This is a genomic window from Vibrio sp. CyArs1 (assembly GCF_022432925.1).
In the GTDB taxonomy this organism is placed as follows: Bacteria; Pseudomonadota; Gammaproteobacteria; order Enterobacterales; family Vibrionaceae; genus Vibrio; species Vibrio mediterranei.
Window position 1 is genome coordinate 403700 of record NZ_JAKRBO010000004.1, and the last position, 50778, is coordinate 454477.

The window sequence follows — 50778 nt, forward strand, 5'->3', positions numbered from 1 at the left end:
AGCGAGCCTTTGATTTGGACGGTGAGTAAACATGCTGGTCTCACATATTAAATTGGCGTAGGAGGAGCTGTGGAAGAGGAACAAAAATGCGATTGTCCACCACCGGGTCTTCCCCAATGGATGGGCACATTTGCGGATTTGATGTCGCTACTCATGTGCTTCTTTGTACTTCTGTTGTCATTTTCTGAGATGGATGTACTGAAGTTCAAGCAGATTGCGGGCTCTATGAAGTTTGCATTCGGGGTACAAAATCGCCTTGAGGTGAAAGATATTCCTAAGGGTACCAGCATCATCGCACAAGAATTCCGACCAGGTCGCCCTGAACCAACGCCAATTGACGTCATTATGCAGCAGACCATGGACATCACTCAGCAAACGCTGGAGTTTCATGAAGGTGAGTCAGATCGCGCTGGTGGTAATCAGCGAGACGATGGCAAAATGACGGGTGGTCAAACAGCGGATAGGACTCAAAAGAACCAGATTGGTACGGCATCGGCACAGAGCGAACAAGAAAATGAAGATCTCGATAAACTAGAAGAGATCATCAAGAAAGCGTTGCAACAAGAGATTAAACAGGGTGCTGTTGAAGTAGACAACTTGGGACAACAACTGGTGATTCGGATTCAAGAAAAAGGAGCTTTCCCAGAGGGGTCGGCCTTCTTGCAGCCTAAATTTAGACCTCTTGTTCGTCAGGTTGCTGATTTAGTTAAGGATATACCTGGCCAAGTCCGTGTGTCAGGGCATACGGATAACTTGCCTTTGGATTCTGAGCTGTACCGTTCTAATTGGGATTTATCGTCTCAGCGAGCTGTTTCTGTTGCCCAAGAGATGGAGAAAGTAAAAGGCTTCTCTCATCAAAGGTTGCGAGTGCTGGGAGTGGCTGATACCGAACCTTTGGGCCCGAATGATACTGAGCGACAGAGAGCGCGCAACCGCCGTGTTGAAATCAGTATTATGCAAGGGGAGCCAGTGTACACTGATGAGGTGTCTGCAGACGGTCAATAAAATGTGCACTATTACTATGAAACACCAGCGTTCAGCGCTGGTGTTTTTTATTGTGCTGAACGCTACAATTGCAACACTCGCATCTTAACTACGTAGAGTATATACTTGCGCCCCAAATAGACGAATGCCCGCTCTAGTCTCAAACTTGGCACGATGAGTTGGGTGAGTTTGTACTACAGTTGATATTTGTTACCTATACTGTCGTGCTCAGACAGCATTGCAACGAGATGTGAAAAGACTATGAGATTTATCGTAAAGCCCCATCCAGAGATTTTTGTAAAAAGCGATTCAGTGCGTAAGCGCTTTACAAGAATCTTAGAGTGCAACCTGCGAATTATTATCCAGCGACGTACGGAATCTGTAGCGGTATATAACCGTCGTGACCACATTGAAGTGAATGCTAGCTCTGATGAATACTACAACGAGGTGTTGGAGATCCTAACTCACACCCCGGGTATCCATCATGTTCTTGAGGTTCAGCAATCTGATTTTGAAGATATGCACGATATCTACGAGCAGGTGTTGGAACTAAACGGCAGCCGTATCGAAAACAAAACTTTTGTTGTTCGAGCTAAGCGACGCGGCAAACACGACTTCACCTCAATCGAGCTTGAGCGCTATGTTGGCGGTGGCTTGAACCAAGCTGTCGAAAGTGCTCGTGTGAAACTGTCTAAGCCTGACGTAACAGTAAACATCGAAGTTGCGAACGATAAACTGAATCAAATCATCGCTCGCCATAAAGGGCTTGGTGGTTTCCCTCTTGGCACACAAGAAGATGTGCTGAGCTTGATTTCAGGCGGCTTTGATTCTGGTGTGTCAAGCTATCTGCATATTAAACGCGGTTCTAAAACGCATTACTGCTTCTTCAACTTAGGCGGCCCTGCTCACGAGATTGGCGTCAAGCAAGTTGCGCATTACTTGTGGAACAAGTACGGCTCTTCAGCGAAAGTGAAATTTATCTCGGTGGACTTTGAACCGGTTGTTGCTGAAATTCTTGAAAAAGTAGAAGACGGCCAAATGGGCGTTATTCTTAAGCGTATGTTTATGCGTGCTGGTGGAATGCTTGCTGAAAAGTTTGGCATTGAAGCCTTGGTAACGGGTGAAGCTCTCGGCCAGGTATCAAGCCAAACGCTGACTAATTTACGTCATATCGATGGTGTCACTGACACACTAATTCTTCGCCCTCTGATCAACTGGGATAAAGAAGATATTATCGACCTTGCACGTGAAATCGGTACTGAAGATTTCGCTAAGACCATGCCTGAGTACTGCGGGGTGATTTCGCGTAAGCCAACTGTGAAGGCTGTGAAAACTAAGCTAGAAGCTGAAGAAGAGAAATTCGACTTTGGGATTCTTGAGCAAGTAGTGCGTGATGCGCGAATGATGGACATTCGTGATATCGAAAAAGAAAGTCAGGAGCAAGCGCCTGAAGTTGAGCAAGTTCAAGCAGTTGAAGAGCACGCTATCGTTTTAGATATTCGTAGCGCAGAAGAAGAGGAAGAGAGTCCGTTGGAACTCGATGGCGTTGAAGTTCAACACCTTCCATTCTTTAAGTTAGGAACCAAGTTTGGTGACTTAGACCAGTCGAAAACGTACCTGCTGTACTGTGATCGCGGCGTAATGAGTCGTCTTCAAGCTTTGTATTTGCAAGAACAAGGTTTTAACAATGTGAAGGTGTATCGCCCTTAGGGATCGTCTTTAAAGCGATAGACAAATCACAAGGTAAAAATGGGCGCTTTATTAGGGCCCATTTTTTATGCCCGTTAGTTATGGCTTTGTAGTTACATACTACTCTGCGGCCAGTCATCGGGAACAATAAACCAAAACGGACCAGTTTCAGACTGACAATGGATAAAGTGTTGTGGCAGTTCAGTCACTGGCACTTTGTTTTCGTTGTTGAATCCCGTTGCCCAAAGAGGTTTGGATAGTTGATACAAAGGCTCCGTAACCCTTTCAAACTGACTTTGATAACACCAAAAGCCAGTGACTCGCTGAGGGTTGATCTTCAAACCTAGACAGTATTCTGGAACTGTAGTCTTTTCAAATGGGTTGACATAAAGTCTGCCTTGCATCAGTAGGTGCTGAGAAATGTCATCAATGTTCGGATATAAAGCTTGAAACGCTTCTGTGCGAGTCATCATAAGTTGGTGTTCAAGCATGCGATGCAATTTCTTATCCAGGCGATCTTTGGCATTTGGCCCATACCAATAGCCGTCCTTGAGTAGATAGAACTTTATTGCCACTTCCCAATGCTCGATTTGCTCAGTGGCAAGGTTATCCAAAATAAAGTCGATAGCACCAATAGTTCGGTTATTTTGCTGCAACTGCAATTCTTCGACTATAACTTGATATTCATGACTGGCGTCAAACTGTCGACGACACAGTTCCTGATACAAAAAACCGAGTCTAGGGTTGCCGTCATAGTCTCTGTGAACCTTAACATCTGAATCCATATTGACGCTGGGGAAGTAGGGCGAGATTCTGTGGTCATTCATCATTAGACTAGGACTAGTCCTTATCCAAGATAAGAATTCCTTTATAGTATTCATGCTCATGTGTTTGCGTTTTCCTTTCGACAACCCTAGATTAAATTGCTATAACCACGGAAATCAAGAAATTGCTCAGGAAGTGCTATGAATAACTTACAACTCGAAGCGGTGCTCAATGAAAAGTTGTCTCCTCAACTGATTAAAGACTATTGTCCAAATGGGCTACAAGTTGAAGGCGCTAGTGAAATAAATAAGGTAGTGACAGGTGTAACAGCCTCGCAAGCACTGATCGATTATGCGGTATCTGTTAACGCGGATGCTCTATTGGTTCATCATGGTTATTTCTGGAAAGGCGAACCTGAAGCCATTCGTGGTATGAAAGGTAAACGTATTCGCACCCTTATCAAAAATGATGTTAATTTGTATGGTTACCACTTACCTCTGGATATACACCCTGAACTTGGCAACAATGCGAGATTAGCTGAATTACTCGACATTGAAGTGATTGATGGACTAGAAGGGCACCCTCAGTCTGTAGCTATGTTTGGTAAACTGGCTCAACCGATGACTGGTGAAGCCTTTGCTCAGAAAATTGCTCAGGTTCTCTCTAGAGAACCGCTTCACATTGCACCTGAACAAGCGGAGAAAATGATTGAAACGGTAGGTTGGTGCACCGGTGGTGGTCAGGACTATATTGAACTTGCTGCTTCTAAAGGGCTCGATGCATTTATCTCAGGTGAGATCTCTGAGCGCACAACCTACACAGCCCGTGAATTGAACATCCACTATTTTGCGGCGGGCCACCATGCAACTGAAAGATATGGTATTAAGGCTCTGGGTGAGTGGCTAGCATCAGCGCATGGCCTTGATGTCGAGTTTATCGACATTGATAATCCAGTTTAGATTTTCTTCTAATAAAAAAGAGCAGCGTAAGCTGCTCTTTTGTTTTCAGATGTTGTGTCTGATTGATGTGCTCTGTTATTCACGCTCGTGAAGCGGTTTGAAATCACGCATTTCTTCACCAGTATAAAGCTGGCGAGGACGACCGATACGGTTGCCTGGATCGCTGTGCATTTCGTTCCAATGAGCAATCCAACCCACAGTACGAGACATCGCGAAGATAACCGTAAACATAGAAACAGGGATACCAATCGCTTTAAGGATAATACCTGAGTAGAAGTCTACGTTTGGATACAGTTTCTTCTCAACGAAGTACTCATCTGAAAGTGCTATACGCTCAAGTTCCATTGCCACGTCGAGTAGTGGATCTTTGATGTTTAGCTCTTTCAGTACTTCGTGACACGCTTCGCGCATTACTGTTGCACGTGGATCGTAGTTTTTATAAACACGGTGTCCAAAGCCCATTAGGCGGAATGGGTCGTCTTTATCTTTCGCGCGCTCGATGAATTCAGGGATCTGATCAACAGAGCCGATTTCTTCAAGCATACGCAAACATGCTTCGTTGGCACCACCGTGAGCAGGGCCCCATAGTGATGCAATACCAGCTGCAATACACGCAAATGGGTTAGCACCCGATGAACCAGCAAGACGTACTGTAGAAGTCGAAGCGTTTTGCTCGTGGTCTGCGTGCAGAGTGAAGATTTTATCCATCGCACGTGCAACGATAGGGTTCACTTCATACTCTTCACATGGATTAGCAAACATCATGTGTAGGAAGTTTTCCGCATACGTTAGATCGTTACGAGGATAGATGAATGGTTGACCGATTGAGTACTTGTAACACATAGCTGCAAGTGTCGGCATCTTAGAAATCAAACGATAAGCCGCGATTTCACGGTGCGTATCATTATTAATATCTAAAGAATCGTGATAGAAGGCTGCAAGAGCACCTACAACACCGCACATAACCGCCATTGGGTGAGCATCGCGACGGAAACCGTGGAAGAAACTCGCGATTTGTTCGTGAACCATGGTGTGGCGTGTAACGATTTGTTTGAAACTCTCATATTCTTCTCGTGTAGGGGCTTCACCAACAAGAAGGATATAGCAAACTTCAAGGTAGTCTGCATTGTTAGCTAACTGATCGATTGGGAAGCCACGGTGCAGTAGTACACCTTTGCCGCCGTCGATATAAGTGATTTGAGATTCACAGGATGCAGTGGCAAGAAAACCGGGGTCAAAAGTAAAGTAACCATTGGCTCCAAGTTTACGAACGTCGACTACTTGTGGTCCGATAGAACCATCCATAATCGGCAGCTCGATTGGCGCTTGACCTTCAATATGAAGGGTCGCTTTCTTATCTGCCATAACAATCTCCTTTGTTTATTATTTAATCCGTCCAGGATGTTTGTGTGCCAATTTTTTACTTCGCTTCGCAGTTAAAGTCAATTTTTAAACGGTGATGTGTGCACTTGTTATGATTTTTTATAGAAAAATGGTTAAAAATCTGTTCTGTGTAGCATATTTTGTTACACCAATTGTATTAGAATGTTGCCAACCGTATAGTTGCGGTGAAATTGTTGGTCAAATCCTTATAAATTCTAGGGTACAAACCGAGGTGAGGTCGATTTGGATCTTAGTCTGTTAACATTATTGTTACAATTATCTCTCTTGTAACACGAATTTATTGTTAACTTTATGTTAACTTTTGAGGCTTACGGACCAAAATTTATTCATAACAATAAATGGCTCAATGGAGCTGAGTGAGCAAGCCCGTGAAAGAAAGAAAGTCCAGACCTGTTAATTTAGATTTGCAGACAATTCGCTTTCCGATCACAGCAATCGCTTCCATCCTGCACCGTGTGTCGGGTGTGATTACGTTTGTGTCGATCGGTATACTTCTTTGGTTACTATCCAAATCACTCTCTTCTCCGATTGGTTTCGCAGAAGCTGCTGACATCGTCGATGGTTTCTTCGTGAAATTTATCCTTTGGGGAATTTTGACGGCATTGGCGTACCACATTGTTGGTGGTGTGCGTCATTTGATTATGGACCTAGGCTATTTTGAGGAGCTCGAGTCGGGCACCAAAAGCGCTAAGGTTGCCTTCATCGTGACAGGTGTTCTGTCATTGCTGGCTGGAGTATTGGTATGGTAAACAACGTCTCAACATTTGGTCGTAATGGCGTGCACGATTTCTTATTGATTCGTGCTACCGCTATCATTATGACGCTTTATACGATTTATCTCGTGAGCTTCTGCGCGTTTGCAGGAGACATTTCCTACGTATCGTGGACCAATTTCTTTGGTGGTACTTTCACTAAAGTCTTCACTATGTTGGCGCTAGCTTCAGTGCTTATTCATGCGTGGATTGGTCTATGGCAAGTTCTTACAGACTACATCAAATGTGCCAAGCTTCGTGGTGCGCTGCAACTGACTTTTATCGCAGTGCTTCTTGGTTACTTCTTCTCTGGTTTCTTTATTCTGTGGGGTGCGTAAGTGTCTATTCCAGTTCGTGAGTTTGATGCCGTAGTAATCGGCGCTGGTGGTGCGGGCATGCGTGCTGCACTACAAATTTCAGAGCAAGGCCTATCATGTGCATTGCTATCCAAAGTATTTCCTACTCGTTCACATACAGTATCCGCTCAGGGTGGTATCACAGTAGCGCTAGGGAACTCTCATAAAGACAACTGGCAGTGGCATATGTATGACACTGTTAAAGGTTCTGACTACATTGGTGACCAAAACGCTATCGAGTATATGTGTAAGAATGGTCCTAAGTCTGTTATCGAACTAGAAAAAATGGGTCTACCGTTTTCTCGTTTTGAAGATGGCTCGATCTACCAACGTCCATTTGGTGGTCAGTCTAAAGAGTTTGGTGGCGAGCAGGCAGCACGTACAGCAGCTGCAGCTGACCGTACTGGTCATGCTTTGCTTCATACGCTTTATCAGCAAAACATTAAGCACAAGACCACAATTTTCTCAGAGTGGTATGCACTTGACCTAGTGAAAAACCAAGACGGTGCGATTCTTGGTTGTACTGCGTTATGCATGGAAACCGGTGAGATTTGTTACTTCAAGTCTAAAGCAACCATTCTAGCGACAGGCGGTGCAGGTCGAATCTACGCTTCTACTACCAATGCTCACATCAACACTGGTGATGGTGTCGGTATGGCGTTACGTGCAGGCGTTCCTATGCAAGACATGGAAATGTGGCAGTTCCACCCAACTGGTATCGCTGGGGCTGGCGTACTAGTAACAGAAGGTTGTCGTGGTGAAGGTGGTTATCTTCTTAATAAAGATGGCGAACGCTTCATGGAACGTTATGCACCAAATGCAAAAGACCTTGCAGGTCGTGATGTAGTTGCTCGTTCAATGATGATTGAAATTCGTGAAGGTCGCGGCTGCGATGGTCCATGGGGTCCACATATTAAACTGAAATTGGATCACCTAGGCAAAGACGTACTTGAGTCGCGTCTTCCTGGTATTTGTGAACTTTCTCGAACGTTTGCACACGTTGATCCAGTTAAAGAGCCAATCCCTGTTATTCCAACGTGTCACTACATGATGGGTGGTGTACCAACGCAAGTTTCTGGTCAAGCTATTAAACAAGATGCTTCTGGAAACGACCTTGAAGTACAAGGCCTATTTGCTTGTGGTGAAATTGCTTCTGTATCGGTTCATGGCGCTAACCGTCTAGGTGGTAACTCATTGCTTGACCTCGTGGTATTTGGTCGTGCTACTGGTCTTCATCTTGGTGAAACTCTGGCCGCGCAAACAGAAGCTCGTCCAGCGACGGAATCAGACATTGAAGAGTCACTGGCACGTACTATGCGCTGGGAAAACAGCACTTCAGGTGAAGATCCTGTTCAAATTCGTAAAGATCTACAAACTTGTATGCAAAACAGCTTCTCGGTATTCCGTGAAGGTGATGCAATGGCAACAGGTCTAGAAGAGCTAAAAGTGATTCGTGAGCGCCTACAAAACGCACACCTTGCTGATAAGTCTTCAGAATTTAATACCCAACGCGTTGAGTGTTTAGAGCTTGATAACTTGATGGAAACGGCATTCTCTACAGCGGTTGCGGCAAACTATCGTACAGAAAGCCGCGGAGCACACGCTCGTTTTGACTATCCAGACCGTGATGACGAGCAATGGCTATGTCACTCTATCTACAACCCGGAAACTGAACAGATGACGAAACGTGATGTCAACATGACACCAGTTCATCGTGAAGCTTTCCCACCGAAAGCACGTACGTACTAGAGGGAGGACCAGACTATGAAACTTAATTTCTCTCTATACCGTTACAATCCGGATGTAGACAATAAGCCTTACATGAAGGCATACACGCTTGAAGTCGATGAAGGCTCTGACATGATGGTGTTAGATGCTCTGATTCTTCTGAAAGAGGAAGACCCAACGTTATCATTCCGTCGTTCTTGTCGTGAAGGTGTTTGTGGCTCTGATGGCCTAAACATGAATGGCAAAAATGGCCTGGCTTGTATCACGCCACTGTCAGCTCTGGAAGGGAACGAGATCGTAATTCGACCACTTCCTGGATTACCTGTAGTGCGTGACTTGATTGTCGACATGACTCAGTTTTATGATAACTACGCGAAAGTTAAGCCGTTTCTTATTTCGGATGGTAATTTGCCACCTTCGCGTGAAAATCTGCAAATGCCAGAAGAGCGAGCGCATTTGGATGGATTGTATGAGTGCATTATGTGTGCATGTTGTACGACATCTTGCCCGTCATTCTGGTGGAATCCAGATAAATTCATCGGACCAGCAGGTCTACTTGCCGCGTACCGTTGGTTGATTGACAGCCGCGATACAGCAACAGATGAACGCTTATCAAATCTTGACGATGCATTTAGCGTTTTCCGTTGTCATGGCATCATGAACTGTGTCAGTGTATGTCCTAAAGGACTAAACCCGACAAAAGCAATTGGCCACATCAAGTCAATGCTTGTGAATCGTTCGGTGTAACAAATAATAAAATTGCCGGCTCGACCTTTTGGAAGAGCCGGCTTCTAATAGCTCGGCGTAGACCGAAGCATACGTGAAAACTACTACTGGTTAAGGGAAAATATGCACAATGGTGTGATGAAGGCATGGCTCGAGTCTTCACACTTGGCAGGCGCCAATGCAACGTACGTAGAAGACCTCTACGAACTGTATCTAAGTGATCCCGATCAGGTAAGTGAGGAGTGGAGACGTGTTTTTGAAGGGTTGCCTGTGCAACCTGACGATGTGGTTGAACAACCGCATTCACGTGTCCGTGATTACTTCCGACGACTCGCTCAAGAAACAAAGCATTCAAGTGTTCAAGTAAGTGACCCCGAGGTCGATGCTAAACAAGTAAAAGTACTGCAGCTAATCAACGCTTACCGCTTCCGCGGTCACCAAGCTGCTAACCTAGATCCGCTGGGTTTATGGAAACGTCCGATTGTTGAAGAGCTGGAACCTGCTTTCCACTCTCTTACTGAAGACGATTTAGATGAGACATTTAATGTTGGCTCTTTTGCTATTGGGCAAGAAAGCATGACATTACGTGATCTTCATAAGGCGCTGCAAAAAACCTATTGTGGCTCCGTTGGTGCAGAATACATGCACATGACCAACACCGCACAAAAACGTTGGATCCAGCAGCGTTTAGAATCAGTAGTCGGTCAACCCTCCTTTGATATTGAACATAAACACACTTTCCTTGAAGAACTGACTGCTGCGGAAGGGCTTGAGCGCTATTTAGGTGCCAAATTCCCAGGTGCAAAGCGTTTCTCTCTAGAAGGTGGCGACGCCCTTATTCCAATGACTAAAGAACTTATCCGCCATGCTGGTAGCAAGGGGATGCGTGAAGTTGTGATTGGTATGGCGCACCGTGGTCGTTTGAACATGCTGGTCAACGTCTTGGGTAAGAAACCACAAGATTTGTTTGATGAGTTTGCGGGTAAGCATGACGAAACATGGGGTACTGGTGATGTTAAGTACCACCAAGGTTTCTCTGCTGACTTTGCAACGCCTGGTGGAGATGTGCATTTAGCTCTAGCATTTAACCCATCTCACCTTGAGATCGTTAACCCAGTAGTTATTGGTTCTGTGCGTGCTCGTCAAGATCGCTTAGGCGACAAAGATGGTCGTTCGGTACTGCCGATTACCATCCACGGTGACTCTGCAATCGCAGGTCAAGGTGTAGTTGCTGAAACGTTCAACATGTCTCAAGCACGAGGCTTCCGAGTTGGTGGTACGGTTCGCATTGTTGTGAATAACCAAGTCGGCTTTACTACTTCAAACCCACATGACATGCGTTCTACGATGTACTGTACTGACATCTCTAAGATGGTACAGGCACCGATATTCCATGTTAATGCTGATGATCCTGAAGCCGTTGCATTTGTTACTCAAATCGCATTGGACTTCAGAAATGAATTTGCTAAAGATGTGGTCATTGACTTAGTTTGCTATCGTCGCCACGGCCATAACGAAGCAGATGAACCAAATGCTACTCAGCCATTGATGTACCAAAAAATCAAGAAACACCCAACTCCACGTAAGTTGTATGCCGATGTGCTAATCGAGCGTGAAGAGAGTGATATTGAAACTGCGACTCAAATGATCAATGAATATCGTGATGCATTGGATAGAGGCGAAGTGGTATGTAAAGAATGGCGTCCAATGGCTCTGCATTCAGTAGACTGGTCTCCATATATGGACCGAGAGTGGGACGAAAAATGGGCAAGTGAAGTGAAGACAGAGCGTCTTGTTGAGCTTGGCCAACGTCTTGGACAGTATCCAGATAGCCATAAACTGCAAAGCCGAGTCAATAAGCTCTACAACGATCGCGCTGCTATGATGAGCGGTGAGAAAATGATCGATTGGGGTATGGCTGAAACACTGGCGTACGCCACTCTTCTGGATGATGGAAAACGTATTCGTATTTCTGGTCAAGATTCAGGTCGAGGAACCTTCTTCCACAGACATTCGGTTCTGCATAATCAAGATGATGCAAGTACCTATATTCCTCTGGCTAACCTGCACGACAAACAGGGACCTTTCCAAGTCTTTGACTCCGTACTGTCTGAAGAAGCGGTACTGGCATTTGAATACGGTTATGCTACTGCGGAACCAAGCGGCCTAACTATTTGGGAGGCGCAGTTTGGTGATTTCGCTAACGGTGCACAAGTTGTCATCGATCAGTTCATATCTTCTGGTGAACAAAAGTGGGGGCGTTTGTGTGGCCTGACTATGCTATTGCCACACGGTTATGAAGGCCAAGGCCCAGAACACTCTTCGGCAAGACTGGAGCGCTACTTACAGCTTTGTGCTGAACAAAACATGCAAGTGGTAATCCCATCTACGCCAGCCCAGGTGTATCACATGATTCGTCGTCAAGTGGTTCGCCCGATGCGTAGACCGCTTATCGTTATGTCGCCAAAATCGCTACTAAGACATCCACTGTGTACTTCAACTATTGAAGAGCTTGCACAAGGTACGTTTGAACCTGCGATCGGGGAAATTGACGATATTGCTCCAGAGAACGTGAAACGTGTCGTTTTCTGTTCAGGTAAAGTTTACTTTGACTTACTTGAGCAGCGTCGTAACAACGACCAAGATGACGTTGCTATCGTTCGTATTGAGCAGTTGTATCCATTCCCAATGGATGACGTTAGAGCGAAGATTGCTGCTTATACCAATGCGAAAGATTTTGTGTGGTGTCAAGAAGAGCCTCAAAACCAAGGCGCTTGGTATTCGAGCCAACATAACTTCCGTGCGGCAATCCCTGTAGGAGCAGAACTGAGCTATGCTGGCCGACCAGCATCAGCGTCTCCGGCAGTAGGTTATATGTCAGTACACTTAAAACAACAGAAAGCGTTAATTTCAGACGCGTTGACTCTAGATTAAGAACTAGAAGTAAAAGGAAGACACAGATATGACAATTGAAATTCTGGTTCCAGATTTACCTGAATCAGTTGCAGACGCGACAGTCGCAACTTGGCATAAAAAACCAGGCGAAGCGGTAGCGCGTGATGAAGTTATCGTTGATATCGAAACCGATAAAGTAGTTCTAGAAGTACCGGCTCCAGATGCGGGTGTTCTAGAGGAAATTATTGAAGAAGAAGGTGCAACGGTACTTTCTAAACAACTAATCGCTAAGCTTAAGCCAGGTGCTGTCGCGGGTGAACCAACTAGCGACACGACTGACTCTACAGAAGCTTCTCCAGATAAGCGCCATAAAGCCTCACTAACAGAAGAGTCTAATGATGCATTGAGCCCAGCGGTTCGCCGCTTATTGGCCGAGAATGATTTGACGGCAAATGATGTGACAGGCACTGGTGTTGGTGGTCGTATCACACGTGAAGATATTGAAGCGCACCTAGCGGCGGCCAAAGCAGCACCTAAAGCGGAAGCTGAAGTAGCTGTGGCTCCTGTGCTTGCTCGTAGCCAGAAGCGTGTTCCGATGACGCGCCTACGTAAGCGTGTTGCTGAGCGTTTGCTGGAAGCGAAGAACAGTACGGCGATGTTGACAACATTTAACGAAGTGAACATGAAACCTATCATGGACCTTCGTAAGCAGTACAAAGACCAATTCGAAGAGCGTCATGGTACACGTTTAGGTTTCATGTCTTTCTATGTGAAAGCAGTAACGGAAGCATTGAAGCGTTACCCTGAAGTAAACGCGTCGATTGATGGCGATGATATTGTGTATCACAACTACTTCGACATCAGCATGGCCGTCTCCACTCCTCGTGGCTTGGTTACGCCGGTACTTAAAGATTGCGACACTTTAGGTTTTGCTGACATCGAGAAAGGTATCAAAGAGCTAGCGATTAAAGGTCGTGACGGTAAGCTAACTGTTGAAGAGTTGACAGGTGGTAACTTTACTATCACAAACGGCGGTGTCTTTGGTTCTCTTATGTCTACGCCAATCATCAACCCTCCTCAGGCTGCTATTTTGGGTATGCACAAAATCCAAGATCGCCCAATGGCGGTGGACGGCAAAGTAGAAATTTTGCCGATGATGTACCTAGCTCTGTCTTATGATCACCGTTTAATCGATGGTCGTGAATCCGTAGGCTTCTTAGTAACCATCAAGGAACTACTGGAAGATCCAGCACGCTTGCTACTTGATGTGTAATTAAGCGTTGTTTTTATTTTGGACGTATGGACGTCTAAAATGAAAGGAGCTAGACTTGCTCACGTCTAGCTCCTTAGTAAGCCCTTAAGGCGACTCTAACGAGTACTCCTACAGACGTATAACCGATACCGGTTTTATGGAAATAAAAAATCCCTCAGGGATATAACAAATGGAATCGCACAATGAATTTGCATGAATATCAAGCCAAACAGCTGTTTGCAGAATTCGGATTGCCTGTACCAGAAGGCTACGCATGTGACACCCCACAAGAAGCGTTCGAAGCCGCTGGTCGTATCAGTACTGAAAAGAAAGTAGTCAAATGTCAGGTTCACGCTGGTGGCCGCGGTAAAGCGGGCGGCGTTGAACTTCACGATACCAAAGACGGTGTTAAAGAGTTTGCTCAAAAGTGGCTAGGCAAAAACCTAGTGACTTACCAAACAGACGCCAATGGTCAGCCAGTTACAAAAATCCTAGTAGAAGAAGCATCAAATATTGCTAACGAGCTGTACCTTGGTGCAGTCGTTGATCGCGCTTCTCGTCGTATCGTTTTCATGGCATCAACAGAAGGTGGTGTGGAAATTGAGAAGGTAGCAGAAGAGACACCTGAGCTGATTCATAAAGCAGCGATTGATCCATTGGTTGGCCCTCAAGCTTACCAAGGCCGCGAGCTTGCATTTAAGCTGGGCCTTGAAGGCGACCAAATCAAACAATTTGTGAAGATCTTTATGGGTCTTGGCAACATGTTTGCACAGTACGATCTTGCTCTGCTGGAAATTAACCCTCTTGTTATTACTGGCGAAGGCAACCTACTGTGCCTAGACGGTAAGATCAATATCGATTCAAACGCGCTTTACCGCCAACCTAAGCTTCGTGAAATGCACGATCCTTCACAAGAAGACGAGCGCGAAGCACATGCCGCACAGTGGGAGCTAAACTACGTTGCTCTTGATGGAAGCATTGGTTGTATGGTTAACGGTGCAGGCCTAGCGATGGGTACTATGGACATCGTAAACCTTCATGGCGGTCAACCTGCAAACTTCCTAGATGTTGGTGGCGGCGCGACAAAAGAGCGTGTTACAGAAGCATTCAAAATCATCCTGTCTGACAGCAATGTAAAAGCTGTATTGGTAAATATCTTCGGCGGTATTGTTCGTTGTGATCTAATTGCAGACGGTATCATCGGTGCGGTTGAAGAAGTAGGTGTTGAAGTCCCTGTTGTTGTTCGACTTGAAGGTAACAATGCGCCTCTAGGTTCGAAGAAACTGGCAGAAAGTGGTCTTAATATCATTGCTGCAAACTCGCTAACAGAAGCAGCGGAAAAAGTAGTTGCTGCAGCGGAGGGCAAATAATGTCTGTACTAATTAATAAAGATACAAAAGTTATCTGCCAAGGTTTCACTGGTGGTCAAGGTACGTTCCACTCAGAGCAAGCGATTGAATACGGCACACAGATGGTTGGCGGCGTATCTCCTGGTAAAGGTGGTCAAACTCACTTAGGTCTACCTGTATTTAACACTGTGCGTGAAGCTGTTGAAGAAACGGGTGCAACAGCATCTGTGATCTACGTTCCTGCACCATTCTGTAAAGACGCGATCCTTGAAGCTATCGATGCGGGTATTAAGCTTATCGTGACTATTACAGAAGGCATTCCGACACTTGACCTTCTTGATGTAAAAGTACGTCTCGATGAAGCTGGCGTGGTAATGATTGGTCCAAACTGCCCAGGTGTTATCACTCCTGATGAGTGCAAAATTGGTATCATGCCTGGTCACATCCACAAGAAAGGCAAAGTAGGTATCGTTTCTCGTTCAGGAACACTGACGTATGAAGCGGTAAAACAGACGACTGATGAAGGCTTTGGCCAGTCTACTTGTGTCGGTATCGGCGGTGACCCAATCCCTGGTTCTAACTTTATCGACATTCTTAAGCTGTTTGAACAAGATCCAGAGACTGAAGCGATCGTAATGATCGGTGAAATTGGTGGTACGGCAGAAGAAGAAGCGGCGGCGTTTATTAAAGATAACGTCACGAAGCCAGTAGTGTCTTACATTGCAGGTGTTACAGCTCCTCCAGGTAAACGTATGGGCCATGCTGGTGCGATTATCTCTGGTGGTAAAGGTACCGCTGAAGACAAGTTTGCAGCATTAGAAGCTGCAGGCGTTAAAACGGTTAAGAGCCTAGCCGATATCGGTAAAGGTCTGCGTGAAATTACTGGTTGGTAATTCGACGTATAAAAAAAGCCCCTGCCTTGAAAAAGGCAGGGGCTTTTTTGTGCAAGAGCTTATATTGTAATCTACAGATTAGGCTCTCGATGGAACCAACTGCGCCAACAAGAAAAAACTCGCGGCACTGATGACCACCGATGGGCCTGCCGGCGTGTCATAAAACCAAGATAAACTCAGACCACAAAATACTGAGATGATGCCAATAAATGAGGCGGTGATTGCCATCTGCTCTGGTGTTACGGTAAATTTTCTCGCTGTCGCAGCGGGTATGATCAATAGTGACGTCATGATTAACGCGCCAACGAACTTCATACCTATTGCGATAACTAAACCCACCATCAACATAATGATAAGACGCATTAGGTCGACATTGACACCTTCTACTGCGGCCAGATCCTCGTTGACTGTGGTAGAGAGCAGTGGTCGCCAAAAGACAAACAGCAAGGCGCCTATGACCGCCACACCAGCATAGATATACATTAAATCAGTTGGTGATACTGCGAGCAAATCACCAAACAAATAACTCATTAAGTCTACTCGAATGTTATCCAAGAAGCTGACGGCAACCAAACCTAACGATAATGCACTGTGCGCGAGAATACCGAGCAGTGTGTCAGTGGCGACCAGTCGTTGTTTTTGCAAGGTTACTAAGATGATAGCTAATGCCATGCAACAGACCGTCAGAGCTAAATAGAGATTGATATCCAGTAGGAAACCCAATGCGAGCCCCATAAGTGAAGCATGGGCCAGTGTATCGCCAAAATAGGCCATGCGACGCCATACTACAAATGAACCAAGAGGCCCAGCAATTAAAGCAATACCTATACCTGCGACAATAGAAGGTAGTAAGAACTCAATCATGATGTATGTCCGTGGTTGTGGTGAGCACATTGTGAAGCGTTACCCTTTACAGGCTCACCGGATAAATCATGATGATGGTGGGTGTGCTGATGTTGATAAAAAGCCAGTGTCTCTTTAGTCGCACTACCAAACAGAGCGATATACGATGGGTGCTGCGTAATGGTTTGCGGGCTGCCTTGGCAGCAAATATGGTGATGCAAACAGATAACGTCGTCGGACTTTGCCATAACGAGATGCAAGTCATGAGAGACCATAAAAACCGCGCAGCCAAAACGGTGACGCAATGTATCTATGAGTTCATACAGATCAATCTGACCTTGAACATCGACGCCTTGCGCCGGCTCATCTAAAACGAGCAGGTCAGGTCTTTGTAATAGAGCGCGAGCTAGTAAGACACGTTGATTCTCACCGCCGGACAATTGATGCATATTGCTTTTCATTAAGTGCTCTGCACCAACAAGTTTGAGTGCATCTTGTCTTTCTTGCGCGCTGTATTTTCCGGCAAGTGCAAGAAAGCGTTCCACGTTAAGTGGAAGGGTGTCATTTAATTTAAGTTTCTGAGGGACGTAACCAATTCTAAGCTTTTTGGCACGGGTTATGTTTCCTTGAAAGCGAGTTTGCAAGCCAAGTAACACTTTGACTAGTGTGGACTTGCCGGCACCGTTTGGGCCAATAAGCGTTAAAATTTGGCCTTTATTTATCGTGAGGTTTATGTCGTCCAAAACCTTACGTTTACTGAACTCAACGGTTACACCGCTCAGCTTTATCAGTTCAGTCATGAATAGAACTCATTTGCAATTGCTTATTGTTATAATGTAACATTTCGAATCATCACACGCTAGTAGACAATTAGAGGGCACATGTACCGTTACATTCCGATCTTGGCACTTACTACACTGCTTCCATTTAAATCGCAAGCATTTGAAGTACTTAATAGTATAAAACCGTTCGAGATGATTTCCCATGAACTGATTCTGGATGACCAAACGGCTTCTTCGTTGTTAAGCGCAAGCGCCTCACCTCATGATTATGCCCTAAAGCCCTCTGATGTGAAAAAACTACAAAGTAGTGAACTGGTTATTTGGTTTGGTAGCGACCTAGAGAGTTTTCTTGAGAAGTCTCTTGAGGGGAAAAATAACGTGCTGGAAATTCAAACTGTTCCTGGCTTAGCGTTGAGAGAATATGGCGATGAAGATGATCATGATCACGGTCATGAAGGACACAACCACGGTAGCTACGACCCTCACGTATGGTTAGGGCCTGCACAGTCGCGACAGGTCGCAAAAGCCATTACTGCGAAATTGATAGAGCTCGATCCTAAAAACGAAGCGGGTTATTTGGCAAAGCTCAAAGCATTTGAGGCTAACTTAGATGCAACGGAACAGAAGATACAGCAGCAGCTCAAACCAATTCAGTCGGAAGGGTATTATGTTTTCCACGATGCTTATGGCTATTTCGAAAGTTACTTCGACTTGAACAATCTAGGTCACTTTACGGTGAGCCCAGAACGCAAGCCTGGAGCAAAAACACTGATCTCGATTAAAACCACGCTTCGCGAGCAAAATGTGAAGTGCGTTTTTGCTGAACCACAATATACACCTGCCGTGATTCAATCAGTTACTAGGGGCACCAGTACTTCCATCGGAACTCTAGACCCACTGGGGACCGATATTAAAGTAGCAGATGGGAGCTATTTCACTTTTCTTGAGTCAATCTCGACCAATATCGTTGATTGCATGACTCAATAATTGATCTGTGCCAGATTAATCCTACTTGATACTTGAGGTGTTGGTCGTTTTCTGAATTTTCCTGATGACGACCATCACCTTTAGCGTGATCCAACAATCATTTATATGAGTTAAGTCACACAATTACTTTCCCTGACTAAGTAAATCTATTAAATTATCGATAATTATCGACGCAAATTAACTAGGTTTATTTTGACCCATTGCTTTCATTACTCGTCTACGAATGTCTTACCGCTACCTTATAAAAGCGGTGGAAGCAGGGGTTTTTCATCTTACTTGTTTTGCTTTATAGCAAAACTATTGAGCTTAGCTGCGCTGGCGGTTTATTCCATCACTACGTTTGCCGTCGAATTACCGCCAATATTCTACCCACTCACTCTGCAAACGGAAGGAAAGTTTCTTGCTGCGAAACAGCTTTTCCCTGGAGAAGAGGGCGGGTTATGGTCTATTGATGTGCATGATAAAGTTCGATTTTTCGATGGTTCTCGTTTTGTTGAGCTCAGTGGTGCGTCTTTCAATAGTCGTACCGTTACATTTGCAGATGGCCGGTTTTGGTATGCCAGAGGTAATCAGCTATTGACTCGTTACCCGCTAGGTAAAGAGCAAGTTGCCTATCAAGTAGAAATCACTGGTAGCATAAAACGTATTGGTCATAGTGGACCACGAGTTTGGTTTGCCGATCAAAAACACCTTTACGTTCAGGATATAAATTCACAGAACTTTTCTCAAATCGACCTAGCTATCTTTGAACGGTTCTACAGCGGTTCAAATATTGATATACGTGCCGTTTTGAAAGTTGATGGGACTTGGTTTTTAGGGACAAATGTAGGTGTGTTTAAGTGGCAAGACCAAGCCTTGAGTCAACTCAAGACTAGCCATAGAGGCATGGTTACCGAATTATTCTATTCGTCCTCAACACGCCAGCTTTTGATAGGGTATAGTACAGGCGTGGAGCAGTTTTCCTTGGTAAACCAAGAGTCACACTACTATTTACTGAATCGCGCCCATGTACTGACACTCCAAGAATCTACTCAATACTTCTGGGTTGGAACGGAGCATGGTTTGTTCCTAATTGATAAAGCAACCTATCGCGCCGAACGTGTAGAACACAACATTAATGACAAGTTCAGCTTATCTGGTGAAAAGATATATTCGCTAGTATCAGACAAAATGGATGGGATGTGGATCGCCACCGATAATGGAATGCGCTATTTCTCGGAATATGGTGATCTATTTCGTCGTTTTACGGTGTCGCTAGAGGATGAGCTACAGCGCGTAGAGGCGAAATTGGAAGTCGTAGCAAACCCATTGGGAGGCTACTGGGTTATTACGCCATCTGCGCTCTATTCTATAGATCGTAAGGGAATTTCAACACTGGTATTTTGGGGACGTGTTTCATCTCTGACCCAACAAGACAAACAATTATGGTTAGCGACTGATAGAGGACTGTTGCAACTCGATCTCGCCAAATATCGTGTCACGGCTATTCGACAAGATATTGATAGCATCCCAACACACGTTGATCACTTGGCGATAGGATCAGGTAATAGCTTGTGGTTGAGTGATGGACTAAGGTTGATGAGCGTAAACACAGTGACTAAAAAAGTCACAGACTTTGGTGATGAGTGGGTGGTGAGCAAGCACTTACCTGCAAAGATCACTGAAATCGAAGTTGTTAATCCAGAACTCACCGTTGTTGGGACGGACCACGGACTGTATCTGATTGAAAATGGCAAAAGTCACTTTATTAAGCAGAGTGAACCCTTTGGCAGCGTTATCGAAATATCCTCCTCTGATGAGCAGATTTGGGTGGCGAGTGGCTATGGAGCCTTTTCGTTATCACTACCTAGTCGAGCCTTTAGGACCCTTCCTCTATTTCACGACAACATTCGTCCAGTATGTATTACGCAAGCGGATGAACGTGTTTGGCTCGTGACATCAGCGGGGATTTCTGCCTATTCGACCTCAGGAGATATCACGAAACATTTTAGTGCGCCTTATGGGCTAATCAATAATGAGTTTATCAATGGCAGTTGTAGTTACAGTCAAAAAAGTGATGAAGTGATAGTAGGTTCACGCTACGGCATTGTCGAGTTCAGTTCGAAAGCACTACTTGATGCACAGCTGCCTTTGCCGGAAGTACTAGTGTCGAAGGTATCGATCAATAACCAACCCATTCACCTTGGTGGTGTAGCAGGATTAACACCTAAAGTGGAGTTTGGTGATTCAATTGCTTTGCAGTTAGGTTTATGGCCTTTTGCGCAAGGGAGTAACTTGGTCTATCGAATCGGTGATTCTAATTGGCAACAATTGCAGGGACAGCAGTTAAATATTGATAAGCCAAAGCCAGGCAAGCAGCATATCGAAATTGCAATATCAGGCGAGCAAGATAGTCCGAGGACCAAATTGTTCGAGTTCTATGTACTTACACCTTGGTATATGACTGGGTGGTTTTATACCCTTCTTGGTATGAGTTTTGTTTGTGCAACGGCGATGTTTATCTACTGGCGTTCACGTCGAATACAAGCAATGAATACCGTGCTAAAAACACAAGTCGCGTTGAAGACGGAACAATTGCAACATCAAAGTCGAGTTCTGGTGGGGAATAATCAACAACTTAGAAAGGCATTTAATATACGTCACCAAGTGCTTCGAGAACTCACTGAGCAGGCGATCAGTCACTCTAAACAGTTTAAGCTAGAAAATTCCAGTTTCTCTCACAAAAGCAGTGAAGCGAGTGAAAGTCTAAAAAGTGTGCGTGCTGTGTTTGAGGATAGCAATCAAAAGCCAATGTTATGCTCGGTGACGCGGATCCTAAAGTTCACGCTGGCGGCGTGGCAGAAAGAGTTAGACAGCTATGGCATCAATGTTGAGCTGGTTAATCACGCCAGTCGCGATATTGTGTTAGTAGATAGTTGTGACTTAGACATCATATTTAATTCGATACTTGCTAACGCAATGAGACGTTTGGTTCGTGGGCAAGTCATACGTATTACTCTAGATGATGACCAAGCGAAGCTGAGCGTTTGCTTTGAAGATAGTGGTTTACCACTCCCTAACTTTAGCGAAAGTAATGCAACTCAATTGGATACGATGGCCGTTAATCAGTTGGATTTCAGTCCAAGTAGTCTTCCTTTCCATATACATCACTCTGGTGGCGAGTTGAAACCTGTAGAGCGAAACGGTCGAAATCGAATTACCATGCGCTGGACTCTGTCAGGTGAGCAGTCAACTACGGGACCGGCAGAGGAGAAGGCTCGCTCTTTACTGAATCCAGAGACGGAAACCTCATCGGTTGAAGTAAAAACCGACAAGTATGAAAGTTGGAAACGCCAAGTGACTCAGTTGGTGTCAGTACACTTCAATGACCCTGATTTTAGTACCGCTACGGCGTCTAAATCTTTGTTTATCTCCGAGCGCAGTTTTCAGCGTCGTTTTAAATCACTTTTTGGTGCGACATTTACCGACTATCTAACGGATGTGAGAATGGAAAAAGCGTGTGAGATGTTGTTACAAGGAGAAAAAGTGGCTGACGTGGCGTTTGCTTGTGGTTTCAACGATCCGTCATATTTCTCGCAACGCTTCAAACTCTATTTCGGTTTGCCGCCCTCGAAGTTTGCTGCCATGGATATAGAAGAAACGAGCGATTAGAGTTCAAAGTACTGATAAAAGGCTCGTTGCTTATGACGTTCGACTTCAAGGTTAGTCAGGTGGAACTCAATGTGGTCGCCAGGTCTTAACTGTGCAAGCCTCGCCAAGTCTCTGAAAGCGACGGTGCCAAGTTTTTTGTAGCCACCTAACGTTTGTCTATCTTGCAGTAGTATAATTGGCATCCCGTCTGGCGGGAGTTGAACAGCTCCGCAAACAATACCTTCTGAGATCATCGAACCAACAACAGGTAAAGCCGTACTGGTTGATCCGTTTTCGTTTTCGAGTCTGATACCCATGCGATTGCTATTGGCTGAAATTCGATATTGCGATGTCAGTATTTCATTGGTCACCTGCGATGATAATTGATGGTATTGAAAAGTGGGGATGAGCCTGAGTCGATAACTGGACGCATAACGTGGAATTGCCGAATTTGGCATCTTGATGGGGTTGGTATGAGCTTTATCCGTAATGGTCAATATATCTCCCATCGCGAGTGGTTTTCCTTCTCCTAGTCCTCCTATTTGGTTTCTTTCAACCGTTGCGACGCTATGCAGAAAAGAAGGAATTTGGAAATTTCCTTTGACCGAGAAATACGTTCTTAGTCCTTGTCTGGGCGTGGATAGGTGTAGTTCTTCGCCATCATGCAAGCGAAAGGCTTGCCACTGAGGCAAGGCAATACCGCGAGTAGCGTTAATTGCGCGACAATCAGCTCCGGTAAGAACAGCGTCGATATCGCCGACTGCACGCAGCTTTATCCGCCCAAGCAGTATTTCGATGCTGGCGTTGGTAGACGGGTTACCTAACAGTTTTTGGCCCCAGCAATGGGCGTGTAGATCACTGACTCCACCCGGACTTAACCCAAATTGCGCGCAATGGTGGCGTCCAAGATCTTGAATAGTTGCATGATGTCCTTGATTGAGCACTACCAATTTGGGCATATCTTGCCTCCAAGACTTATGAACTCTTGCTTGTCTATTGCTTCGAATCGAACGTTATTTCCCACCTTCAACTTGCTGTCTTGTGGCTGCTGAGGGTTATAAAGTTCAATAGGACAATTACCGATGATTTGCCATCCGCCAGGCGTATCTTGAGGATAAACCGCCGTTTGATTATTAGCGATACCGATACTTCCTTTTGGAACAAAGTGTCGCGGTGTGACCAGTCTGGGAACTTGGATGGCTTCTGACACCTGAGCTAGAAAAGCAAACCCTGGAGCGAAGCCGATAGCGCAAACGGTATAAAGTGTCTGGCTGTGTATTTCAATAATACGCTCAATTGCAAGAGATAAGTCACGTGACATGCTGTCTAATTCTGGGCCTACCTCTGGGGCGTAGTAGGCTGGTAAAACCGTAATTGATGACGGTGTGGACAGACTGGTTTCGATTACCTTAATGTCTGTGATGAACTGTCGAAGCTGCTGCTCATCCACTCTCAAAGGATGATATTCCACCAATAAGCTGGTGTAGGAAGGGGTGAGGTTGAGTATACCTTCCCCAAACTGTTGCTCTATCCGGTCACAGAACTGACCAATAGCATTTGGTAAAGAGAGTTCAATTTCATCGCCAAAGTACACCATAAGTGCTGACTCAGATACCGCAATGATGCGTAAGTTGGTATTCATGATAAGACCTGAGCGTCAATAAGTGAGCGGATTGCTTTGGCGACTCGAATTGACGCCCCATTATCTCCATGCACACAGAGTGTCTCTGCATCTAACTTCAACGTCTTATTGTCAATGGTTCGTACAGAATGTTGTGAGACTAAGGATGAGGCTTGCCCAAGAATATCGGTTTCAGAGTGAAGCACGGCGCCTTCTAGATTTCGCGGCGCCAATAAACCAGAGGTTTGGTAGCGTCTATCAACAAACGCTTCGAATATTAATGATGCTCCACATTGACTCGCCATTTCGGAGTGGGTCATGGCACGATTTGTTGCCAGTAGCATAAGAGGTAAATTCAAAGAGGCTGACACCGTCAACATACATTTCAAAATATCATCGGACTGCATCATATCGTTATATAACGCGCCGTGTGGCTTAAAATAACTTACATGACTGCCTTGATATTCTGTCAGTGCTTTAAGAGCGCCAATCTGATAAATCACGGAGTGAATGAGGGCATTTCGTGTCATTGGTATCGAGCGCCGCCCAAATCCCTCTTTATCGGCATACCCAGGATGGGCACCAATTGTAACCTGATGTGTGACACAGAGTTCGATAGTCTTAATCATGTTGTCAGGATCAGAGGCATGAAAGCCACAGGCAATGTTAGCCATATCTAGCAGTGGGATTAAGGAGGCATCTTGTCCCATTTGCCAAGGGCCGAAACTTTCACCAACATCTCCGTTAAGTTTAAACATAGTGTCCAATTCCATTTGACCATCTATTACTGAGTATGGGGAATAGGTTAATTGTTTACAAATCAGAAAAGTAGACGTGAGAAGGAAGTTTGAGAGACGAGTAAGAAAAAAAATTCGCGGCATAGCCGGGGGACCATACCGCGGGTGCCAATGACACCTTCGCTTGCTGCCGGAGTGATGCGGTTACCCACATCACCTCTGGAATTTCGATTAACAGGAGCAGGTTTGCTCTGTTGGGATTTACTATAAGCAGTTCCACTTATTTTCCTTATAAAAAAAACGGCAACTTATTATGAGTATTACGCCATTGTTTTGTATTTAGTGTAAGGTGTTGATATTTAGTGATTTTATTTTTATTTATCTTTTTTGCTAGTCATCTTCTCGTCATGAAAGTTGGGTTTATTTTCAGAAATTGACGTAATTGACGGAAACATTTTGACAAATATTGCAGTTGCGTTGGCGCTAAAATTGATTTAGCGCAATGCGAAACCTTAGTTTTTAAATATAAAATTATTGTTAATGTTAATATTTCTCATTACCAATCATAGTTTGGGTGGATTTAATGAAACTTGCTGATTTGAATATCGGAAGCAGTGGAAAAATCACTGCACTGACAGGACTATCGAATGATGTCCGTAAAAAACTGATGGTAATGGGATTATTACCTAATACCGAAGTTAAAGTTATTCGTCGAGCTCCAATGGGTGACCCTCTGCAAATTGAGGTTCGTGGCGTCTCTTTGGCTGTTCGCAATAACATAGCGCAAGCGATAGAAGTGGAGTCAGTGTAATGAACTACACCATTCTGACAGTCGGTAACCCAAACAGCGGTAAAACGACCTTATTCAATGGACTTACAGGTGCTAAGCAACAAGTTGGTAACTGGGCTGGTGTCACGGTAGAAAAGAAAACTGGTCAATATCATCACGCGGGTGATGACTTTCAACTTACAGACTTGCCGGGGATCTACGCGTTAGATAGTGGCAATGATGGTAACAGTATTGATGAATCGATAGCTTCTCGCGCTGTCCTGACTCATCCTGCTGATCTTATCATTAACGTTGTTGATGCTACCAGTTTAGAGCGCAGCTTGTATATGACGCTCCAGCTACGTGAGCTGGGTCGCCCTATGGTAGTTGTACTTAACAAGATGGATGCGTTGAAGCGTGAACGAGTAAAATTAGATATTGCCGGGCTTGAGAAAGCGCTTGGCTGTCCGGTGATGACATTATCTGCGACGGATAAAGACCAAGTCAGAAACCTAAAAGAACGTCTACACAAAACCGTTGTTCAAGGTCTTACTCTTGACGCGCTTGCCATTAATTATGGTGCAGAGATGGAGCAGGCTATTGCGAAAGTGGAACCTGTTTTTGCTGGAGAAACGGTTAATTCGCGAGCACTAGCGATTCGTGCATTAGAAAAAGATGTGATGGTGTTGAACTCATTGACATCAGAGCAGCGTGACGACATTGAACTGGCTGGCAAGCAAACTCAACTTGATATCGATCTACAGGTTGCTGATACCAAATACACATTCCTGCATGAACAATGTAAGAAACTTCGCCGTAGTGAAGGTAAGCTAAGCCGCAGCTTCACTGAAAAAGTAGACGCACTCATTCTGAACAAATGGGTGGGTGTGCCATTCTTCTTTGTGGTGATGTACCTAATGTTTATGTTCTCCATTAACATTGGTAGCGCATTTATCGACTTCTTTGACATTGGTGTCGGTGCGTTGCTGGTTGATGGTGGACACTATCTACTGGATGGACACTTACCTGTTTGGCTTGTAACGCTTATTGCTGACGGTGTCGGGGGTGGTATTCAAACGGTAGCTACCTTTATCCCAGTGATTGCAGCTCTGTACCTTTTCTTGGCCGTTCTTGAGAGCTCTGGTTACATGTCTCGTGCCGCGTTCGTGCTAGATAAAGTCATGCAAAAAATCGGTCTACCGGGCAAAGCATTCGTCCCACTGGTTTTAGGTTTTGGCTGTAACGTGCCTTCCATTATGGCAACACGTACCCTAGATCAAGAGCGTGAGCGCAAACTCGCCGCATCCATGGCACCATTTATGTCGTGTGGTGCCCGCCTTCCTGTGTATGCCTTGTTTGCAGCGGCTTTCTTCCCGGAAAGCGGTCAAAATGTGGTATTCGCTTTGTACATCCTTGGTATTGTCGCGGCAGTGTTTACAGGTTTAGTACTTAAGCACACCATCTACCCAGGCTCGAGTGATAGCTTAGTTATGGAAATGCCAGACTATGAGCTGCCAACCTTCCAAAACGTCATGATCAAAACATGGCAGAAACTGAAGCGCTTTGTATTGGGTGCAGGTAAAACTATCGTAGTAGTTGTGACTATCTTGAGCTTCCTAAATTCTGTTGGTACAGACGGCTCATTCGGTAATGAAGATAGCGAAAACTCAGTACTGTCGAAAGCAGCTCAAGTGGTTACTCCAGTCTTTGCACCTATGGGTGTACAGCAAGATAACTGGCCAGCAACGGTGGGTATTATCACCGGTATTTTTGCGAAGGAAGCGGTCGTTGGTACACTCAATAGCCTTTACACTTCGAGTGAAGGTGAAGAAAGTGAATATGATTTGATGGGCAGCCTACAAGAAGCGGTTGAATCTATTCCGGCGAATCTAGCTGGTCTTAGCTACTCAGATCCTCTGGGTGTCGATGTTGGTGACCTTACTGATTCCTCTGCCGTAGCTGAAGAGCAGGCCGTAGATACATCAATTTTTGGTAACCTAAAAGGCTACTTTGTCACTGGCAATGCAGCGTTTGCTTACTTGATCTTTATCTTGCTTTACACACCATGTGTTGCAGCAATGGGTGCTTACGTTAAAGAGTTCGGTCAAAAATACGCACGCTTTATTGCGGTGTGGACAATGGGTCTAGCCTACGGAAGTGCAACGCTGTACTACCAGGTTACTCATTTCACGGCTCATCCTATGACCAGTGCTGCTTGGATCGCTGCCATTCTGTTAGTGTGTGTACTGGTGTTCAAGCTACTGCAAAGCGAAGGCCGAAAACAGAGTGCACTAGAGGCGCAAACTGCATGATTCTTACAGAGTTAAAATCATTCATTGAAATGCATCCTGGCGCGAGTCGCCAGGAGATTGCTAAGAAGTTCTCGCTCAGTGAAGATGGTGTTGACGCGATGTTGTCCGTATGGATTCGTAAGGGCACAGTATCACGCATGCTTGATACCAATAAATCCGATCAAGTGACGCGTGTGCGTTATGCCATGAATCGTAACGATGGTTTATCGATTATCGTTACTATGTAAAACGTGATTGAGTCATTACATAAATAGCCGCCCAATTAGGGCGGCTTTTTTTATTTATGTTGATTGAGACCTAATAACTTGAGGCCGCCACTTAGCAAAACAATCGCACTTGGCAAGACCAGCATTTCCCACTGAAGTTGGTTGAAGTTGATCAACACCAGTTCAAGAAACTTGACGAAGAGGATGATGATAATGACCTCGGCCAGTTTGTTTTTTAAGTGACCGATGTTTGGTGTTTTAATCCAGCTCAGAGTTGAATCTGTCTCTTCGGAGGTTTTATTCTTGATAAATAAGGTGTACACCCCATGTGAAAAAATAAACAGCACTAAAGCGACTAAGAAGGTATCCAAAGATTTAATAAGGTAGCTGATGGCTATATCTGCGCGGTCTAGGTGCAGTCACTCGGAAGGTGGCTCGGCGTTCAATAAGAACACACCAAACGCATTGTAAGTCTTTGTGGCACCAATTAGGAACAATAAGACAGAGCCAGCCATAGAGCCAATGATGGCAATCCAGCTGACATAACGGAATTGAACTAATAATCTTTTGGTCATGACTTGCTCCTATATTTCAATGGGGCAAGTTTATAGAGAAATTGGATTCGTGATAATAATAGGATTTTTTTAAAGATTATTACGAATACGTAATAGTACCCAAGATCTTTATTCGAGCGGAGATCTTGGGTAGGTAGGCCAATGGTCACTCGCTGTTAAAAGGGCGACATTAACCGCGTGTAAACAAGCTGCTTAAGGAAAGGACATTACCGATGCGTGTCATGATGTCCGCTTGTTCTTCATCGCTGCGTTGCTCGCCTTTGGTATTGCCCCATACAGGACCTGGCCACGCGATGTCGTCTTTGAATCGAGCAATATGATGGATATGCAGTTGCGGCACCATGTTTCCTAATGCGCCAAGGTTGAGCTTGTCAGGTCGAAAAGTCGCTTCGAGTGCTTGAGCGACGGCTTGAGACTCTAGCAAAAATTGCTGCTGTTCCTTCATTGGTAAGTGATGAAGTTCTTTTAAGTTTTCACGCTTCGGAACCAAGATTACCCAAGGAACTGCACTGTCCTTGCTCAGGAGGGCAACGCAAAGTGGAAAGTGACCGATGACAGTAGTGTCTTTGGCGAGTTGAGGGTGCAGTTCAAAGCTCATGGTGTTAATTCCGTTGTCATAATGAGGGACTTAGTATACGTCAGATAAAACAAAAGGTTGACGCTTTCACGTCAACCTTTGTGTATTCATTACCATTTACGGAGTGGTAATTACATGCGTTCTAGCGTTTCGATACCAAGCAGTTCTAGACCTTGCTGGATAGTCTTCGCTGTTAATGCCGCGAGTTTTAGGCGGCTTTGCTTAACGCTTTCATCTTCAGCAATAAGAATTGGACATGCTTCGTAGAAGCTAGAGAATTGACCAGCAAGCTCAAATAAGTAGCTACACATAATGTGAGGCTGACCTTCACGAGCAACAGATTGTACAGCTTCCTCGAATTGCAGTAGTTTAGCAACTAACGCTTTCTCTTTCTCATCAGTGATCTTAATGTCACCAGAAAGCTCGTCCATTGATACGCCAGCTTTTGCAAAGATAGATGCTACACGAGTGTAAGCGTACTGCATGTAAGGAGCAGTGTTACCTTCAAACGCTAGCATGTTGTCCCAATCAAACACGTAGTCTGTAGTACGGTGCTTAGAAAGGTCAGCATACTTAACCGCTGCCATTGCTACCGTGTTAGCGATATTTGCTTTCTCTTCAGCATCTAGCTCTGGGCTTTTCGACTCGATTAACGCTGTAGCGCGCTCTACTGCTTCGTCTAGAAGATCAGCAAGGCGAACCGTACCGCCTGCGCGAGTCTTGAACGGACGACCATCTTTACCTAGCATCATACCAAACGCATGGTGCTCAAGGCTGGTTGATTCTGGTACATAACCTGCCTTGCGAACGATAGTCCAAGCTTGCTGTAGGTGTTGGTGCTGACGTGAATCGATGAAGTAAAGGACGCGGTCTGCACCAAGCTTCTCGTAGCGATATTTCGCACAAGCGATGTCAGTCGTGGTGTATAGGAAGCCGCCATCTCGTTTTTGGATGATAACACCCATTGGCTCGCCATCTTTATTCTTATATTCGTCAAGGAATACCACTTGTGCGCCGTCATCTTCAACTGCTAGACCTTTTTCTTTCAGGTCTTGCACAATGCCAGGTAGCATGTCGTTATACATACTCTCACCCATCACATCGTCACGCGTTAACGATACATTTAGGCGATCGTAGTTGCGTTGGTTCTGGATCATAGTAACGTCAACAAGCTTCTTCCACATTTCAGCGCAGAACTCATCGCCACCTTGCAGTTTCACTACGTAGCCACGTGCGCGCTCTGCAAATTCAGCATCTTCGTCATACAGCTTTTTAGATTCGCGGTAGAAAGCTTCAAGATCAGAGAGTTCCATTGAAACTTCACCAGACTCTTGTTGAACGCGCTCTAGGTTAGCGATAAGCATACCGAACTGAGTACCCCAGTCACCGATGTGGTTAGCACGGATAACATTATGACCCAAAAACTCTAGAGTACGAACAACCGCATCACCGATGATGGTTGAACGAAGGTGACCAACGTGCATTTCTTTTGCTACGTTTGGTGCAGAGTAGTCAGCAACGATGGTTTGTTGCTCTTGAGAAGCCACACCTAGGCGTGCATCCGTCAGTGCTTCGTCAGCTTGCTTTGCAAGAAATTCTTCGCTTAGGAAGATGTTAATAAAGCCAGGACCAGCAATTTCAGTTTTGCTTGCAATTCCATCTAGGTCCAAAACGTCCAGAACTTTCTGTGCGAATTCTCGTGGATTTGTACCCAATTTCTTAGCAACGCCCATTACGCCATTTGCTTGGTAGTCACCAAACTGTGGTTTCGCAGATTGGCGAACAGCAGCAGGACTGCCTGCAGGTGCGCCAGCGGCTTCTAGAGCCTGAGATACTTTGTCGTTGATCAGTGCTTGGATATTCACACGCGTTTCCTTCAATTCTTGGAATTGGATTTCATGTTGTTCATGAAACTGTGGCAATTTGGCGCACATAATAGCAACTTTAACGCCAGTGACCTAGAGGGGAAGTTTGTATTTTTTCTGATTCTGGCCGAATCCTGCTACTATCTGGCGTTTGAAGTACAAAATGAGCGCTAAAAAATGGAACAAACCCTGCTACAAAAAGGTCTAGTACCTTCTCAAATGTTGAGTGAAACTGATGCCTTTCTCGATAAAGTTCAGGCATTATGCAGCAAGTTATCTATAGATTTAGCAGATTACCAAGCCGATCATATTGCTTTGCGAATCAATGATTCGGACGTGGCGAAAGCGGCTCATACCGCGTGGCTAGAATATGGCAAGGTCATTTCTGAGGCGCACATAAACGGTCGTCCAATTATCGTTTTGCAATTTGACCAAGCAATAACAAGTCGTGGTTGGTCGATTGAATGTCTGGAATTGCCTTATCCAGCAATAGGGAAGACACACCCTATTGAACACTGGGAGCACGTTGAGTTCGTTGTGCCTTCAAAGGCAACAACAGCGGACGAATATTTAGCTGATTTATGTATCATTTTTCCAGCGTTGGCTCATCGTTTGGAGCAGTTGGATGCTCTTAACATTAAAATGAAGCTATCCAGTCCGAAAGGCGAAGGAGAGCGCTTAGCTAACCCGACGGTGGCATTTAAGCACGATAACATCTGCGTCAAACTTCATCCGCATAGCCTAAAAAACATTGTTGCTTCTGAGCAAGCCGATATCTAGAGCAAAATGGTGTGAGTGTTAGTTATTCGGGTAATGACATTAAGTGAAAGATCATTACCTGAATAAGGGCTAACTTCACAAAGCCTCGACAGGCTCTTACCGATCAATTTATCGTCAACGACTAAACTTGTAGCTGTAAACCTAGTCTGTAAGGAAACGGCAAGTGATAACAGCTACGATAAATAAATGGGGAGTAGTGCTGCTCCTATCAAGCACCTCTTTTCTAACCTCCGCCGCTGGTTTTGATATTGATAATCCCACCTGTGAAACCAGCACGAGTCGACAAGTCTCTAACGGTCGCCTCGATCTCAATCTACATTTTTGCAATCAACTAGTTCTTGATGATGGTAAAAAAGCACCATGGAGCAAATTTTACATAGCTCCTTATGAGCGCGCGGCTAAGCGATGGCTTGAAGTGCTTACCGCCGTCGATGGCGCTGACAAACATACACTAGACATTGACTTCTATGTGGTACCGCTCGAAGATGCCAATGGCATGGCGGGGCCTGAAGATGAAATTGATATCAGTTGGCGTCTGATTCCTACAAAAGGGTCGGTCTTTATCGGCAGCCATACCTATGAGCCTGGATTTGATCAAGTTGAATTCAACGCCAATATTCTGCACGAAATGGGTCATGTGTTCGGGGTGGGGGCGTATTCTACCGACTATACGCGTCATGACGGACAACTGGGTAAAGTGTTTTTAGTCAAAGATAGCCAAGCGGTGAAACGGTTTAATCGACAATATCAGGTAAACTATCGCGAACTGCCAATAAGTGACGATGGTGGCCATTTATATGACTCAAAGTGGAGTGAAGACAAAAAGCGCTACGATAAAAACGGCGTTCCAGTACCAGACATGAGTCAAGAGTTGATGGCAAATGGTACTTTGATTGGACCAGTGACACTAGGTCTATTAGATGACTTGGGCTATCAGGTGGACTATTCGAAAGGGGATCGTTACTCAAATTAACGCTAGTTCCTGAATAAACCGAGTCTGCGTCTATCTGATTAGAGTTAGCGAAAGTCACTCGCTACCATTGCTCAATGATGATTCAACAATGGTAGCGAGTTATAGAAGGCTACAGAATGACGGTCTTGTTGCCGTAAACAAACACATGGTCATTAATGACCTTGTTTAACGCTTTGGAAAGTACGTTTTTCTCAACATCTCGTCCAGCTTGAGCCATGTCTGCGGCACTAAAGTTGTGATCCACTGGGATAACGTCTTGTTTGATGATTGGGCCTTCATCCAGATCATTGGTGACGAAATGGGTTGTCGCGCCGATAATCTTCACGCCGCGATCATACGCTTGCTGGTATGGTTTAGCGCCGATAAATGCAGGCAAGAAACTGTGGTGAATGTTGATGATTTTATGATGATATTGTTCCACGAACGTTGGCGTTAGAACGCGCATATATTTTGCCAGCACCAAATAATCGGCCTCATATTGGTCGATCACTTCCAACATTTTCGTTTCATGCTCCTCTCGGCTTAGTCCGTCATGAGAAACGTAGTGGTATGGGATATCAAACTTCTCGGTTAGTCCTTGAAGTATATCGTAATTACCGATGACTGCGGCGATCTCTACATCTAGACTACCATCAAAGTTTTTCATCAGGATATCACCTAGGCAGTGCGCTTCTTTGGTGACCAGAATAACGATGCGCTTACGTGATGAATCGACTAACTTACGTTTTGTGCCTTGTGGGAGTGCTTGGTCTAAATCCGCTAAAAAGGTTTCATCGTTGAAGTAACCTTCCAACTCAGTGCGCATAAAGAAGTGACCACTGGTGTTATCTACAAATTCATTGTTGTGAATAATGTTCAGCTGGTGCTTGTAACAAATGTTGGTGATTTTTGAAATGAGACCAGGCGCATCGTTGCAATGCGTCAATAACGTTTTCTTTTCCATGATTTACTGCTTCCGTGAAATTTAAACTTTGACCTCTTCGTTATTCTGAAACTCGATATTCATGGTCCGGAAGGAGCACAACATATTGATGTGAATCTAAATTTACGAATTTGAGGATTTAAAATGGTGCGTTTGTTGAGGTAGTACGCAATCTAATCAACATTATTAATCTATTCTGGGCAAGGTTTCAACAAAAGAAGTCCGCCACGACGGCATTCCGGCTTGTCTCGATTTGTTGGAGCATCCTCAATTTGGCTTTAGGAGAGTGTTATGGATAAAGAACTACTCGCGCGCAAACTCTACGACCAAAGAGTCTCAGAATTGGTTGGAGATTCGGCCATTGACCAGCATGAGCTTGATGAGCTTTGGAACAGTAAAGTCTCGCCTTCACAAGCAGCAGAACAATTAAAGCAATCGGACAATGTCATCGCCCCAGGGTGGCTTACACGTTACCTGAATAAGCACTAGCCACTTTAAATTCTTCCCTGGTTTAAGCGCTCTTATTCTCTGTTCTACGAGCAAGAGCGCTCAATTCAATTTTCAACTGCCAAGCGATTAGGTATACACTAGGCCGATTAATATTAGGTAGCGGCAATCAGTGGTTTCAACAATAAATGGTTTCACGAACAATTAAAAAGGCGTTCGCCTCTGATGGCGCATTGGGAAGGGTTATCCCCGGTTTTCAGCCCAGACAACCACAACTTGATATGGCCGATGCCGTTGAACAAGCTATTGATAATGAAGATCAGCTTGTGGTGGAAGCGGGTACGGGTACTGGCAAAACCTTTGCTTATTTAGTCCCTGCGCTGTTAAGCGGTAAGAAAACCATTATCAGTACCGGATCGAAAAACTTACAAGAACAGCTTTTCCATCGTGATTTACCCTTGATGGTTGAAGCGTTAGGTTTTCATGGGCAAGTTTCGTTGTTAAAAGGGCGTTCCAACTATTTGTGTTTAGATAGATTGAGCCGCCAAATGGTGGAAAGTCACACCACAGAAACGCAAACGGATTTGTTGTCACAGTTGGTCAAAGTGCGATCTTGGTCCTTAGAAACCAAGTCTGGAGACTTGGGTGAATGTGATGCGATTGCTGAAGATAGCCCAATTATACCCACCATTACGTCTACCAATGACAACTGCTTAGGCAAAGAGTGTCCAAGCTACCAAGATTGCTTTGTATTGAAGGCTCGTAAGCGAGCGTTGGACTCTGATGTCGTGGTGGTAAACCACCACTTATTTATGGCGGATCTTGCTATCAAGGAGACTGGCTTTGGGGAGCTGATTCCAGAAGCGGAAGTGTTTATCTTTGATGAAGCACACCAAATACCAGATATTGCCAGTCAGTATTTCGGGCAATCTATTTCAAGCCGTCAGATCCAAGATCTCGCGAAAGATATTGAGATCGGTTATCGCACTGAAGCCAGAGACATGCGTCAATTGCAAAAAGCAGGTGATAGACTCTCCCAATCAGCGATGGATATGCGTATTGTGCTAGGCGATACAGGTTTTAGGGGAAACTGGCGCGATGCCGTTGCCTCACCAAGTATTAAACGTGAATTAGACCGACTGCTGGATGCCATCAACTTGGTGATTGATGTACTTAAACTCGCTTTAGGTCGAAGTCAGCTATTAGATACCGCATTTGAGCGGGCTAATCTTATTAAAGGTCGTATTGAACGAGTGTGCGATGTCACTATTACCGGTTACTCCTATTGGTACGATACGTCGCCTCGTCATTTTAGTCTGCATATCACCCCGTTAACCGTTGCCGATAAGTTCCATGAGCAAGTGGAGATGAAGGGCGGTGCATGGATTTTTACCTCTGCAACTTTAGCGGTTTCCGATGACTTTGGTCACTTTACCTCTCGATTAGGTCTGATTCCGAAGCAGCAGTTTTCTCTACCAAGTCCGTTTGATTATCCCACTCAGGCTAGATTGTGTGTACCACGTTATTTGCCTGAACCAAATAGCCAAGGATTAGCTCAAAAGCTAGTGAACATGTTGTCTCCGGTCATTGAAGAAAACCAAGGGCGCTGCTTTTTCCTATGCACCTCACACAGCATGATGCGCGAACTGGGTGAAAAGTTTCGTGAAAGCTTGTCACTGCCCGTATTACTTCAAGGTGAAACCAGCAAACAAAAAACGCTCGCAGAGTTTATGGAACTTGGTAACGCTTTGCTGGTGGCGACAGGGGCATTTTGGGAAGGAATAGATGTTAGAGGTGATACGCTGAGCTGTGTTATCATCGACAAATTACCGTTTACAGCCCCCGATGATCCACTGCTTAAAGCACGGATCGAAGATTGTAAATTACAAGGTGGTGACCCGTTCCAACAGGTACAACTGCCTGATGCCGTAATTACGTTAAAACAAGGTGTGGGCCGATTGATTCGAGATCAGAAAGATCGTGGCGCACTGATCATTTGCGACAATCGATTGGTGACCAGAGAGTATGGAGCGACGTTCTTAGCCAGCTTGCCGCCTATTCCTCGAACGCGCGACCTTGGAACGATAAGACAGTTTCTAGCACTCGACACAGAGTCGAATGCTAAAGAAGAAAAAATTGAGAAATAAATGACTTATAAAATTCTAGCTATCGATACTGCAACAGAGAACTGCTCAGTGGCTCTGTTGGTTGGTGATACGATTCATACTCGCAGTGAACTTGCTCCTCGCGATCATACGAAGAAAGTACTTCCTATGGTCGATGAGCTGTTAAAAGAGGCAGGATTGACACTTGCAGAACTGGATGCCTTAGCGTTTGCACGTGGTCCGGGCAGTTTTACGGGTGTACGTATTTGTATCGGGATTGCTCAAGGGCTAGGGTTTGGTGCCGACTTACCAATGATTGGAATTTCAACACTCAAAGCAATGGCGCAAGGCTCATATCGTATGAATGGTGCCACTCGTGTGGCTAGTGCTATCGATGCACGCATGAACGAAGTGTATTGGGGGCGTTTCGAACAGCAAGACAATGGCGATTGGCAAGACGTTGACCAAGAACAAGTGATCCCACCGAGCATCTTAGCGGAGAATCTGTCTGCTGATGGCATGCAGTGGACGCAAGCTGGAACGGGTTGGGAAGCTTACGTGGATACAATGAACACATTGGCTATCGATACCATCGCTTCTGAAGTCAAATATCCGCAGGCGCAAGATATCGCATTTCTTGCTAAATTCGAACTAGAGCGCGGTAATACTGTGCCAGCGGAAGAGGCAAGTCCAGTTTATCTTCGCGATACGGTAGCTTGGAAAAAGCTACCAGGCCGCGAATAACGGGAGAAAGCTAGCGCGCGAATAACGCGCTAGCTTAATTAACTCATGGTCTCGATTAACGGCCTTCCTTCTATCCCCAGCCAACGCAAGACACAGAAAGCCAAAACGAATAAGGCTGTGTCGAAAGCGTCGACGCCTTCAAGTACTAACGCAACTAATCAAACCACACAAGTCACTAAAGTGGCTCAAGCTGTTGCTCATTCGGTAAAACATTTATCAGACGCTGACGTGGCGCGTGCTCAAGTCCAATATGATTTACCTGAAGGACGCTCCAAAAAGGCATTAGAAGCCTATATGGATGTGATGAATCGAGCCAAACGAGAGGAACTTGAGCAGTTACTTGGTGTCGATATTTTTATATGATAATAAGAGTATTTTTCATTTAAGGATAAGAAGTATGAATTTGGTGACGAAAATCGTTAGCCTGATTGGTTTGAGTATAATGTTGTCGGCGTGTGGGAGCTTACCGGAGCAACTTGCCACAACGAATGAAAACGTTGTTTCCCAATATCAACAAGTGGTTGATGCTAAAGATGGAACTGAAGTTCGCCTTGGTGGTGTGATTGATACGGTTAAAAACTTGCCAAACCAAACTCGCATTGAGATCGTCAATCTTCCGATCGATAAGTATGGTAAGCCTGACTTAGACCAAGAACCCAATGGCCGTTTTATTGCTTATGTTGATGGATTTGTCGATCCTGTAACGTACTCACGTGGTCGCTTAATTACCGTTGGTGGTCATAAAGGTGGTGTTGAGCGTGGCAAAGTAGGTGAGTTCGAAGCGGACTTTCCTGTTATCAAAGTATATGGGCAGTATCTTTGGCGAGTAGAAGAGCGCTTGATCATAAATCGTAACCCAAGTTCTTTTCATTCCTGCTGGGGTTATTACTGTGACGACTTCTACTACGGACCAACACAGGGAAGAGTAATCAAAGAGGTGAAGTAGCATTGCTTGCAAAAATAGAAGAAAAATCAGTCAAGATAGATGACAGGTACGTGACCTATCTTGAATTGAACCCCAAACTAACGGCCGCTAAGACGGTCGTTTTTATTCATGGTTGGATGGATAATGCCGCCAGTTTCCAATCTTTAATCGAGCAGGCTGCTGCACATCAGGTACCTTGGCGAGTTATTGCGATTGATTTGCCAGGGCATGGTCATTCAACACATAAGTCTGCGCACCATTTTTACAACTTTCACGACTACATCGATGATCTTCACCGCATTTTGCTCAAACTTGAAGCAGTTGATGTATACCTAGTGGGACATTCACTTGGTGCATTAATCGCGAGTTGCTATAGTGCGGCCTTTCCTGAAAAAGTCGCAGGATTAGTTCAAATCGAAGCGCATGTCCCTCTATCTGAATCCCCAGAGCAGAGCGCAGAGCGACTAAGAAACGGCATTGAAAGTCGTGAGCATTGGCGAGAAAAATCACCACGTGCCATTCCATCCAAACAAGATGCGATCAAAATGAGGATGCGAGCAACAAAGTTGCGGGAAGAAACAGTCCTCCCGATTGTTGAACGTGACCTGCAATTGATCGATGGTCAGTGGTTTTGGCGTCATGACAGTAAGCTTAAATGTGAGTCGGTCTATCGTATGACGCAAGGGCACGCAGAGGCCATTATGTCTGCGATTACTGTTCCTCATTTGGTGATTTTAGGGCAGCGTGGTTATCACTATTTACAGAACCCTCAAATCTTATCTCTTCTTGTCGATGCTCAGATAGAAAAGGTCGAAGGCGATCACCATTGCCATTTAGAGTCGCCAAAAAAGGTATTTGAGCTAATACTTGGACTAGTTAACAAAAATTAAACAAGTGTTTGAGTCTTTCGTGCGCAAACTGGTCTGCTGTGTTGTAATAGCAGGAATAATAAAACATTCATAGAGATTCTAAGTGTTAACAAGTTTTTAAACTCTACACTGATTTAACTGCCAGTCTATGAATACGAAAGAGTGACCTTACACGCAAGGAGTATAATTGTGGATAAACCTTGGCTTTCGCGATACCCAAGTGATGTGCCGGAACAGATTAATCCGGACCAGTATCCTTCTTTAGTAGAAATGTTTGAACAGTCAGTACATAAATTCGCTGACCAACCAGCCTTCGTTAATATGGGGTCGGTGATGACATTTCGTAAGTTGGAAGAGCGCAGTCGCGCTTTTGCAGCTTACTTACAAAATGAGTTAAAGCTGAAAAAGGGTGATCGTGTCGCGATCATGATGCCTAACTTGCTGCAATATCCGGTTGCCTTGTTTGGTGTCTTACGTGCTGGCTTGATAGCCGTAAACGTTAACCCACTGTATACACCGCGTGAGCTAGAGCACCAGTTAAACGACGCTGATGCTAAAGCTATAGTTATCGTGTCCAACTTTGCTAGCACGCTTGAGCAAGTGGTCGAGAACACGCCAATCAAGCACGTGGTACTAACCAGCCTTGGCCAAATGTTGCCAAGAGCAAAAGGGACGGTAGTCGACTTTGTCGTGAAATACGTCAAAGGTATGGTACCTAAGTATGATTTGCCAGGTGCAATTTCATTCCGAAAAGCGCTGCATAAAGGCCGCCGCTTGCAATACGTGAAGCCGTTTATGACGGGCGATGACATTGCGTTCTTACAGTACACCGGTGGTACGACTGGCGTAGCAAAAGGCGCGATTTTGACTCATCGCAATATGATTGCCAATGTGATGCAAGCTAAGGGCATGTATGCGCCGGTCTTGAATGAAGGTCGCGAGCTGGTGGTGACAGCGCTGCCGCTGTATCACGTTTTTGCGTTGACGGTTAACTGTTTACTGTTCATTGAAATGGGCGGTCAAAACCTGTTGATCACCAACCCACGTGATATTCCAGGGTTTGTTAAAGAGCTCCAAAAGTATCCGTTTACCGCAATTACTGGTGTTAATACGCTATTTAATGCCCTGATCAATAACGAAGACTTCCATGAGTTGGATTTCCGTGGTTTAAGGTTGTCTGTTGGTGGTGGTATGGCCGTTCAGCGCGCCGTTGCAGAGCAATGGAAAAAGACCACTGGTTGTTTGCTACTTGAAGGCTATGGCCTAACTGAGTGTTCTCCTCTTGTTGCTGCTTATCCGCACGATTTAGAGCAATACAACGGCTCGATTGGTCTGCCAGTGCCATCAACGGAAGTGCGCATTGTTGATGAAGATGGTAACCCTGTGACGGATGACTCGAAAGGTGAGTTGCAAGTTCGTGGCCCACAAGTGATGCAAGGTTACTGGCAGCGTGCAGAAGCAACGAAAGAAGTTATCAACCAAGAGGGTTGGTTATCGACTGGAGATATCGTTCAGTTCGATGAAGACGGCTTCTTGCATATTGTTGACCGTAAGAAAGACATGATTTTGGTCTCTGGCTTTAACGTTTATCCAAACGAGATCGAAGATGTGATTGCATTGAATGATAAGGTGCTTGAAGTGGCGGCAATCGGTGAGGCCAACGAAGCATCCGGTGAGATTGTGAAAGTGTTTGTAGTTAAGAAAGACTCTTCATTAACTAAAGAAGAGATCATTGAACACTGTCGTAAGCACTTAACAGGCTATAAGATTCCTAAGCGCGTGGAGTTTAGAGAGGACTTGCCAAAGACTAATGTGGGTAAGATTTTGCGCCGTGTACTTCGTGAAGAGAACGACGCCAAGTTGACCAAAACCTCAGAAAAAACGGTTTAACGTTAACCTTTAATTACAATCAATGCTAGAATGCCAGCCCTCAAAGCTGGCATTGTTTTTTTAAGAGAGACTGAGTGGAATATCAAATAGTAACCGAGTTGGCCGAACTAGAGTCGGTATGTAACAAGGCTCGTGAATCCGATGTAGTCATGTTGGATACCGAGTTTGTACGTATCCGTACCTTCTACCCTAAACTGGGTCTCATCCAGCTATACGATGGTGAGCAGCTGTCACTTATCGATCCGTTGACTATTAGTGATTTCACACCTTTTATTGAACTGCTTCAAGATGCCTCGGTACTCAAAGTCCTCCATGCCTGCGGAGAAGATTTGGAAGTGTTCGTCAACAGTTTCGGATGCATGCCATTCCCAATGGTCGATACGCAAATCATGGCAGCCTTCTTGGGTCACGGACTATCGACGGGGTTTGCTGCATTGGTTGACGAATACCTTGGTGTAGAGCTCGATAAGAGTGAATCCCGAGCTGATTGGGTTGCGCGTCCACTGACAGATAAGCAACTGGATTATGCAGCGGCTGATGTTTATTACCTATGGCCTCTGTATTTCAAACTGTTTGCTCAAGTGGAAGCAAAGGATTGGTGGGATGCCGCACAGCAAGAATCTGACTTGTTAATGCAAAAACGTGGTAAAACACCAAATCCAGATAGTGCTTATCTCGACATTAAAGGTGCCTGGCAATTGAAGCGCAAGCAATTGGCCATTCTCAAACCTTTAGCCACGTGGCGAATGAATGAAGCACTCAAGCGTGACCTTGCACTAAACTTCGTCATCAAAGAGCAAGAGCTGTGGAGCATTGCGCGCTTTGCGCTTAAGAAGCCTAAGCAGATGGAAGAAGAGGGTGTGGATCTACGTGCTATTCGTCGTCATGGTGAGCGTATTGCTGCTATTGTCAAACGCGCCCAACAAACGCCAGAAGAAGAGTACCCAGATAAAATCGAGCGCCTAATGGATTTTCCGGGTTACAAACAGGTCTTTAAGAAACTCAAAGATGAAGTGAAAAAAGCGGCGCAGCATAGTGGCTTAGCGACTGAGTTTTTAGCATCTAAAAAGCAACTTAATCAGTACCTTTCATGGATATGGAAGTACGACCGAGATCCGGCAAGGTTGCCAGATGTGATGCAAGGGTGGCGACTGGAGTTGTTCGGTCAAAACTTAGATAAAGTTATGGATTAAAAAAATGGCTCGCAGTTGCGGGCCATTTTTCTATTTGTTATTCACTTACTTTTCATCTTCTGGTAGCTGAACGTTTAGTTCTAGCACCGAGATGTCATCGTCTTTGTGCTCAAACGACAAGTCCACCATGGATGGATCAACTTCAACGTATTTGGCGATAACTTTAAGAATGTCTTCTTTCAATTGCGGCAGATACGATGGCGAAGGTGAACCTTCACTGCGACGCTCTGCGACGATAATTTGCAGGCGCTCTTTCGCTAAGTTCGCGGAGCTCTTTTTTTGCGGGCGGAAAAACTCGAGTAATGACATGAATTAACCCCCGAATAGACGTTTGAAGATGCCTTTCTTCTGCTCCGTTAAGAAGCGGAAATCAACTTGTTCACCAAGTAGGCGATTTACTGTATCTGCGTAAGCAAGACCTGCATCTGATTCATCGTCAAAAATGACAGGGACGCCTTTGTTCGAAGCATTAAGAACCGCTTGGCTTTCTGGAATCACTCCAAGTAGAGAGATGTGCAGAATCTCTTCCACATCTTCGACAGACAGCATTTCACCTTGTGTCACACGAGCTGGGTTATAGCGTGTCAGCAGTAGATGTTGCTTAACTGGTTCTAAGCTCTCTTCTGCTCGACGTGATTTAGAGTCCAAGATACCAAGGATACGGTCAGAGTCACGTACTGAAGAAACTTCTGGGTTTGTGGTAACAATGGCTTCATCGGCAAAATACAGCGCCATTAATGCGCCTTGCTCGATACCTGCCGGTGAGTCACAGATAACAAAGTCAAAGCCCATTTCATCGAGGTCATCTAACACTCGACGAACGCCTTCTTTAGTCAGTGCGTCTTTATCGCGAGTTTGTGATGCAGGCAGGATGAACAGGTTGTCAGAACGCTTATCTTTGATGAGTGCTTGGTTTAGTGTCGCTTCACCGTTGATCACGTTAACAAAGTCGTAAACGACGCGACGTTCACAGCCCATGATCAAGTCTAGGTTACGCAAACCGATATCAAAGTCGATGACTGCGGTTTTCTTGCCTTTTAGGGCAAGGCCAGAAGCGATTGCTGCACTGGAAGTGGTTTTGCCAACGCCGCCTTTACCTGACGTTACAACAATAATGCGTGCCATTATCTGTTTTCCTTAAAATTATTATATCGTGAGGATTTCGAAATCGAGTTGGTCGTTGGTCATACCAAACATTACCTTTTTGCCCCAATATTCACGTTCAATTTGATCACTGAGCCAGTAATTTCCTGCGATAGAAACCAGCTCAGCTTGTAAGTCGTTACATAGGATCTTAGCTTCACTGGAGCCACTAGCTCCGGCAATCGCGCGTCCTCTAAGCGTGCCATGGATATGGATAGTACCGTCAGCTATTACTTCAGCACCTGCACTCACATGATTTAACACCACAAGGTCTCTGTTTTTTGCATAGATTTGTTGACCGGAACGCACTGGGGTTCGGACTATCATAGTCGGTTCCATCTTCGCGGGTGCTTGAGAAGGGGCTTTACTTGCGGTCATTACAGCAAAGCCAGCTTCAATAGCGAGATTCTGAGTGCGTTTATCTTGGCAACCGGTGATACCTACTGGGATCATACCAAGTTCTTCTACGCCAAGTTTTAGGTCTAGGAAGTTGATATCGCCGTCAACTTTACTGATGTTTAGAACCACAGGAGCCGATGCAAAAAATGTCGGTGCTTGTGAGACTTTTTCTTGCAAAAAATGAACTGCTTTAGAAACATCGTTGTCAGAAAGATGCAACACCGATAAGGTGAAGCTACTGCCTTTCAGATCTGGGGATTGAGACATTGCTGATCAAATCCTTGTGCCAATGACATTGCTTTTTAAATAGGATAATCATGTTATATTTCAACACTACATACAGCAAGCTATCTTGCGCTCAAATGGATAATTAACTCTCAATTTTCCATAAACTAACCAAATACTTTCTTCCGGATGAGAAGATTGGCGACAAAAAGAGATATATCAATGCTTTGTTCTATCTATAAAAGCACGAAAAAGGAAGGGGCGTACCTATACATCGCCAAGAAGGATGACTTTTCACCAGTTCCAGATGCGCTGATGCAGATGTTTGGAAAACCAACTATGGTCATGGTGGTTAACCTTGCAAAACGTACACTGGCTCAAGTGGATGTAGAGAAAGTAAAAGCTTCTATTGAGAATGAGGGCTTTTTCTTACAGCTACCTCCACCACCAGAAAATCTATTAGAGAAATATAAAGAGCAAAAAGCTCAGCAAAAATAGCCTAGATGCTCAGGGGAGGGCACGGTGAAGAGATTATTGTCAGTTATGCTAGGAGCAAGCCTAGCCACGAGCGCATTTGCGCAAGAGAAAGGAACGTTTGAAGAGTACGTTGCTGGGCTTAAAGAAGAAGCTCGCCAACAAGGTATCTCTGAACAAATTCTGACAGAGGCATTTAAAGGTGTCGAGTATAAGCCGAGAGCTGTCACTGCTGACCGTAACCAACCTGAAAAGAAGCTAACGCTGGACGAATATATTCCAAGAGCGGTGCCTGATTGGAAAGTGAAGCAGGCCAAAGAATTGCACAACAAGTATTATGCTGAGCTAAAACGTATCGGTGATGAATACGGTGTTCAACCAAGGTTTATTGTCGCGCTTTGGGGCGTAGAAAGTAATTTCGGACGCTTTACTGGTAATTATCGTGTAATCGATGCCTTATCGACGTTAGCTTATGAAGGACGCCGTGAAGCCTTCTTCCGTAAAGAAGCACTAGCGGCATTAACGATTCTTCAACAAGGGCATATTGCTCCCGATGATATGAAAGGTTCATGGGCGGGTGCAATGGGTCAAAGCCAGTTCATGCCGAGTTCGTTTTTGAACTTTGCCGCTGACGGTAATGGCGACGGGAAAAAAGACATTTGGGATAGTGAAGCCGATGTGTTTGCCTCGACAGCGAATTACCTAGCGAAATCTGGTTGGAACGATAAATATACTTGGGGTCGTCAGGTCAAAGTACCACATGGTATTTCACCCGATTTACAAGGGCGTGAAGCTGAAAAAGGTAAGTACCTTAAGGAGTGGAGTAAGCTCGGTGTCACTCGTTACGATGGTCGACCACTGCCTCAGTTGGACGAAGATATCAAAGCATGGCTTATTATGCCCGATGACGAAAATGGCCGTGTGTACTTGGTATATAACAACTACAATGTCCTGATGAAGTGGAATCGCTCATATTACTTCGCCCTCGCTGTGAGTCATCTTGCAGATCGTATTGCTATGGATTAAATAAAAAGGACTGGCGTCTCTGACGCCAGTCCTTTTTTAGAAATCGAACAACCGATTATTTTTTTGCAGTGTGGAACTGTTCGCAGGCAATCATCGTATTTTCAATCAAGCTAGCAACCGTCATAGGGCCGACACCACCTGGGACAGGGGTAATGAAGCTAGCGTTTTCTCTGGCCACATCATATTCTACGTCACCCACTAAAGTACCGTTCTCTAAGCGGTTGATACCTACATCGACTACAACAGCCCCTTTCTTGATCCAATTACCTGGGACAAAGTTTGGTTTACCCACGGCTACGACAACGATATCAGCTTGACGCACATGGCTTTCAAGATCTTTGGTGAAACGATGACACGTGGTGGTAGTGCATCCGGCAAGTAGCAATTCTAATGTCATTGGACGACCAACAATGTTAGACGCACCAACGATAACGGCGTGCTTGCCTCTCGTTGGTATATTGTAACGGTCTAGCAGCGTAATAATGCCTTTAGGCGTACATGAGCGTAGCTTGGGGATACGTTGCGCTAGACGGCCGACATTATATGGATGGAATCCATCAACATCTTTTTCTGGAGTAATACGCTCCAAAACGTGTGTAGTATCGATTCCAGCCGGTAGAGGCAACTGAACCAAAATGCCATCGACTTCTGGGTCTTCGTTTAATTCATCCACCAGAGCTAGCAATTGCGCTTCACTGGCATTTGCAGGTAGGTCGAAGGACTTGGAAACAAAACCAACTTCTTCACAAGCACGGCGCTTACTACCCACATAAACTTGTGACGCTGGATCTTCGCCTACTAAGACGACCGCGAGTCCCGGTGCCCTTAGCCCTGCATCTGTTCTAGCCTTAACACGAGCGGCTACTTCAGAGCGTACGGTTTGAGAAATAAGTTTACCGTCAATGTTTTGAGCAGACATAATTTTCCTTGAGAAAGTTAACTGGCTGTTATTTTTGTGTGCATTGTCCCAGAAAATTATTTCAAAAGCTACAACGCAAACGTTTGCATTGGTCTGTTTTTCAGCTTTTATGAGTATGTTGACTTTTTTTTGGGCATTTAAACCAGTAACGCTAAGAAAGCCATTGATTTACCTCTCTCATCTCGTATAATCCTTTCCCTGTAGCGCGCCCTTAGCTCAGCTGGATAGAGCACGTCCCTTCTAAGGATGTGGTCGTAGGTTCGAATCCTACAGGGCGTGCCATTATTTACGGGGCGTAGCAGGTTAGTACTTGCTACGCCCTTTTTCGTTTTTGCAGTTTTGGGTCTAGTAATGGGTTCAGTAAGGCCGCAACTAAACGTAATTAGATGAAATGCATTTGGGATGTAACCTCACATTCTCAATCATCTAGACGACCATGTGTAGCTATCGTTCAAGTGATTAGGTTGGTTAGGTAGGTCAGTCTGAAGGCCGTTATTAGATTTGAGTCGAGAGGGTTTTTGATAGCCCAGCTTGCGCTGGAAAGATGCGCGAATTCTTGTTACTCAGCTAGTCAGTAAACTTCGTGGTAGAGCCAATAAGTCCACTTAGGAGTTAAACCAAGATTTGCTTAATCAGGCGACTTGAGTTGCTCGCCCCTTCCCACAGGTATTATTCACGATTAGATCATAATCTGTGTTTTGAGAAAATTTAGACTCTCATGCTTAATAAGGTATTGACGCCGTACTTTGCTCAAGCCATGTTTCTATCGTTTCTTTTTTCCATCCTACAATTGTTGGACTCACGGCCGTTGGGGCTGGTAACTGCCCTGATTTTCGCCATCTCCAAATGGTTACTTTACTTATGTTTAAGTATTCCGCTAAATCATTGATTCGAATGAACTCTTTGTCTTTCATATTATCTCTCGGTATTTAATTATTATTGTAATGAGAGAGCCAGAATAAAGTTTGACTCCTATGGCTAGTTTCCGAAGTGTTTTCGTTGGAAGAACGATAACACTGGTACTTGGCCTGTGTTATAGCATCTATGATTTCAAACGATTACTCAATTCGCCACTGTTTATAATTGTGCAATTCTTAACCTGTTAAGTTGTTCTATTGAGTAAAAGTTATCTGCTCGCGCATTAAGCTAAGCCAAAACTTCGTTTTGAATAGACAACAATGCCCTTGTTTACCTTACCGTAAAGAGAAGGAGGAAGTAGCAAGTGGAATATAAGTTTAAAAACCACGCTGTATACGCAATGACCACTGGATAGCTGAAGGAGTGGGCTTTGAGTTGGATTTTCTATAAAACCTAATGTGTTGATTGTTATAAGTATCTACGCGTTTAGGTATGCTAATGTAAGCATTTAGAGAAATGACATCAGAGGTTTTTCGTGGGCGGTTGGTTGAATAGTCTGTTTATCAAGAAATTGTCAGAAGCGTTGAAAATAAAAACTCCTGATAGAATCCCGAGGTCAGGAGAGGAAGGGGCTAAGGTTAATTGTTACTCGGTTTATGTGACTGATGCAGAGGGTAGTTATCTTGCAAAGGAAATAAAAGGTGAGCATTTACATGTTTTAAAGTGGGATGAGGACAAAAGAACACACGACAAGAAAAAGTTGCTAAACCTCACGGACATTGATAGCTGGAACTTTGAAATCAGTCACTACCATGGCTTGGTTACTCATACTTACAAGTCTAGATCTGAGTTTTTGCTAATTGATGCGAGTGGCTTCTACAAGATGCAGTCTAAGTTGGCACTATGGAAGTACTCCATACCCAAGTTTATCCATAGCAAAAAGCGACTAAAAAGACCAAGCAGAGAAAAAGCATTAGAAGCGGCTATTGACTTAGTTAAAGATAATCACAATCTGGCATTTGATAGTTACCGCTTGTTAAATGAAATGTATGGAGCTTATACAATACTTCACCCTCTATTCCCGACGCTAAAGCAGGGGGCACATTTGGTGCTGATGTCACTGGCTGAGTCTGGAGAGTTACAGCAAGTTAACTCTTTTGACTTTAGGGTTAACGGCAAAGCGCTTTCAACGCTAGAGCACTTAAGAGAGGAGCGTTCTAAAGAAGAACGTTCTAGAAGGCAGGCTTCTATGATGCAGTGGTTAACGGTTGTACTTGCATTCGCTGCGTTGTTTCAGTCTGGGCTTGTCAGAACAACACATTTTTCTAGCATTGATTGGTTAATGGAGCTACTACAGGGTTATATTGATGTAGTGAAAGAGTTGATAAGGGGTGTGGCGCATTAGGGGGCAGCCTTAAAAACAGTGTAACTCGATTGAAATTTCCCTGTTCCCCAATGTTTGGTGGAGCTGGCGGGAGGTAAACCCAACGTCTTCTTTTTTATTGCCAAATCAGTTAGTTATGAATGCAGTGTTTGGTTAAAAAATCAGCTTTAGTACCTCAATTCTGTACTATATTAGTACTCATTTCAATACTCTTTTTAGGTAAGATCTAGCACACATTTCTGTGTCCGATGTGCATTCGGTTCAGTTCCGTGTTGGGGAGTTGAACTGCTGTCCCATTATCATGTGGGTCACCAAGGAACCACAAACGAACTTTGGTATTTGCATGAACCTCGAAAAGAGACAATTGCTCTGGTTTTTTATGTTCTACCTTATTGGCTTTATGGGGTTTCATATCTTAGATATGGTGTGGTAACTCTGAAGTTCTTAGCAGTTCTTAATGAAACTAAGAACTCTTAAAATTGGTTGTCAGAACCTCAAATTTGCTTTTTACACAAACAACGTTTAATCGTTAACATTCAGAACGTTGTAATTAATTGTACCTAGGCGGTTTTTGAAATGTACTCGCTTACCCAGTGGTAAATTGACTAGAGACATTTCCTATGTCTTTTTGGCGACCGACAAGCCACATGGCTGTTTTGTTTTTGAAAAATAACTAGTTATCGAAAGCTTGATTGTTTGTTTTTTTAACAGAATGGCTTCTCACACATTTCGAGTGAATTTTTCTATCCAATCAAAGTGTAGTTATTCTGAGGTTTTGTTGCCGAGAGCGAGTTAACTAAATCAGGATTTAACAATAAGTCCAGTAGTAATTGTCAACTTACAGAATCGTTGTGGTCTACCACGCTTACTTTTTCTTTCATGTGGCTATCATTTATTCGTCAATCCAAAAGGTCAGAGACCGACGATAAAACAAAGTTTGATTGTACGATTTCCAGTTGCATGGTTTGGAACGAAGTTTAGGCGTTAGGCTACTAAGATTTGTGGATGTTACCGATCAGGTCTTCTTAATTTAGTTCCAATCATTTAGACAGCAAAGCCTAAACAAAGCCAAGTTAATATATGACCTTGACGATATTGAGTTTATACCAACTTTATAATATAACATATTATAAAGTTGGTAAGTGAACTTCTGGACCATCCCAAGAAAATGAATTAATTACACCTATGAGAATGGACTGTAGAAATTCCAAGCTCTGATGGTTAATAATCAATTCCGAGCGAAATTCACCGTCTAATATATTTGTTGATTCATCACATTCTGAATGATAAGTCGTTAAAAATCGATTCTGATCAATAATTCCAATAGGTATAAAACCACCGATTGATAACAAAGAATCATTCGGGGTTCTATTTTCTACAACGCAAGAAAGTAAGGGGAAGTAATTTTCAAAATCGTCTAAAAATATCTTAATATCTAACTCATTTGGAGAGATGTAATTCAGTTTTTTTAAAAGCTTATAAAATCCTTCTAATGAATGTTGAAATGATCTTGCATAGATAATAGTCTGTGCTTTAATGAATTCTTGAGGAAATTGTCCCGAACTTAGTTTCTCTTGTTTGATTTTAATAGATATTTCTTTTGCTAGGATTTTTCTACACATTTTTCCTGAAGGTTGATTTTTATACAGTTCTTCAATAAGCGAACGTTTCCTTGCATCTTGTACGAGATTTTCAGAACATGGTAGTTCTCTTCCATCTAGCTTTGCCCTTAGAAACAAATTGTAAGCAAGATTTACCTCATAAAAGTGGCTTATCAGGTTTCTTATAAGCCATTCCATTTCCCATGATTTATCAGTCTCAGGAAGCAATAACTTTGTTCCTGGCTTAGTTATTTCAAAGACTTTCACAGTGATATGCCATGTAAAAGAGAGTTATAATCATACCCATGTTATTTAGATTTCATTAGACTACTAACTATTAGAAGCAATATTTAGATACAGATGGGCACACCTCATAGTTGCCTGTATTAACTTTTCCGATATCGAGTTCATTAACGTCTAATATGCCATCAATTAGCTTTGCATTAATTGATGGTCTACTATTAAAGTGAAACACGCATCCTGTAATTATCTCATTGAACATGCCAGATACATCGAATACGTCTCTTTTAATATCTAGCGCCTTTAGTTTATGAAGTTTTACGCCATCGTTAAAATATATATTACTAAGTTGTGAATCTTTCATAGATTGATGCATATAAAATATGTCACTTAGAGAGTCAATCGTGAATGTAATCATAATAATTAGTCCTTTGAGATTTTTTATTATGATAAATAACTCACAAATAATGGCTGTAAAGTTTTGTAACAGTTTTGTATTGAAGGGTAATTAAAATAGAGTTTTAACTCTATATGGTTTGTGTTTACCATTATTACAAGCTTTCATTTATTCGAGTAAATGAAAGTAAAGAAAGAGAGAAATAATAGATATAACGCCAATGTAATCCTTTGCATTTGGTATTAAATCATATAAGCGTGATTGAAGTCACGCTTATAAACTTATCTAAACGTTGTAATAGAGATAATGAAATCGCAAATGAAAATATATTAGTTATTTCTAATTTTATGCCTCTCAATTAGGATAACAATCTATTGATGGAAATACTTGTCTCTTCAAACTAGCTCGCCTCTCCCCGAGATTGAAGATTTCCCCATACGGTCTATCACTCCGTATCTATCTCGAATGTTAATTCGATCATGCCACCAATTAAAGATTTCATCTTTTCTAAGGCTCTGTTGCTTAAATCGAGTTCAACGCTTTGATCATCGCGTAAGTTTCCCCAACTTGAGCATTGTAGTTTCGCAGGCTTAATGAGGCGCCAAAGA

The 50778-nt window shown here is 44.2% G+C and carries 47 protein-coding genes, 1 tRNA gene and 2 pseudogenes (1 of these 50 running past the window's edge); 32 read left to right on the forward strand and 18 right to left on the reverse strand.

The window, feature by feature from the left end; genetic code table 11:
- The 3 genes from pomA to thiI all read left to right on the forward strand — a co-directional run.
- On the forward strand, positions 1–29 hold the final stretch of the coding sequence (gene pomA, locus MMA19_RS15110) for a flagellar motor protein PomA (RefSeq protein ID WP_031493735.1). 736 nt of this gene lie to the left of the window's left edge; only the last 29 of its 765 coding nucleotides appear in the window; its start codon lies off the left edge, out of view; it ends in the stop codon at positions 27–29.
- A gap of 40 nt (positions 30–69) precedes the next feature.
- Positions 70–1005, forward strand: coding sequence for a flagellar motor protein MotB (locus MMA19_RS15115; RefSeq protein WP_031493734.1), 936 nt, complete (start codon positions 70–72; stop codon positions 1003–1005).
- Positions 1006–1245: 240 nt separating this feature from the next.
- The gene (gene thiI / locus MMA19_RS15120) at positions 1246–2694 is read left to right on the forward strand and encodes a tRNA uracil 4-sulfurtransferase ThiI (protein ID WP_065311685.1); all 1449 of its coding nucleotides are present in this window, start codon (positions 1246–1248) and stop codon (positions 2692–2694) included.
- A 92-nt stretch (positions 2695–2786) separates the two neighbouring features.
- Here the strand turns inward: thiI and MMA19_RS15125 are convergent, their stop codons facing one another.
- Positions 2787–3554, reverse strand: a complete 768-nt coding sequence (locus MMA19_RS15125; protein ID WP_240206583.1) for a DUF1853 family protein — start codon at positions 3552–3554, stop codon at positions 2787–2789.
- Between the two features lie 84 nt (positions 3555–3638).
- On the opposite strand from MMA19_RS15125, the gene MMA19_RS15130 reads away from it, so the two are divergent.
- Positions 3639–4397, forward strand: a complete 759-nt coding sequence (locus MMA19_RS15130) for a Nif3-like dinuclear metal center hexameric protein (protein ID WP_239941432.1) — start codon at positions 3639–3641, stop codon at positions 4395–4397.
- A gap of 75 nt (positions 4398–4472) precedes the next feature.
- On the opposite strand, the gene MMA19_RS15135 is transcribed toward MMA19_RS15130, so the two are convergent.
- A complete protein-coding gene (locus MMA19_RS15135) occupies positions 4473–5762 on the reverse strand; it encodes a citrate synthase (RefSeq protein ID WP_006074261.1) in 1290 nt (429 codons plus the stop codon).
- Between the two features lie 395 nt (positions 5763–6157).
- Here MMA19_RS15135 and sdhC point away from each other — a divergent pair, with 395 nt between their 5' ends.
- From sdhC to sucD, 8 genes are all read left to right on the forward strand, one after another.
- Entirely contained in the window at positions 6158–6550 is a 393-nt protein-coding gene (gene sdhC, locus MMA19_RS15140; protein WP_038222929.1) for a succinate dehydrogenase cytochrome b556 subunit, read from the forward strand.
- Complete coding sequence (gene sdhD, locus MMA19_RS15145) at positions 6544–6891, forward strand: succinate dehydrogenase, hydrophobic membrane anchor protein (protein ID WP_006074263.1); 348 nt, start codon at positions 6544–6546, stop codon at positions 6889–6891. Before sdhC ends, sdhD begins: the two co-directional genes overlap by 7 nt.
- A complete protein-coding gene (gene sdhA / locus MMA19_RS15150; protein WP_038225391.1) occupies positions 6892–8658 on the forward strand; it encodes a succinate dehydrogenase flavoprotein subunit in 1767 nt (588 codons plus the stop codon).
- Positions 8659–8673: 15 nt separating this feature from the next.
- Positions 8674–9384, forward strand: a complete 711-nt coding sequence (locus MMA19_RS15155) for a succinate dehydrogenase iron-sulfur subunit (protein WP_240206560.1) — start codon at positions 8674–8676, stop codon at positions 9382–9384.
- 102 nt (positions 9385–9486) lie between these two features.
- Positions 9487–12297 (forward strand): 2-oxoglutarate dehydrogenase E1 component, encoded by a 2811-nt coding sequence (gene sucA / locus MMA19_RS15160; protein WP_038225390.1) that lies wholly within the window; start codon positions 9487–9489, stop codon positions 12295–12297.
- 28 nt (positions 12298–12325) lie between these two features.
- Entirely contained in the window at positions 12326–13531 is a 1206-nt protein-coding gene (odhB, locus tag MMA19_RS15165; RefSeq protein ID WP_006074267.1) for a 2-oxoglutarate dehydrogenase complex dihydrolipoyllysine-residue succinyltransferase, read from the forward strand.
- Positions 13532–13713: 182 nt separating this feature from the next.
- A complete protein-coding gene (sucC, locus tag MMA19_RS15170) occupies positions 13714–14880 on the forward strand; it encodes an ADP-forming succinate--CoA ligase subunit beta (RefSeq protein ID WP_038225388.1) in 1167 nt (388 codons plus the stop codon).
- On the forward strand, positions 14880–15752 hold the full coding sequence (gene sucD / locus MMA19_RS15175; RefSeq protein ID WP_006074269.1) for a succinate--CoA ligase subunit alpha: 873 nt from the start codon (positions 14880–14882) through the stop codon (positions 15750–15752). The genes sucC and sucD overlap by 1 nt, the downstream gene beginning before the upstream one ends.
- A gap of 78 nt (positions 15753–15830) precedes the next feature.
- Here sucD and znuB read toward each other — a convergent pair whose 3' ends face one another.
- Entirely contained in the window at positions 15831–16616 is a 786-nt protein-coding gene (znuB, locus tag MMA19_RS15180; RefSeq protein WP_107306272.1) for a zinc ABC transporter permease subunit ZnuB, read from the reverse strand.
- Positions 16613–17395, reverse strand: a complete 783-nt coding sequence (gene znuC / locus MMA19_RS15185; protein WP_006074271.1) for a zinc ABC transporter ATP-binding protein ZnuC — start codon at positions 17393–17395, stop codon at positions 16613–16615. The genes znuB and znuC overlap by 4 nt, the downstream gene beginning before the upstream one ends.
- Positions 17396–17476: 81 nt before the next feature.
- Between znuC and znuA the strand changes: the two genes are divergently transcribed.
- Positions 17477–18364 carry a zinc ABC transporter substrate-binding protein ZnuA gene (gene znuA, locus MMA19_RS15190; RefSeq protein ID WP_240206561.1) on the forward strand — a complete coding sequence of 296 codons (888 nt, stop codon included), beginning with the start codon at positions 17477–17479 and terminating at the stop codon, positions 18362–18364.
- A gap of 300 nt (positions 18365–18664) precedes the next feature.
- Positions 18665–22015: an AraC family transcriptional regulator gene (locus MMA19_RS15195; protein WP_240206562.1), complete on the forward strand. Its 3351-nt coding sequence runs from the start codon at positions 18665–18667 to the stop codon at positions 22013–22015.
- On the opposite strand, the gene MMA19_RS15200 is transcribed toward MMA19_RS15195, so the two are convergent.
- The 3 genes from MMA19_RS15200 to MMA19_RS15210 are packed head-to-tail and all read right to left on the reverse strand — an operon-like array spanning position 22012 to position 24373.
- Positions 22012–22953: a biotin-dependent carboxyltransferase family protein gene (locus tag MMA19_RS15200; protein ID WP_240206563.1), complete on the reverse strand. Its 942-nt coding sequence runs from the start codon at positions 22951–22953 to the stop codon at positions 22012–22014. The two genes, MMA19_RS15195 and MMA19_RS15200, sit on opposite strands and share 4 nt — an antisense overlap.
- On the reverse strand, positions 22938–23636 hold the full coding sequence (gene pxpB / locus MMA19_RS15205; RefSeq protein WP_124940712.1) for a 5-oxoprolinase subunit PxpB: 699 nt from the start codon (positions 23634–23636) through the stop codon (positions 22938–22940). Before pxpB ends, MMA19_RS15200 begins: the two co-directional genes overlap by 16 nt.
- Entirely contained in the window at positions 23633–24373 is a 741-nt protein-coding gene (locus MMA19_RS15210; protein WP_240206564.1) for a 5-oxoprolinase subunit PxpA, read from the reverse strand. The genes pxpB and MMA19_RS15210 overlap by 4 nt, the downstream gene beginning before the upstream one ends.
- A 562-nt stretch (positions 24374–24935) precedes the next feature.
- Between MMA19_RS15210 and MMA19_RS15215 the strand changes: the two genes are divergently transcribed.
- Genes MMA19_RS15215 through MMA19_RS15225 form a run of 3 tightly spaced genes read left to right on the forward strand, consistent with a single transcriptional unit; the run spans position 24936 to position 27660 of the window.
- A complete protein-coding gene (locus tag MMA19_RS15215) occupies positions 24936–25163 on the forward strand; it encodes a FeoA family protein (RefSeq protein WP_006074277.1) in 228 nt (75 codons plus the stop codon).
- Positions 25163–27433, forward strand: coding sequence for a Fe(2+) transporter permease subunit FeoB (gene feoB, locus MMA19_RS15220; protein WP_006074278.1), 2271 nt, complete (start codon positions 25163–25165; stop codon positions 27431–27433). The genes MMA19_RS15215 and feoB overlap by 1 nt, the downstream gene beginning before the upstream one ends.
- On the forward strand, positions 27430–27660 hold the full coding sequence (locus MMA19_RS15225; RefSeq protein WP_240206565.1) for a FeoC-like transcriptional regulator: 231 nt from the start codon (positions 27430–27432) through the stop codon (positions 27658–27660). Before feoB ends, MMA19_RS15225 begins: the two co-directional genes overlap by 4 nt.
- A 50-nt stretch (positions 27661–27710) precedes the next feature.
- Here the strand turns inward: MMA19_RS15225 and MMA19_RS15230 are convergent.
- From MMA19_RS15230 to argS, 3 genes and pseudogenes are all read right to left on the reverse strand, one after another.
- Positions 27711–28214: pseudogene (locus MMA19_RS15230) on the reverse strand (YqhA family protein).
- A gap of 169 nt (positions 28215–28383) precedes the next feature.
- Positions 28384–28812, reverse strand: coding sequence for an HIT domain-containing protein (locus MMA19_RS15235; protein ID WP_038225377.1), 429 nt, complete (start codon positions 28810–28812; stop codon positions 28384–28386).
- A 110-nt stretch (positions 28813–28922) separates the two neighbouring features.
- Positions 28923–30656 (reverse strand): arginine--tRNA ligase, encoded by a 1734-nt coding sequence (gene argS / locus MMA19_RS15240; protein WP_240206566.1) that lies wholly within the window; start codon positions 30654–30656, stop codon positions 28923–28925.
- 42 nt (positions 30657–30698) lie between these two features.
- On the opposite strand from argS, the gene MMA19_RS26565 reads away from it, so the two are divergent.
- The 3 genes from MMA19_RS26565 (at position 30699) to MMA19_RS15250 (ending at position 32409) form a co-directional block, all read left to right on the forward strand.
- Complete coding sequence (locus tag MMA19_RS26565) at positions 30699–30830, forward strand: hypothetical protein (RefSeq protein ID WP_256200724.1); 132 nt, start codon at positions 30699–30701, stop codon at positions 30828–30830.
- A 3-nt stretch (positions 30831–30833) separates the two neighbouring features.
- Positions 30834–31436, forward strand: a complete 603-nt coding sequence (locus MMA19_RS15245; protein WP_038225376.1) for a VOC family protein — start codon at positions 30834–30836, stop codon at positions 31434–31436.
- Between the two features lie 163 nt (positions 31437–31599).
- A complete protein-coding gene (locus MMA19_RS15250) occupies positions 31600–32409 on the forward strand; it encodes a leishmanolysin (protein ID WP_240206567.1) in 810 nt (269 codons plus the stop codon).
- 109 nt (positions 32410–32518) lie between these two features.
- Here MMA19_RS15250 and purU read toward each other — a convergent pair whose 3' ends face one another.
- Positions 32519–33352, reverse strand: coding sequence for a formyltetrahydrofolate deformylase (purU, locus tag MMA19_RS15255; protein WP_240206568.1), 834 nt, complete (start codon positions 33350–33352; stop codon positions 32519–32521).
- Between the two features lie 270 nt (positions 33353–33622).
- On the opposite strand from purU, the gene MMA19_RS15260 reads away from it, so the two are divergent.
- The 8 genes from MMA19_RS15260 to rnd all read left to right on the forward strand — a co-directional run bounded on the left by MMA19_RS15260 (position 33623) and on the right by rnd (position 41504).
- Positions 33623–33820, forward strand: coding sequence for a hypothetical protein (locus tag MMA19_RS15260; protein ID WP_031494254.1), 198 nt, complete (start codon positions 33623–33625; stop codon positions 33818–33820).
- Positions 33821–33966: 146 nt separating this feature from the next.
- On the forward strand, positions 33967–35925 hold the full coding sequence (locus tag MMA19_RS15265; protein WP_240206569.1) for an ATP-dependent DNA helicase: 1959 nt from the start codon (positions 33967–33969) through the stop codon (positions 35923–35925).
- Positions 35926–36627 carry a tRNA (adenosine(37)-N6)-threonylcarbamoyltransferase complex dimerization subunit type 1 TsaB gene (tsaB, locus tag MMA19_RS15270; RefSeq protein ID WP_006074288.1) on the forward strand — a complete coding sequence of 234 codons (702 nt, stop codon included), beginning with the start codon at positions 35926–35928 and terminating at the stop codon, positions 36625–36627.
- A 45-nt stretch (positions 36628–36672) separates the two neighbouring features.
- A complete protein-coding gene (locus MMA19_RS15275) occupies positions 36673–36990 on the forward strand; it encodes a hypothetical protein (RefSeq protein WP_038225372.1) in 318 nt (105 codons plus the stop codon).
- Between the two features lie 34 nt (positions 36991–37024).
- Positions 37025–37573 carry a Slp family lipoprotein gene (locus MMA19_RS15280; RefSeq protein ID WP_031495335.1) on the forward strand — a complete coding sequence of 183 codons (549 nt, stop codon included), beginning with the start codon at positions 37025–37027 and terminating at the stop codon, positions 37571–37573.
- Positions 37574–37575: 2 nt separating this feature from the next.
- Positions 37576–38442, forward strand: coding sequence for an alpha/beta hydrolase (locus MMA19_RS15285; protein ID WP_240206570.1), 867 nt, complete (start codon positions 37576–37578; stop codon positions 38440–38442).
- A 168-nt stretch (positions 38443–38610) separates the two neighbouring features.
- Positions 38611–40311 carry a long-chain-fatty-acid--CoA ligase FadD gene (fadD, locus tag MMA19_RS15290; protein WP_006074292.1) on the forward strand — a complete coding sequence of 567 codons (1701 nt, stop codon included), beginning with the start codon at positions 38611–38613 and terminating at the stop codon, positions 40309–40311.
- Positions 40312–40385: 74 nt separating this feature from the next.
- Complete coding sequence (gene rnd / locus MMA19_RS15295) at positions 40386–41504, forward strand: ribonuclease D (protein WP_240206571.1); 1119 nt, start codon at positions 40386–40388, stop codon at positions 41502–41504.
- 45 nt (positions 41505–41549) lie between these two features.
- Here rnd and minE read toward each other — a convergent pair whose 3' ends face one another.
- The 3 genes from minE to minC are packed head-to-tail and all read right to left on the reverse strand — an operon-like array spanning position 41550 to position 43313.
- Positions 41550–41813: a cell division topological specificity factor MinE gene (gene minE / locus MMA19_RS15300; protein ID WP_031494240.1), complete on the reverse strand. Its 264-nt coding sequence runs from the start codon at positions 41811–41813 to the stop codon at positions 41550–41552.
- Between the two features lie 3 nt (positions 41814–41816).
- Positions 41817–42629, reverse strand: coding sequence for a septum site-determining protein MinD (minD, locus tag MMA19_RS15305; RefSeq protein ID WP_062463132.1), 813 nt, complete (start codon positions 42627–42629; stop codon positions 41817–41819).
- A 21-nt stretch (positions 42630–42650) separates the two neighbouring features.
- Positions 42651–43313: a septum site-determining protein MinC gene (gene minC, locus MMA19_RS15310; RefSeq protein WP_031494241.1), complete on the reverse strand. Its 663-nt coding sequence runs from the start codon at positions 43311–43313 to the stop codon at positions 42651–42653.
- Positions 43314–43493: 180 nt separating this feature from the next.
- On the opposite strand from minC, the gene MMA19_RS15315 reads away from it, so the two are divergent.
- On the forward strand, positions 43494–43769 hold the full coding sequence (locus tag MMA19_RS15315) for a YcgL domain-containing protein (RefSeq protein WP_006075752.1): 276 nt from the start codon (positions 43494–43496) through the stop codon (positions 43767–43769).
- Positions 43770–43793: 24 nt separating this feature from the next.
- Entirely contained in the window at positions 43794–44771 is a 978-nt protein-coding gene (locus MMA19_RS15320; RefSeq protein ID WP_240206572.1) for a lytic murein transglycosylase, read from the forward strand.
- Between the two features lie 55 nt (positions 44772–44826).
- Here the strand turns inward: MMA19_RS15320 and folD are convergent, their stop codons facing one another.
- The gene (folD, locus tag MMA19_RS15325) at positions 44827–45690 is read right to left on the reverse strand and encodes a bifunctional methylenetetrahydrofolate dehydrogenase/methenyltetrahydrofolate cyclohydrolase FolD (protein ID WP_038225364.1); all 864 of its coding nucleotides are present in this window, start codon (positions 45688–45690) and stop codon (positions 44827–44829) included.
- 205 nt (positions 45691–45895) lie between these two features.
- On the opposite strand from folD, the gene MMA19_RS15330 reads away from it, so the two are divergent.
- Positions 45896–45972, forward strand: a tRNA-Arg gene (locus tag MMA19_RS15330).
- Positions 45973–46412: 440 nt separating this feature from the next.
- Here MMA19_RS15330 and MMA19_RS15335 read toward each other — a convergent pair.
- Positions 46413–46604: a helix-turn-helix domain-containing protein gene (locus tag MMA19_RS15335; RefSeq protein ID WP_240206573.1), complete on the reverse strand. Its 192-nt coding sequence runs from the start codon at positions 46602–46604 to the stop codon at positions 46413–46415.
- 491 nt (positions 46605–47095) lie between these two features.
- Between MMA19_RS15335 and MMA19_RS15340 the strand changes: the two genes are divergently transcribed.
- Positions 47096–47953, forward strand: a complete 858-nt coding sequence (locus MMA19_RS15340; RefSeq protein WP_240206574.1) for a hypothetical protein — start codon at positions 47096–47098, stop codon at positions 47951–47953.
- 786 nt (positions 47954–48739) lie between these two features.
- Here MMA19_RS15340 and MMA19_RS15345 read toward each other — a convergent pair.
- Positions 48740–48866, reverse strand: a pseudogene (locus MMA19_RS15345) (transposase); the annotation flags it as partial.
- 193 nt (positions 48867–49059) lie between these two features.
- Positions 49060–49800 carry a hypothetical protein gene (locus tag MMA19_RS15350; RefSeq protein ID WP_240206575.1) on the reverse strand — a complete coding sequence of 247 codons (741 nt, stop codon included), beginning with the start codon at positions 49798–49800 and terminating at the stop codon, positions 49060–49062.
- Positions 49801–50778 lie beyond the last annotated feature (978 nt).

Bases quoted from the DNA above. Each gene is read 5' to 3' on its own strand.
- thiI (WP_065311685.1), top strand. From the start codon at position 1,246: ATGAGATTTATCGTAAAGCCCCATCCAGAGATTTTTGTAAAAAGCGAT.
- MMA19_RS15125 (WP_240206583.1), bottom strand. From the start codon at position 3,554: ATGAATACTATAAAGGAATTCTTATCTTGGATAAGGACTAGTCCTAGT.
- MMA19_RS15130 (WP_239941432.1), top strand. From the start codon at position 3,639: ATGAATAACTTACAACTCGAAGCGGTGCTCAATGAAAAGTTGTCTCCT.
- MMA19_RS15135 (WP_006074261.1), bottom strand. From the start codon at position 5,762: ATGGCAGATAAGAAAGCGACCCTTCATATTGAAGGTCAAGCGCCAATC.
- sdhD (WP_006074263.1), top strand. From the start codon at position 6,544: ATGGTAAACAACGTCTCAACATTTGGTCGTAATGGCGTGCACGATTTC.
- MMA19_RS15155 (WP_240206560.1), top strand. From the start codon at position 8,674: ATGAAACTTAATTTCTCTCTATACCGTTACAATCCGGATGTAGACAAT.
- sucA (WP_038225390.1), top strand. From the start codon at position 9,487: ATGCACAATGGTGTGATGAAGGCATGGCTCGAGTCTTCACACTTGGCA.
- odhB (WP_006074267.1), top strand. From the start codon at position 12,326: ATGACAATTGAAATTCTGGTTCCAGATTTACCTGAATCAGTTGCAGAC.
- sucC (WP_038225388.1), top strand. From the start codon at position 13,714: ATGAATTTGCATGAATATCAAGCCAAACAGCTGTTTGCAGAATTCGGA.
- sucD (WP_006074269.1), top strand. From the start codon at position 14,880: ATGTCTGTACTAATTAATAAAGATACAAAAGTTATCTGCCAAGGTTTC.
- znuB (WP_107306272.1), bottom strand. From the start codon at position 16,616: ATGATTGAGTTCTTACTACCTTCTATTGTCGCAGGTATAGGTATTGCT.
- znuC (WP_006074271.1), bottom strand. From the start codon at position 17,395: ATGACTGAACTGATAAAGCTGAGCGGTGTAACCGTTGAGTTCAGTAAA.
- znuA (WP_240206561.1), top strand. From the start codon at position 17,477: ATGTACCGTTACATTCCGATCTTGGCACTTACTACACTGCTTCCATTT.
- MMA19_RS15200 (WP_240206563.1), bottom strand. From the start codon at position 22,953: ATGCCCAAATTGGTAGTGCTCAATCAAGGACATCATGCAACTATTCAA.
- pxpB (WP_124940712.1), bottom strand. From the start codon at position 23,636: ATGAATACCAACTTACGCATCATTGCGGTATCTGAGTCAGCACTTATG.
- MMA19_RS15210 (WP_240206564.1), bottom strand. From the start codon at position 24,373: ATGTTTAAACTTAACGGAGATGTTGGTGAAAGTTTCGGCCCTTGGCAA.
- MMA19_RS15215 (WP_006074277.1), top strand. From the start codon at position 24,936: ATGAAACTTGCTGATTTGAATATCGGAAGCAGTGGAAAAATCACTGCA.
- feoB (WP_006074278.1), top strand. From the start codon at position 25,163: ATGAACTACACCATTCTGACAGTCGGTAACCCAAACAGCGGTAAAACG.
- MMA19_RS15225 (WP_240206565.1), top strand. From the start codon at position 27,430: ATGATTCTTACAGAGTTAAAATCATTCATTGAAATGCATCCTGGCGCG.
- MMA19_RS15235 (WP_038225377.1), bottom strand. From the start codon at position 28,812: ATGAGCTTTGAACTGCACCCTCAACTCGCCAAAGACACTACTGTCATC.
- MMA19_RS26565 (WP_256200724.1), top strand. From the start codon at position 30,699: ATGAAACTGTGGCAATTTGGCGCACATAATAGCAACTTTAACGCCAGT.
- MMA19_RS15245 (WP_038225376.1), top strand. From the start codon at position 30,834: ATGGAACAAACCCTGCTACAAAAAGGTCTAGTACCTTCTCAAATGTTG.
- purU (WP_240206568.1), bottom strand. From the start codon at position 33,352: ATGGAAAAGAAAACGTTATTGACGCATTGCAACGATGCGCCTGGTCTC.
- MMA19_RS15260 (WP_031494254.1), top strand. From the start codon at position 33,623: ATGGATAAAGAACTACTCGCGCGCAAACTCTACGACCAAAGAGTCTCA.
- MMA19_RS15265 (WP_240206569.1), top strand. From the start codon at position 33,967: ATGGTTTCACGAACAATTAAAAAGGCGTTCGCCTCTGATGGCGCATTG.
- tsaB (WP_006074288.1), top strand. From the start codon at position 35,926: ATGACTTATAAAATTCTAGCTATCGATACTGCAACAGAGAACTGCTCA.
- MMA19_RS15275 (WP_038225372.1), top strand. From the start codon at position 36,673: ATGGTCTCGATTAACGGCCTTCCTTCTATCCCCAGCCAACGCAAGACA.
- MMA19_RS15280 (WP_031495335.1), top strand. From the start codon at position 37,025: ATGAATTTGGTGACGAAAATCGTTAGCCTGATTGGTTTGAGTATAATG.
- minE (WP_031494240.1), bottom strand. From the start codon at position 41,813: ATGTCATTACTCGAGTTTTTCCGCCCGCAAAAAAAGAGCTCCGCGAAC.
- minD (WP_062463132.1), bottom strand. From the start codon at position 42,629: ATGGCACGCATTATTGTTGTAACGTCAGGTAAAGGCGGCGTTGGCAAA.
- minC (WP_031494241.1), bottom strand. From the start codon at position 43,313: ATGTCTCAATCCCCAGATCTGAAAGGCAGTAGCTTCACCTTATCGGTG.
- MMA19_RS15315 (WP_006075752.1), top strand. From the start codon at position 43,494: ATGCTTTGTTCTATCTATAAAAGCACGAAAAAGGAAGGGGCGTACCTA.
- folD (WP_038225364.1), bottom strand. From the start codon at position 45,690: ATGTCTGCTCAAAACATTGACGGTAAACTTATTTCTCAAACCGTACGC.
- MMA19_RS15335 (WP_240206573.1), bottom strand. From the start codon at position 46,604: ATGAAAGACAAAGAGTTCATTCGAATCAATGATTTAGCGGAATACTTA.